The 57,671-nt window shown below is 50.4% G+C and carries 50 protein-coding genes and 1 riboswitch (1 of these 51 running past the window's edge); of the genes, 14 read left to right on the top strand and 36 right to left on the bottom strand.

The window, feature by feature from the left end:
- The 17 genes from H8L47_RS24625 to H8L47_RS24545 form a co-directional block, all read right to left on the bottom strand.
- Positions 1-11, bottom strand: partial view of a type IV pilus twitching motility protein PilT gene (locus tag H8L47_RS24625; protein ID WP_186956331.1) — the 5' end (the start) only. It extends 1,243 nt beyond the left edge of the window; the window shows 11 of its 1,254 coding nt (coding positions 1-11); its start codon is at positions 9-11; the stop codon falls past the left edge of the window.
- Between the two features lie 13 nt (positions 12-24).
- On the bottom strand, positions 25-969 hold the full coding sequence (locus H8L47_RS24620; protein ID WP_186956330.1) for a type IV secretory system conjugative DNA transfer family protein: 945 nt from the start codon (positions 967-969) through the stop codon (positions 25-27).
- Between the two features lie 19 nt (positions 970-988).
- Positions 989-1,522 carry a DotD/TraH family lipoprotein gene (locus H8L47_RS24615; RefSeq protein ID WP_186956329.1) on the bottom strand — a complete coding sequence of 178 codons (534 nt, stop codon included), beginning with the start codon at positions 1,520-1,522 and terminating at the stop codon, positions 989-991.
- 541 nt (positions 1,523-2,063) lie between these two features.
- The gene (locus H8L47_RS24610) at positions 2,064-5,099 is read right to left on the bottom strand and encodes a type IV secretion protein IcmB (protein ID WP_186956328.1); all 3,036 of its coding nucleotides are present in this window, start codon (positions 5,097-5,099) and stop codon (positions 2,064-2,066) included.
- A gap of 296 nt (positions 5,100-5,395) precedes the next feature.
- Complete coding sequence (locus tag H8L47_RS24605; protein ID WP_186956327.1) at positions 5,396-5,806, bottom strand: hypothetical protein; 411 nt, start codon at positions 5,804-5,806, stop codon at positions 5,396-5,398.
- A 153-nt stretch (positions 5,807-5,959) separates the two neighbouring features.
- Positions 5,960-6,553: a hypothetical protein gene (locus H8L47_RS24600; RefSeq protein WP_186956326.1), complete on the bottom strand. Its 594-nt coding sequence runs from the start codon at positions 6,551-6,553 to the stop codon at positions 5,960-5,962.
- Between the two features lie 20 nt (positions 6,554-6,573).
- Complete coding sequence (locus H8L47_RS24595; protein WP_186956325.1) at positions 6,574-7,659, bottom strand: hypothetical protein; 1,086 nt, start codon at positions 7,657-7,659, stop codon at positions 6,574-6,576.
- Between the two features lie 90 nt (positions 7,660-7,749).
- Entirely contained in the window at positions 7,750-9,231 is a 1,482-nt protein-coding gene (locus tag H8L47_RS24590) for a DotG/IcmE/VirB10 family protein (protein ID WP_186956324.1), read from the bottom strand.
- On the bottom strand, positions 9,232-10,299 hold the full coding sequence (locus tag H8L47_RS24585) for a DotH/IcmK family type IV secretion protein (protein WP_186956323.1): 1,068 nt from the start codon (positions 10,297-10,299) through the stop codon (positions 9,232-9,234). It abuts the gene before it with no gap.
- A gap of 16 nt (positions 10,300-10,315) precedes the next feature.
- On the bottom strand, positions 10,316-11,041 hold the full coding sequence (locus H8L47_RS24580) for a type IVB secretion system apparatus protein IcmL/DotI (protein ID WP_186956322.1): 726 nt from the start codon (positions 11,039-11,041) through the stop codon (positions 10,316-10,318).
- A gap of 19 nt (positions 11,042-11,060) precedes the next feature.
- On the bottom strand, positions 11,061-11,372 hold the full coding sequence (locus H8L47_RS24575) for a hypothetical protein (protein ID WP_186956321.1): 312 nt from the start codon (positions 11,370-11,372) through the stop codon (positions 11,061-11,063).
- Between the two features lie 367 nt (positions 11,373-11,739).
- Positions 11,740-12,174, bottom strand: coding sequence for a hypothetical protein (locus H8L47_RS24570; protein ID WP_186956320.1), 435 nt, complete (start codon positions 12,172-12,174; stop codon positions 11,740-11,742).
- A 21-nt stretch (positions 12,175-12,195) separates the two neighbouring features.
- Entirely contained in the window at positions 12,196-12,591 is a 396-nt protein-coding gene (locus tag H8L47_RS24565; RefSeq protein ID WP_186956319.1) for a hypothetical protein, read from the bottom strand.
- A complete protein-coding gene (locus tag H8L47_RS24560) occupies positions 12,588-13,289 on the bottom strand; it encodes a hypothetical protein (RefSeq protein WP_186956318.1) in 702 nt (233 codons plus the stop codon). Before H8L47_RS24560 ends, H8L47_RS24565 begins: the two co-directional genes overlap by 4 nt.
- Positions 13,290-13,310: 21 nt before the next feature.
- Positions 13,311-13,733: a hypothetical protein gene (locus H8L47_RS24555; protein ID WP_186956317.1), complete on the bottom strand. Its 423-nt coding sequence runs from the start codon at positions 13,731-13,733 to the stop codon at positions 13,311-13,313.
- Positions 13,730-13,930: a hypothetical protein gene (locus H8L47_RS24550; protein ID WP_222616670.1), complete on the bottom strand. Its 201-nt coding sequence runs from the start codon at positions 13,928-13,930 to the stop codon at positions 13,730-13,732. The genes H8L47_RS24555 and H8L47_RS24550 overlap by 4 nt, the downstream gene beginning before the upstream one ends.
- A gap of 120 nt (positions 13,931-14,050) precedes the next feature.
- Positions 14,051-14,653, bottom strand: coding sequence for a hypothetical protein (locus H8L47_RS24545; RefSeq protein WP_186956315.1), 603 nt, complete (start codon positions 14,651-14,653; stop codon positions 14,051-14,053).
- Positions 14,654-14,789: 136 nt separating this feature from the next.
- Between H8L47_RS24545 and H8L47_RS24540 the strand changes: the two genes are divergently transcribed.
- From H8L47_RS24540 to H8L47_RS24530, 3 genes are all read left to right on the top strand, one after another.
- Positions 14,790-15,164 (top strand): hypothetical protein, encoded by a 375-nt coding sequence (locus H8L47_RS24540; protein WP_186956314.1) that lies wholly within the window; start codon positions 14,790-14,792, stop codon positions 15,162-15,164.
- Between the two features lie 98 nt (positions 15,165-15,262).
- A complete protein-coding gene (locus tag H8L47_RS24535) occupies positions 15,263-15,640 on the top strand; it encodes a hypothetical protein (RefSeq protein ID WP_186956313.1) in 378 nt (125 codons plus the stop codon).
- 112 nt (positions 15,641-15,752) lie between these two features.
- Entirely contained in the window at positions 15,753-16,763 is a 1,011-nt protein-coding gene (locus H8L47_RS24530) for a hypothetical protein (protein WP_186956312.1), read from the top strand.
- Positions 16,764-16,780: 17 nt separating this feature from the next.
- Here the strand turns inward: H8L47_RS24530 and H8L47_RS24525 are convergent, their stop codons facing one another.
- Both H8L47_RS24525 and H8L47_RS24520 read right to left on the bottom strand, forming a co-directional pair.
- The gene (locus H8L47_RS24525) at positions 16,781-18,595 is read right to left on the bottom strand and encodes a phosphoethanolamine transferase (RefSeq protein ID WP_186956311.1); all 1,815 of its coding nucleotides are present in this window, start codon (positions 18,593-18,595) and stop codon (positions 16,781-16,783) included.
- A gap of 41 nt (positions 18,596-18,636) precedes the next feature.
- Positions 18,637-19,332, bottom strand: coding sequence for a hypothetical protein (locus H8L47_RS24520; protein WP_186956310.1), 696 nt, complete (start codon positions 19,330-19,332; stop codon positions 18,637-18,639).
- Positions 19,333-19,361: 29 nt separating this feature from the next.
- Between H8L47_RS24520 and H8L47_RS24515 the strand changes: the two genes are divergently transcribed.
- The 5 genes from H8L47_RS24515 to H8L47_RS24495 all read left to right on the top strand — a co-directional run bounded on the left by H8L47_RS24515 (position 19,362) and on the right by H8L47_RS24495 (position 23,154).
- Positions 19,362-19,604, top strand: a complete 243-nt coding sequence (locus H8L47_RS24515; protein ID WP_186956309.1) for a hypothetical protein — start codon at positions 19,362-19,364, stop codon at positions 19,602-19,604.
- 353 nt (positions 19,605-19,957) lie between these two features.
- Positions 19,958-20,500, top strand: coding sequence for a crossover junction endodeoxyribonuclease RuvC (gene ruvC / locus H8L47_RS24510; protein ID WP_186956308.1), 543 nt, complete (start codon positions 19,958-19,960; stop codon positions 20,498-20,500).
- A gap of 124 nt (positions 20,501-20,624) precedes the next feature.
- Complete coding sequence (gene ruvA, locus H8L47_RS24505; RefSeq protein WP_162060791.1) at positions 20,625-21,206, top strand: Holliday junction branch migration protein RuvA; 582 nt, start codon at positions 20,625-20,627, stop codon at positions 21,204-21,206.
- Between the two features lie 3 nt (positions 21,207-21,209).
- A complete protein-coding gene (ruvB, locus tag H8L47_RS24500) occupies positions 21,210-22,280 on the top strand; it encodes a Holliday junction branch migration DNA helicase RuvB (RefSeq protein ID WP_186956307.1) in 1,071 nt (356 codons plus the stop codon).
- 49 nt (positions 22,281-22,329) lie between these two features.
- Positions 22,330-23,154 (top strand): 2-keto-4-pentenoate hydratase, encoded by an 825-nt coding sequence (locus tag H8L47_RS24495; RefSeq protein WP_186956306.1) that lies wholly within the window; start codon positions 22,330-22,332, stop codon positions 23,152-23,154.
- A 262-nt stretch (positions 23,155-23,416) separates the two neighbouring features.
- Here the strand turns inward: H8L47_RS24495 and H8L47_RS24490 are convergent, their stop codons facing one another.
- Positions 23,417-24,490, bottom strand: a complete 1,074-nt coding sequence (locus tag H8L47_RS24490) for a porin (RefSeq protein ID WP_186956305.1) — start codon at positions 24,488-24,490, stop codon at positions 23,417-23,419.
- 377 nt (positions 24,491-24,867) lie between these two features.
- A complete protein-coding gene (locus H8L47_RS24485; protein ID WP_186956304.1) occupies positions 24,868-26,004 on the bottom strand; it encodes a porin in 1,137 nt (378 codons plus the stop codon).
- A gap of 355 nt (positions 26,005-26,359) precedes the next feature.
- On the opposite strand from H8L47_RS24485, the gene coq7 reads away from it, so the two are divergent.
- Positions 26,360-27,010, top strand: a complete 651-nt coding sequence (gene coq7 / locus H8L47_RS24480; protein ID WP_186956303.1) for a 2-polyprenyl-3-methyl-6-methoxy-1,4-benzoquinone monooxygenase — start codon at positions 26,360-26,362, stop codon at positions 27,008-27,010.
- 82 nt (positions 27,011-27,092) lie between these two features.
- Here coq7 and H8L47_RS24475 read toward each other — a convergent pair whose 3' ends face one another.
- Entirely contained in the window at positions 27,093-29,384 is a 2,292-nt protein-coding gene (locus tag H8L47_RS24475; RefSeq protein ID WP_186956302.1) for a UvrD-helicase domain-containing protein, read from the bottom strand.
- Between the two features lie 347 nt (positions 29,385-29,731).
- Here H8L47_RS24475 and dapA point away from each other — a divergent pair, with 347 nt between their 5' ends.
- Positions 29,732-30,682 (top strand): 4-hydroxy-tetrahydrodipicolinate synthase, encoded by a 951-nt coding sequence (gene dapA / locus H8L47_RS24470; RefSeq protein ID WP_186956301.1) that lies wholly within the window; start codon positions 29,732-29,734, stop codon positions 30,680-30,682.
- Positions 30,683-30,710: 28 nt separating this feature from the next.
- Here dapA and thiE read toward each other — a convergent pair whose 3' ends face one another.
- The 9 genes from thiE to H8L47_RS24425 all read right to left on the bottom strand — a co-directional run bounded on the left by thiE (position 30,711) and on the right by H8L47_RS24425 (position 45,811).
- Positions 30,711-31,355 carry a thiamine phosphate synthase gene (gene thiE, locus H8L47_RS24465; protein WP_186956300.1) on the bottom strand — a complete coding sequence of 215 codons (645 nt, stop codon included), beginning with the start codon at positions 31,353-31,355 and terminating at the stop codon, positions 30,711-30,713.
- Positions 31,352-32,170, bottom strand: a complete 819-nt coding sequence (gene thiD, locus H8L47_RS24460; protein WP_186956299.1) for a bifunctional hydroxymethylpyrimidine kinase/phosphomethylpyrimidine kinase — start codon at positions 32,168-32,170, stop codon at positions 31,352-31,354. The genes thiE and thiD overlap by 4 nt, the downstream gene beginning before the upstream one ends.
- Positions 32,170-32,961, bottom strand: coding sequence for a thiazole synthase (locus H8L47_RS24455; protein ID WP_186956298.1), 792 nt, complete (start codon positions 32,959-32,961; stop codon positions 32,170-32,172). Before H8L47_RS24455 ends, thiD begins: the two co-directional genes overlap by 1 nt.
- Before the next feature lie 122 nt (positions 32,962-33,083).
- Entirely contained in the window at positions 33,084-33,284 is a 201-nt protein-coding gene (gene thiS / locus H8L47_RS24450; protein ID WP_186956297.1) for a sulfur carrier protein ThiS, read from the bottom strand.
- 2 nt (positions 33,285-33,286) lie between these two features.
- On the bottom strand, positions 33,287-35,200 hold the full coding sequence (thiC, locus tag H8L47_RS24445; protein ID WP_186956296.1) for a phosphomethylpyrimidine synthase ThiC: 1,914 nt from the start codon (positions 35,198-35,200) through the stop codon (positions 33,287-33,289).
- Positions 35,201-35,285: 85 nt separating this feature from the next.
- Positions 35,286-35,387: riboswitch (TPP riboswitch) on the bottom strand.
- Between the two features lie 70 nt (positions 35,388-35,457).
- Positions 35,458-37,587 (bottom strand): tetratricopeptide repeat-containing diguanylate cyclase, encoded by a 2,130-nt coding sequence (locus tag H8L47_RS24440; protein WP_186956295.1) that lies wholly within the window; start codon positions 37,585-37,587, stop codon positions 35,458-35,460.
- A 69-nt stretch (positions 37,588-37,656) separates the two neighbouring features.
- Positions 37,657-42,189 (bottom strand): EAL domain-containing protein, encoded by a 4,533-nt coding sequence (locus H8L47_RS24435; protein WP_186956294.1) that lies wholly within the window; start codon positions 42,187-42,189, stop codon positions 37,657-37,659.
- Between the two features lie 171 nt (positions 42,190-42,360).
- Positions 42,361-43,545, bottom strand: a complete 1,185-nt coding sequence (locus H8L47_RS24430) for an ABC transporter substrate binding protein (RefSeq protein ID WP_230413898.1) — start codon at positions 43,543-43,545, stop codon at positions 42,361-42,363.
- A gap of 172 nt (positions 43,546-43,717) precedes the next feature.
- Entirely contained in the window at positions 43,718-45,811 is a 2,094-nt protein-coding gene (locus tag H8L47_RS24425) for a TonB-dependent receptor plug domain-containing protein (RefSeq protein ID WP_186956293.1), read from the bottom strand.
- A gap of 225 nt (positions 45,812-46,036) precedes the next feature.
- Here H8L47_RS24425 and H8L47_RS24420 point away from each other — a divergent pair, with 225 nt between their 5' ends.
- The 3 genes from H8L47_RS24420 (at position 46,037) to H8L47_RS24410 (ending at position 50,398) form a co-directional block, all read left to right on the top strand.
- The gene (locus H8L47_RS24420; RefSeq protein WP_186956292.1) at positions 46,037-48,862 is read left to right on the top strand and encodes a valine--tRNA ligase; all 2,826 of its coding nucleotides are present in this window, start codon (positions 46,037-46,039) and stop codon (positions 48,860-48,862) included.
- A gap of 119 nt (positions 48,863-48,981) precedes the next feature.
- Positions 48,982-49,446: a DUF2147 domain-containing protein gene (locus tag H8L47_RS24415; RefSeq protein WP_186956291.1), complete on the top strand. Its 465-nt coding sequence runs from the start codon at positions 48,982-48,984 to the stop codon at positions 49,444-49,446.
- Between the two features lie 148 nt (positions 49,447-49,594).
- On the top strand, positions 49,595-50,398 hold the full coding sequence (locus H8L47_RS24410; RefSeq protein WP_186956290.1) for a substrate-binding periplasmic protein: 804 nt from the start codon (positions 49,595-49,597) through the stop codon (positions 50,396-50,398).
- Between the two features lie 2 nt (positions 50,399-50,400).
- Here H8L47_RS24410 and H8L47_RS24405 read toward each other — a convergent pair whose 3' ends face one another.
- Complete coding sequence (locus H8L47_RS24405) at positions 50,401-52,014, bottom strand: sensor histidine kinase (RefSeq protein WP_186956289.1); 1,614 nt, start codon at positions 52,012-52,014, stop codon at positions 50,401-50,403.
- A 309-nt stretch (positions 52,015-52,323) separates the two neighbouring features.
- On the opposite strand from H8L47_RS24405, the gene H8L47_RS24400 reads away from it, so the two are divergent.
- On the top strand, positions 52,324-52,572 hold the full coding sequence (locus H8L47_RS24400) for a YdcH family protein (RefSeq protein ID WP_186956288.1): 249 nt from the start codon (positions 52,324-52,326) through the stop codon (positions 52,570-52,572).
- Between the two features lie 35 nt (positions 52,573-52,607).
- Here H8L47_RS24400 and H8L47_RS24395 read toward each other — a convergent pair whose 3' ends face one another.
- The 4 genes from H8L47_RS24395 to H8L47_RS24380 all read right to left on the bottom strand — a co-directional run.
- Positions 52,608-53,408, bottom strand: a complete 801-nt coding sequence (locus tag H8L47_RS24395) for a DUF3025 domain-containing protein (protein WP_186956287.1) — start codon at positions 53,406-53,408, stop codon at positions 52,608-52,610.
- Between the two features lie 17 nt (positions 53,409-53,425).
- Positions 53,426-54,490, bottom strand: a complete 1,065-nt coding sequence (pyrC, locus tag H8L47_RS24390; RefSeq protein WP_186956286.1) for a dihydroorotase — start codon at positions 54,488-54,490, stop codon at positions 53,426-53,428.
- 141 nt (positions 54,491-54,631) lie between these two features.
- A complete protein-coding gene (locus H8L47_RS24385) occupies positions 54,632-55,396 on the bottom strand; it encodes a hypothetical protein (RefSeq protein WP_186956285.1) in 765 nt (254 codons plus the stop codon).
- A gap of 209 nt (positions 55,397-55,605) precedes the next feature.
- Positions 55,606-57,671 (bottom strand): beta strand repeat-containing protein (locus H8L47_RS24380; RefSeq protein WP_186956284.1); only part of this gene is annotated, 2,066 nt, incomplete at its 5' end.

The raw sequence follows: 57,671 nt of genomic DNA, 5'->3' as shown, positions 1-57,671 counted from the left end.
AGCGCAGACATAATTAACTCGCAATCAAAAGCTGGGGAACAACATCCAGTCGCTGGAATTCAAGTTGAATTCTGGACGCTCGGTAATCGTCAACGTAATATCATCAATAGAGATGCCCGTTTTTCCATTTCCAGTAACACCAAGGCGATTGCGCGAAACAAAAGGTTTGGTGACCAGGTTTTGCAGCAACAGATATTGATAACGCTGCATACCAGAAAAGTCTTCGTTCAACATCGCCAGGTTCTGGCGATAAATCGCATTTGCCTGCTCTACACCTTTATCCCAGCCCTCAGCCAGGGCAAGATTCCAGACACGTTTTTCCTCATCGCTTTTGGGAAATAGTGCTGGGTGCACATCATTACCTGGTGTGCCTGCATCAAAGATCAGATAGTTTTCCCAGATAGGGATGGTGGTGATCAGCCGCGCCTGTTTTTTAATGCGGAAACTGGCTTTGGAATAGCGCAGCACATCCCCTCGGCCATCCTTGTCACTCAAGAGATTCTTTGCGCCCAGGATCACTGGTGGCTGCATGACGCAATTTTCATTCGGACGCTCAGCAATCAATTTTTGCGAGTAGCGATCTTTCTCTTCTTTGCCGCAATCTAGCATTAGCGGAGCAAAATTGAATATCCTGTCCATCTCTGATCTGTGTCGATACAGGAACTCCTTGATCAGTATCGACCTCGCAACCAGGCCATTGCGTATCCCCAGGCCATACGCAGCTTCACGTACAGCGGCAACGCGCAGATCGCGTATGTCACTGCCTTTAAATGGATCATCGTCGCTGCGTTTGGCTTTGGCTATATTCTCCGCAGAAAAGTCACTGAGTAAAGGTGCAGCGGATTCTCTTGCCACATTTTCTGTCATGACATTCACCGTGACAGGCTCACCCTTGCCATCGTAGGCAAAAGCGACTGATGCGCACAATGCAGCCATGGTTACTGCGACAATTTGACTTACTTTGAACATAAATGATCCGCTATCAGAATTAGTCAAAAAAGCGAACCAGAACTTTTCTTCTCGCTTCATCCACTACGATATCTGCACGGGAGCCGGCTTGTAAGCCTGCATCGCGCAAGATAGAGGCGATGGACTGCTCCCTGGCGTTGATTTTTACCATGACAGGGATAGCTGGAACGCTGCCTTCAGGTTGCATGTATTCATATCCCGAACGTATCGCCATTTGGCGCGCTACTTCCTGGATTGGCCCAGCTTCCCAGACAAAGCTGATTTTCGCAGTCATGCCATAGGGTTCTTTGGTATTGGCCGCTTTATCCATTTTCACTTGCTGCGCAGGGGACAACTGGGCTTTCTCAACGGCAGCACGGGTATTGCTTGCCTCTGCCAGCAATTGCGAGTTGCGCTCTATCGAGTCTGCAGTCGCCAACAATTGCTGCTGCAATGTCACCGTCTCGGACAAACGGGATTTCTGATCTTCTGCGACTTTGGGATTTCTCGTCTGGCAACCGGCCAAGGCTGCAGAAACAGCTAGTAGACTGACAGCAAATTTGATCTGATTCATGGTTGAAGTCTCTGAGTTGCGAACGCGCATCGTTTAAAGCCCTGTCGATACTGAAACTCCCTCTATCATCTACATCAATGATGAAGTGAAATTTCCTGTTTATTTCCGTTTTAGTGGATGAAAATCAATATTAATCAAAAACTTTAAGACAATGATAGCATAAAATAATTGCACATTTTATTGAAATTGCATTACCCAAATACAGTATTTTGAGCAAATCATGAGATTCTGATTTTCCCGCAACAAAGAACTCTGAAGCAAAGAAGCGAGCGCCACTGCAAGCTGCACAAAAAAACAAATGCGGCCAAGTAGCTGAGAAAAAATGGGAGCCCCCCAGCAACTGCAAATTCTGCGCAGTCCATGCTATGGGGGATGTAGAACAACCTGCTTTTGCAAAATCAAGGGGGCGCAGCGGTCAGCGCTGCAACGTATGTAGCCAATGACACGCCAGTGCTAGCGTAATTATTTGCACAGTACTCAAAGACGGGCAACACTGCTTGCCACCCGTCTTCAAGTCAATGCCAGAAGAAACAACATCGCCTTATACTAGCGCTGCCGCCCGTTTCTTCTCTTCATGGTCTTTTTTGTGTGAATAGACCAGCAATTCCTCTGCCATGGCCTCGATGATATTGGTATCGTCATCCTCGCCTATCATGCCGGTGGCAGATTTTCTGGCAAGTTCGCGGCGTTCGATCTCATCCATGGCTGAGCCATCCGGATAGTTTTCTGCCAATACCCTTCTGGCCTTGGATGATCCTATGGCGCGGTATAACTTATCCCTGAGAATAGTATCTTTACGTGTGGTGGAGAATGCCCACAATTCCATAGGGCCAACAGTGTTGGTCAGGAGTTGCTCGTTCCGGTGTTTCTTGGTCGAGAATATTGCCAGGAAAGTTGAACCGCCAGATCGTGGTGGATGAACCCGCCCCGATTCCAGCGCATGACGGGCAGTTTTGGACAAGCCAAAACGATCTCCGATTTCTTTCACTTGTGCCGCGTCACCGCCATCAAGGACGAAAATGGAAGTCGCAAATTCCACCATCTCTTTGTCAAAGTCATTCATGGATTGCGACAACAGACAAACCTGCACGCCCCATTTACGGCCTTCGCGCATATACACCAGAACCTGGTCACGTACCACGGGTGAATTTTCAGTTCTGTGGAATTCATCAAAGACGACGCGTTTCGGGTCTTCCTTGATTTCATCCACACGTGCCTTGTGATAGGCCTTGTAAATGGGGCGGCATTCCTGCAGATTTTCTTCATTAAAGAAGAAGTTACGTGTACCTATGAACTGTCCCAGCATGTACATGATACCGGTGCGGCGGTCAGCGGCAGCACCACCGGACTTTGCAACCTCGTCAAGATCAATCGCTACAATACGGGTGTCGCCAATATCGAATCTGGTGGTGGATGTCAGCACTGGATACTCACGCAAAACTGACTGTATCATGCGCGAAAATGCATCAACAATGGTTTCAGAAGTGGCAGTTTTAGGTTTGGTATACACATCCCTGAATGACTGATCCTGCACGACGGAAGTCAGGTCATTCATATTCGGCACCGCAAATCGCTGAGCCAGAATGGCTTCATGCACCATGCCGTGCTTGAATAATTCATCAGTGATGTCCCACCAGGTAGTTATCCCATCGGTATGTAAACCCAGTGATCTGACGGCCGCATCGACTTTTTCATCCTGATGCTCGGAGTAGCGCTTTGGACTCTTCTCTGGCGAATACAGGCGATAAGCTTCATCCACCACCATGCCACAAATATCTGGCATACCATCGTAGGGCTCGGTTTTTCCCATGGGCATAGTCAGCAGGGTCAACAGGTTCACCAGAAAAGCGCGCTCCTGAGGTATTGGATAGTGATAGCCAAGCTGGGTATCGAAAGGATTGACCGCATATTCTGGCGTCATGCGCAGACGGAAGTAATTGGCCAAATGCTTGAGATTGGGTGGCAATGCATCTTTCACCAGGGATATCAAACCACTTGATGAGGGACCAATATCGATAATAGATATCCGCGGCAGGCGCTTCAGGCCAGGCATGACGCAAATTGCCCAGTTCAACATGTTGGATAATACTGACTTACCAGAACCCGGCTTCGCAAAGATGATGTCAATCCAGGTAGTCTGTTTGCTGGAGCCCGGCTGGTAAGGCCATAGTTTGCCATCCGGGGAACGGAATAATACTGCGCCTTCTTTCCAGGACGAGGCTGGACGCTGCAAAGGCATCATGTAGACGATATCTGGCAAGGGAGCAATGGCTGGCGTCCCCATGTTTTTGGTGGAAAAACCTACCAGAGTGGATGCAACGCCTTCGAAAGGATCGCCGCTTTTATCAAACACTTCCATACCGCCCCATCCTTCGATGGCGCGCGCCAGTCTTTGTTCCCTGCTACGCAGGAGCTTTTCTTCACCGACTGGTGCCCAGGTCGCAAACGACATCGACACCTTGACGACTGTGCCCCCCTCCATGTCCTGGTAATTCTGCAACGCCTGCACGGCATTATTGGCCAGCTTGTTATTTGACGAGGCAAACGAGATCAATGCGGCAATCATGGATTTCATGCCAAAACCACGGACTCCGCCACCCTCCATCATCATGGAATAGCGCCAGGGCAAATCTGCCTCTCTCAGGCGAGCAAACAAACGCTGGAAAGTACTGATATCCTTGGGGAACAGATACACATGGACAGGCGCAATGATGCGATCACCTATGCGCAACCATTTGCCATTCAGTTCCTCAGCATCGCGCGGCATGATCTGATGTTCAATGCGCGGATACAGTATGTCGGACACATCACGGGGATGCGGATTTTCAAAAGCGCGTGGGGATATCTTGTCACCCAGCAACCGCGGCTTCCATAATTCGTCTGTGTAATCAGCATCATAGGACATGCGCGCTACCCGCAATGCCGAGTGCGCATCCAGAATTTCACAATCGAGGCCAGCCGTTTCCAGCTCCAGTTTGACTGACCGCTTGAAAGAACTATGCCTGTCGCGCAGTTCGCGTATCGCCGCAAACACATACTGGCTGTGTTTCATGACGGGCACGTTATGTTCTTTATTGAACTGGATTTTTTCTTTGGATGCCGTAGCGGCTTCAGCCTTGGTCATGGAAGAACCATGCGTCCACAACACCAGATAGCATTCTTCATGAGAAGTGTATTGCGACATGTGCGCCACTTTGGCATCGAACATGTCTTGTACATCCATTTGCAAATTTCTTGCGGTTTCTCTTGAACCATCCAGTGCATAGCTGATGTCACGCACAACAAAATCCTTGTCGCAACCAAAGACTACTTGCATGTGATGCCCGGCAGTGCCGAAAAAGGACTCAATACCCTGCATCAGTGAGCGGTGGATGGAGGCGAACTCTTCAACCCCGACCAGGAACCTGGCGCCATCGACACGAATAAAACTGATCAGAGATCCATCCTTGGCTACCAGGGTACTCTCGTCATCAGTGGTTTCCAATTCACAGTAAACTGAAGCAGCACTCCTGAACATGGAACCTGCCCAATAGACAAATTCATCCACGCCTTCAAGTACAGAATTTACTACCGACATATTTTCTCCGTTCAATTTACAACAGGACAAACAGGTGATCAACACCTCTATTTGGCCTAGACGCCAGACAAGCTGGAAGACTGGGCATAGCCTACAAATTCATCAAAAAGCGGTGAAACTGATGATGCTTTTATGACAAGGCACTTAATCCATTGCTTTCAGCTTATACAAAAGCCTCGCAGACTTGGCCTGCGAGGCTTTTGTGGACTGTCATAAAATTCCCGCAAGTTCAGGCAATTTCTGGTGTCTTGCCGCAGGATGGCTGCGAGTGCGCTGTCAGCAAGCCCAGCCAGATATCAGGTACCGAAGCTGCTGTACTGATAAGAAACTTTGTTACTGTTCTGTTTGCCACCCCAGAGAGAATCACCAGCACTACTCATCAACGATGGCAAGTACAGCAAACCTGCTGCGACAGCCAGCATGACGATAGGTGTGGACAGCGGTGTTTGCTGAGGGTTGTCCTTGTGCGCCTTGAACTTGAACATGGAGCCACCAGCCAGCGCTACGCCAGCCATGTAGCAGGCACCCTGGATCATGACTTGCACACCGTTGATACTTTTGGACGCATTCATTGCGATATCGCCGATTGATTGCGTTGCTGGGTCTGCTGCAAAAGCCAGCTCTGGCATCAGCGCCACGGCTGTGCCTGCCGCCACACCCAACACAACGCCCAGCTTGCCTTTGATACTCTTGTTAAGTTTTTTCATGGAAACACTCCTAAGCTTTAGAAATAGATGCAACAAAGTCCGGTAAGAACATCGCTAAGAATACCTCAGACCAAAAATGCTTTCAAGTTTTTATACGAACAAAAGTCAAAATAATTAGCATTTTCTGACAACAAGGGAGAGTTACCCCTCCTTTCAATTGATAATGTTGCTGATACCCAATGATCTCTGCAAAACTTCCGAAAGTGCGACGATGTTCAGACAGAAGGTGCCGCCTACCAGTAGCACGATGGCGCGCTTGGCCGTGTCCTCCTTGTGACCACCACCAGAACCCAGCATCTTGAGCGCATACCAGCCTCGGGCAAACGCAATCAGCCCGATCAGATTGACAAAACCAATGACAACCTTCGCCGCCTTGAGGCCTTCTGCATCCAGTATGCTCGACGAGGTATAGGTCATGATAGTGCTGGTCCCGAAGGTGGACACCAAAAAGCTGTCCAATGAAGAAGACAAATAAAACAGGCCAGTTGCAGCCAGCAGTGTCATCACTACCGACATCATCCCTTCATTTGATTTTCTATCTCCTATCCGTTTCAATTTGAACAGGGAAAAACCAAACAAAAACATTGCCACCACAAAACTCATCGCCTGCGCGAAGTTCCACAACCCCGGTATGCTCTCGCCAAATTTCAGCAGCATGGTCATGGCTGTTGGGCCCGCAGCAAATGCTGGCGCAGCCAGCAGGCTGGACGCCATTCCGAAGAAGAGGCGAGTGCGAGAAATTGACATCAACATCTCCAGACCTGTTATCAGTTATAAGTACGGCCACCGGCCTGGAAAGATTTTCTTTCAAAATCTATTCTTTCCAGGCGCCCCAAGTTTTCCATATTGCCACCCAACTCCACCTCATGCGTTAAGCCGTCGCGGTCACGGTACAGCACGCGGTCGCGCAAGATGGTCAATCCCTGCAAAGACAGGGCTTTTGGCGCTGTATCTGCCGCCTGACTACGCGATGGCGAGTTTGCGGACATTGCATTGTTGCCACTTGACACAGTACGTGGCAAATCAGCTGCGATCGCATTTCCAGCTTTGGCAGTGTCAAATAACATGACACGTGCCGTCGTCTCTGAGGGCGATTGCACGGATCTGCTGGCAGGCCGGACCGGTTCACGTAAGGCTTCCGGTGCAGCAACGCCTTTGCCGGAACGCGCGCAGAAACCACGACCTGGCTCATACTTGCAGAGCTCAGCTTCCAGTCGCAATTTTGCCAGACCGAGGTCATTCACACGCCCTTCCAGAAGACTGACATATTGCTCTCGCTTCTGCCCATCCTGGCTGGACGCAGCCATTGGCGCAGCTGGCGCGCTTTGCGCAACAGAACTTGACAAGACTACGTTCACAGGTGCCGTCGCTACTGCTGCTGGCACTGCCAACGGAGTCTGTGTTGCCGGATTCGTGATGCTGCGATTCTTAAGCTGCGCCAGCGTTGCCAGATCATCACCCGGAGGCAGGCTTGCTGGTGCAGGCGCTTGCTCTGCAACTGGTGCGGTGTTAGCAGTGGTAGCAGCGGCGACAGGTGGCGCCGTCTTTTCCTCTGCCTTGCGTTTCTGCTGCTCAGCTTCTGCTTTACTTTTCTGGAAAGCCTGCTGTTGCTGCATGCGCTCGTCATTCTGTACACCCTGGAATTCCATGTACTTGGTGTAACCAAATACGCCCATCACGAACAGCATCAGCCCCCCCATTGCCAAGTACATGGTCTTGTTGCTATTGCTTGCCGCCACGGCAGCTGGCGGCGTCACATTACTGCTAGCGACGCTGGTCGGACTGTTTGAAGAGTCAGTATCTGCACTATTAGTTGGGTTACCCGAAAGATCATCCCAGTCATTCATTCCCATTATTCTTCCTTATCTTCTATTCACTCTAGGCTTTGTGGTCAAAAATAAAGCTGCATTCCATCAACGAATCTACGCTGATCACCCGCTGATCTAACGCTGACCATAAGTGGGAACTTGCCCATACACTGGAGACTGCACACCGTAGGACGGCTGCATTCCATAGACTGGCTGTGGCGCATACACGGGTTGCTGGGCATACGCTGGCTGAGGCATGTAGACCTGTTGCTGACCATAGGCAGCTTGCTGTGCCGGAAGTGGTGTCGGATATGCACTACCAGCTTGCGACATTGCGCGCCTTGGATTGTTGGTTGCGCCAGTGCCCGGCACTGGCCCGCTATTATCGGCGCTCATACCTTCAACATAGACAATGTCTGCGGCAACCAGCAGGCCAATTTCTGTTTGGGAATATACTTCCAGGGTATTTGGCCGGTTCGTATAAGGTGCCAGAGTGCTGGCAACACGCGACATGGTTTTAGCTGCGCCACGGGCAAGCAACTGCTTGTTCGTCAACTCTGATTGAGAAATGACAGTCGGCGCACCGTTTTGACCATAGGTTACAGTAGTAGCACTCTGTGACTTACCCTCAGCATAACCCTGGGCAAAATCAACTACCGCAGCAAGTCCAAATTTGGTCAGTAAATGTCTGTCTACATTGTCTGCGACAGCAGCACGCTTGGTATCACGATCGACTGCAAAAATTTTGACTGGAATGGAGCGATCAAACTTTGGATGATTCAGCGAAGTAAATTGAATGACCGCTTTTTCAGAGTATGGTGCGGTCTGTCCTGCCAGGGCACCGAGTAGTTTCCCCCCCTTGAATGGACCACTGAGGATGTATGCTGTGACTGCACTTGGCTCATCGGTATTCATGCCTATATCAATAGTGCCATAGAAAATGTCTCCAGCTTTGGCAAATACCTGTTCTTTTGCTGGCGTTTCAGATTTACCAGCACTCAGATCCGGGGCACTCACATCCTTCTTGTCCGCCTTGCCATCCTCACTTCCCACATAGGCGGTATAAAAGACCCTGGCACCTGGCTCCCAGGCTTCGTTGATTTTTGACTTATCAGCCGCCAGCCTGCGCTTCCAGTCATCCACTTTCTTTTGGTGAGCTGCTTCTGCGTCACGTATCTCTTGTTCGGTAGGTTCACGCGGACCAGCGTATCTGGGAGCAAAACCATTCTCTGGATTACGAGTGGCATACATGGACGGGTCAATTGCCGACGCAGCCTGTGGGGCAGAGGCAGGTGCCACATCAGGCCGAATCGTGGCAATAAATGTTTGGCCGTTAGAATCGGCGAGTTTGGCAGCGTCTTCATTCGCAACCTTGCGCAACTCAGACTGCTTGGCATCCACCTTGTTCGTATCAATAACCGTTTTTTGATTCGCATTAGCTGGCAAGGCTGCCGTGCTGGTAGATTCACCCTGTTCCTGGCTCGCAGCATTCTTTTTGATCATGCCATTCACCGCCAGGGCTATGCCTGCGACCAGAACAACGGCGACGCCAATTACCATCATGCGGGACTTGGGGTTCGCCAGGAACGCCATTCCACCTGTATTCGTTTGAGCCATTTAAAACCCCGACACACGTAGTTCTACACTTTTACCTTCTTGCGCAGCGTAAATCACTGGTGTGCGCGCAGGAAGCTCATAAACATTGGTACCATCAATAGAGGACATGGTGCCTGTCCATGATGGTGAGCGCACTGAAGTCTTGTTCGTCAGTCGCAAATACATTTTGCCATCCAGCATCCACGCTCTGGCATCTGCTCCCTCTACCTTGAGCTCTTGCGCTTTTTCAGGCACCACACCATTCAACATGGAAAACATGGAGGAGGAAGCCTCGGGCGGCATTTGTTTTTCTATCAGTGCAGCCGCATTCGGCCCCCGCACTGGCATTCTGGCGTCAAGACGCACATCTGTTTCTTTTTGCCCTGTCACCAGGCGGACGAACACTGGGGTACTCATGCCTGCCAGGAACACTTTCAAGTTACCGTAGGCATAATCCTTGATCGGCTCCAGCGCAATTTCGTGTGGATTATTGCTGGCATGGAATTCCACAGCAAACATCGCTTTCGATGGAGCGGAAAATTTGACAATAGGCCATGGGTTGCCGGTGGAATCGGTAAACAGCAAGGATGAATTTTCATTGACATTCAATCGCATTACCGGAATCACCGATCCCGGCTGCAGATTCACGATCACAGAGGAAATCACAGCCCTGCGCAGTTGCCCATCAGGTGTGCGCACGGAGCGCTTGAAGTCGTCAATCCGGTCGTAATAGCGATTGATGTCATCCCTGGTAAATGTCACGGTTTCATCAAGCAAATCATCCAGTGCCTGTTCTTTGGGATCGCGGAACTGTGGCATTTTCAGCTTGGTACGGGGCCGCGCATACCCATCAGGCGATGGCAGCATGGCGGGGTCACTGTAACGTGCGTTGAGCTCTGCTGCCGTCATTTTGGCGGAGCTCTGCTGACTGGGTTCGGGTATGGCACTGGGCAAAGCCATTTCACCTGGCTTGGTCTGCGCCTTGGCATTGGCCTGATTCTCTGCGCTGCCCTGCCTTGCAGAGGCAATACCACCGACCAGGCTCAGTAGCAAGACGCAGGCAAGGCGGACATTTGTGTTCTTGTTCATCATCAACGGCCTCACATCATCGCTCGAAAGTACTAAAGCTATCGATCACTACACCACGGGGATTTTCTAATGGAGAAATTGCGCGCAGGTTCATTTTGATTACCAATTTTTGTTTAATTGGACTCTGTCCGAATGGGGTATATGTCACATCAATCGGCATTTCCACTTTCCACATATAGACACCGTTGGCCTGCCCTTCACCGGTGATGACGGGGCTGCCGCTGACGACAGAGGAAACCAGCATGGATTTTTCCCTGACCGTTTGCAGCGTCCCTGACTTATCAAGTTGCTCCATGAAGGCTTGCCAGCCATCGGCACTGAAATAATCCACGTTCCCCTGAAACTGCTTGCGGTAATTCACGTAGTCATAAGTGAAAATTGAAGTTACCGCCTCTGCAGTCCACGTCAGCAAGGCATTCTTGGAGATGGTAGGACGGCTGATAGGGCGCAATTCAATAATGCGCCCATCATTTTCTGCTGCGATGTATTGCGGCTTGGGGGGGTTGCTATACACATCATATAAGGCATAAGACAACAAGATTGTCAGCACCAGCAAAGCCGCCACCACTTTCTGAATAAAGCGATAGCGGTCAAGATAAAATTCAGCACGCGCCATGTTTAACTCAGGCTGACCAGTATTTTCCCTGGCATTTCCATCTACATGAGATGAATCAACCGCAGCTAGCTTCGGCTTGAGATCCGACTGGGTTTGCAATTGTTGTTGAGCTATAGAGCCAGACATCTTGATCCTCTTACACGTTTTAGGGATTCGCTGATTCAACTTTTACTGCCGCTTTTGCCGCCCGCGAAGCCTTGACCTGATCAACATTGTCAAATTGCTTCAATTTCACCAATAAGCCATTGCGGGTAGTCGCATATAAATCGCGTGAAGGAAAACTGGCATACACCAGAAACATTGCCACTACCAGAACAATATCCAGGCCGACCAACCCCAATGCAAGTACGGTCATACGGCGGAAATTATCCCGATAAAACTCAAACCCGTAGCGTCTGGTTTTTTTAGCTACGGGCACAGGCAGTTCCTGGACGGCTTTTGCTAGTTTTTTATTCATGGAAAAATTTAGAATTCTTTGAATATCTTATCATGCCATTTTATTAAAACCAATGATATATAAGGCTTTATTGGTATTTAATCCAAATTCTACCATTTTTAAAAGAAATTTATTAAGACAATGATGGTAAAAAACTAGATGATTGCATCAAAGTATTTGAATATGGCTCGTTAGCCTCAGTGAAAAGAGTTTGCAGACAATATTCGAGGTAAATAAGTGCAGCGCCAACCTGGCAATCTGCACTCCGACGGGAAAGGGGCGTTCGCTACCCGATCAAGATATCTTCAGGTTCAACAAAAAGTGAAATTAATAGACGTAACATGAATAGACGTCTGATTCATTTAAGACGGTAGTAACAGGCCTGCATCTATTCTTGCAGCATGTCCCGGATCATCGCCAGGCGGTTCAAATAAACGATCTCAGCGTTTGCATCGTCAAATGCGGATGGCGCAAAAAACTCATCCTTCATCTTGTCGAACAAGGTTTCTTGTGCTGCCCTGACAGCCCGGTCTTCAGCAACAAATGGAAGTAGCGGCAAAGTCCGGCCAAATGGAAAATTGGTCGCACAGCGATTCAATACCTGTATCACGCCATACAGGGCCGCCAAGGCTGCCGCCAGCTTTTCCTTGCCATCTGCAGGTAATTCTGCCGCCATGGCCGGGCTGTTTTGTTGCAGATGCAGGAAGTATTCTTCGGTCAAACCATTGGGCACCTGTATGGATTGATACAACTGTAAAGCCCGTTCGACATGGGGCTTATGCAAATTGTGCAAGGCTTCAACAAGCTGATCTATCAGGGGCATAATTTCTTTCACTAGAGAGGTTTATTCAGTCAGATTTACATTGCAGGATTTCTTTTTTTCACCTTGAGCCAAAGCAGCCTGGTAGCGGATGCTTGATGCCTGCCTTGAAATTTCGATCAACGACTCTTTCATTTTTTCCACATTAAATTCTTGTGGAGCTGGCGGCTGCCCCGTAGCTGCCGACATTTTTCCATCCTTGTTCTGCAATACATTCCCAGAAACTGCTCTGCTAGTCATGGGCACCCCGCCACAACTCATGATTTGCGGCCTTATCGGCGCCGTCTTTGCCCTGCCCAACAAATCCACATTGACGACTTTAACTCCACGCTCCGCCGCCAACTCTTCAGTCAATGAACCGCCGGCCAGACATGTTTGCGCAGTAGCAGCGAACATGATCAACATCCATTTTTTTTTCATAAACCCTTCTCCAGCATTTTCACTTCGTACGAAGGCGTCAAAATTTCATCGCATTGCTTGATCACTGCGAGATATCCAGGTTCATTTGTTTGCGCCTGCGCCTCTGCTATCAGAAGAAAATTCTTTGACTGACTGATTGAAGATGCAAAGCGAACCGCACGTCCAGACGGACTGATTTTTTGTCCGGATCCCAACAGGTGATATTTGAACAAACCAAAAACATCGATGTTCATCTCTCCGGCGTTCAAGGACACCGGCCTAACGACAAAACTGACATCTTCAAATAGCATGCCCTCACCAATGGATCCACTTTTCTTGAACGTCACAGAGAAATATTTCCCCAAGGTCAATTCGTAGTTAGCCGACACAGCATATTGTTGCAGGCGACTCACATTCAATCTGACGAGATCGCCATCCAACTGATCAAACTTCGATGAAAAGGCATGAAAGGTATACGCTCCCTTTACTTTTTTCTCGCACTTGCGGATCTGTCCGCAGATGAGCTTTGCTACTTCTGCACCGGCAGGTAGACGGTATATCGCCAGTTCGTACTCGTTATTGTGCTTCGGCACCTGGCCAGGCAGGCTATTCCTGAGCTTGACGACAGTCGACTCCCTGGAGTCCGTTACAGATGCAGCTTGTACCGACACGACAAGGGCAAGACTGCAAATGCCCGTGGAGAGATATCTGAATAACAAAACTCTTCCCTCTGTCTTGAATTACTTGCCACGCCTGAACAAGCGGACCAGACTGGCACGCAGGACCTGCACTACCGACACTACTGACAGCGCCAGCACCACTATGCAGAAAAAGTAGAAAAGCCAGGTTAAATAAGACTTCAACTGCGGGAACATGATATTGGCGAGGAAGGCAACCAGAAAATAAACTGTTACGACAAGCAAATGCAAACGCCCTGTCAAAAGCGAAGGCATGCGCAGAGCAAAACATAAAGGTAGCAGTTGTAGCGCACAAAAAATAATCAGGCTGAATACACGCTGCTCAAAATGTACGCTCAGAAGGCGTGTCAGACCAATCCCTAGCATCAGACAGATCACAGCACTTACGGCAAACAAAACTTGCATGGTGCCGGGGGGGAACGTCAGCGCATCGCGCTGATTGCGGTTAGCAACAGTAGTAGTCATTCGTCACTTTCATTGAGTACTTGTTTCCAGGCTGCAAAGCGTGCCAGTTGTTGCATGAAGAAACTTCTATAAAAAAAATAGCGTCCCAGCTCATAGAAAGCAACACAGACAAAAGCACCTGGCACCGCCAGAGCGCCAGCACCCGCTGCATTCAAAGCGGTTATTAGCAGCGCAAAAATGGCAATTGCACTGGTCATGCATAAGGCCAGAAAAAAAATGGTGATTGCAAGACGACGCTTTTTTTTCTGCAAAAAGGATTGATACATCATGGTTTGCTTTGCCATTCGTTATAGAGAGTTCTGGCTTTCCAGGTCCTGCTATTTCCTGGGCTGCGCATTTGGCGAAACGAACTCAGTTTTCTCTTTCAGCTTAGGGGCTACGCCGTCATCAATGCAGACGCTGCGGAATGTAAAACCCTGCGGCCTGCTTTCTTCATAGGATTTCAACTCGGCTGCCTGCAGCAGGTCTTTGCGCTGGAAATCGGCAGCGTTTTTCTTGGCGTAGGTATAAATCGCCATATAGTCCGAAACTTCGTATTTGGCAGCATTCAATTGATCATAGGCAGTAAAGAAATTAGCCTGGACTGCCGCAGCATCTTTCGCGCACTCGTCCATTTGTGCTTTGCGGATGACGAGGAGCTCTTTCTGCTTTTCATTAAAAGGCTCCAGACTGACATTTATCTCCAGCTCCCTCAGCTTGTTTTGCCTGTCGGTGGCAAAATGTCTGACAAACATCAGGTCAGTCGCGAGTACAATCAGGCGTTGCGAACGTTTGTCACCGAGAGGCTCCCTGATTTCTGGAATTGAACTTTTCTTTCCCTCTTGAGCATAAGCAAAATTACACGACATTCCAAATGCGAGTGTGGCCCAAAAAAATAGGACAGGTTTATTCATTGACTTAACCAAATTTAAAAAATACATATCCAGCAATGGTTTTTCATCATTTTAAAATAATGCCAGCAAGTTGCAGGGTGGATCAAAATTGACACATTCGGCAACAGTTGCTAGCATTCAATGAGAAAAAGTTTTTTACCTTCATTTTTATAAAGCTATTTCTATGAGCTTAACAAATATTACGAAAAAATACGAGAATGAAACTGAAAATTCTGTATTACCCGCATGGAAAAAAGAGTTTTTCCAGACTTTGACCAAGAACCAGACGGTAAAAACAGTCTTTTTACGCCTGGAGACTCAATACATACAAAAAAAACAAGCTCATCATCGCCTGGTTCCAACCATTGCCTGGAAAGTGGAACTGCCATGTTTTCAGAGTAATTCTCCAGCGCAACTTGCAGAATTGCGGCGCGAGTTATCGGCTACACTGAAAGTGAATGGTGTTCATGTTGTACACAAGACAGATGAATGGATGCGTCATCTCAAAACCCATCATGAAGTGGGTGCATCGTATGCAAGACTATGTGGCGTAGCCTGATGAAGAAACTTATTTGTCTTCTAAGCAGCGTGATGTTGCTTGCATCGTGTGGGAAAACTTCGTCGCCCGCTGTCAGCGAAGGCGTAGCATCACCAAATATGAAAATCCCGTTGACCCTGTTGCAACTGGAAATGGCTTGTGAAGACGTGGCGTCGATCATCATGGTATCCATGTCCAATCGCCTCAGAGACGTCGACGTCTACAAGACCCGCAGTTTTGCCCGCTCGGTTGCAGACTCATTCGACACCCGTTTTCCGGAACTGCCCGCCGATACGCGTTTGCAAACCCGGCGAATTTACATGCAAACCGTCAGCGATCAATATCTGGCTGAGCAGGCAGTGATACAGCATCAAGTGGAAACTTTCCGGCAGTATGGCGAAAATAAGTTCAGAGATGGAGCTATCAAGGCCTGCAAGCATGGCCTTGCCAATATTCCTCAAAATGAAGCGCTACCAGTCTTGCAATTAACAAAATAGCACGTCTCACTTCCCGCAATTTCAAACAGAAGCGGAAAATGCCTGAGACAACATGTATTATCCTGTTTTGCTTCAAGAGTAGCGGGCCAGCACGTGCCAGAAAAATAAAAAAATGAATACTCCGAATACGGTTAAAACAAAAATTGACAGCATACTCAACGAATTACCCCGCTATGGCTGCTACGCGTTTGCAGACACTGCTGCCGAGCGCGAAAGAGTACGCGCCATACTCAGTAAAATCCTGGAAAAAAGGGCTGTAGAGCCGCAGCTCACCGATTTCGAAGAAAAGATGGTCGCCAAGGCACTCAATGTCTATGAGCCATATATTGATGCCGCCATACAACGCAAACAGGCTGGCGAAATCATCATTCGCCCGCTGCATATCATTTCTTCTATACAGCCTGAACGGATAGAAACAGAGACAGGTGAAAAACTCTGGATCAAGTCTGTGCTGAAAACCCGTTATGCACTGACTATGCCTGATGACTTGATACTCAAGCTCGAAAGTGTGCGCGACTGTAATTTTCGTATCCGCATGGAAGAAGGCTTTACTGATCCCAACTTGCCTGACCTGGTCGGGCTTGCACATTCAGATCAGTTCAGCTTGCTGCCTGAAGGCTACTTGAGCCGCGATGAAGATGGCGTCCCCCTATTGTATGCGACGGCAAGAAGCACTGTGCCTTTGGCGCTGGACATGCAAAATGTTGTCAAAATAGAATTCGCCAATCGCAATCACGGCGGTGAATTGTGGCGGCACCCGCAGTACCGACTGAACGATGGCTACTTTACCAGCCTGAACATGCAAGGATTTTTATTGCGCTCAAGACTGATGGCGCATATTTCAAAGGCGCAGCAGCGCTATGAAGTCAAATTGTATGACCATGGAAATCTGATCGCTGAAACGCACAACTTTCAAACACGGCACGTAAAGCATGCACATGCTGAAAATGAGCATTTGCTGAGCAATGCAGCCTTGAAAGAAGTCATACTCAAATTTGCGCCCGCAGCAGGCAGTGCACCTGAAGATGATTTTCTGGAGAAATTTGAACCCTTGCAAAGGGAGTGGATCGCCTCACTCCGTGCAAGAGAGCTGACCCAGATAGCATTGGATTTAACGGTCTGAGACGTAAAGCCAGGAATTCATTCCCTGGCTTGCAGCATACCGCAGGTGTCATCCTTTTTTCTGGCGGTATTGAAGTCCAGCTCATCGTTTTGCATGTCCATCACCATTCTCGTCGATTTAACCTGATATTCCCTGACCAGACTATGTTCAGCAGGAAAACTGGCGAAACTGATGCCTGCCATGTCCAGCACCGTGGCAAAATTGGACGATGTCATCGTCGCCTTGTCCTCGTTCTTCAACAGGTTTTGCCACTTGCCTGCGTGTACCTGGCGATATGCCTGATTGGCCCAGACAAAATACGGAACACGCAAATTCTCTTCATTCACGACACCATGCCCGATGAATTTGCATAGCTTGGTGGGCAATGTTTCGCCATGATCTGAACCGTAAATCATGGCCGCATTACCTTCCAGCGCAGTCAATGCCCGCATGATTTCTCCCAAGACATGATCAGTAAATCGTATGCTGTTGTCGAAGGCATTTGATGCTGCCTGAATATCATCGAGTTGTTCACCTGCTGCCACCGCTTTTCCATCAATGCTCACGGGGAATTTCTCAAATGTCTTGGGATACCTGGCTGTATAGATAGCGTGGCTGCCCATGGTATGAAGCACAATCAATTTTTTGAGTGACTTCTCTTGCAGGATCTTTTTAAATGGGGCGAGCAAGGCATCATCGTAAAACAAGCCAAGGCTCTCATCGGATTCAAAATACTGTTGTACATCAGCCTCGGCGGCAAACATGGTAGTGACATTATTAAGGAAGCTTTTCTTGACCTGGGTAGATAGAAAATAAGTCTTGAAACCCGCTTCCCTGAAGGCAGAGATCAGCGATTTTTGCGTCGCACCTTCCCGCATGATATCCCGCCCGCTCAGATAGATGGGGATGGATCCCATGGTGAATGTCCTGGGAGTAATCATGTCCCGCATACTGACCAGTTCTCCATTTTGCCTGGCTTTCAACAAATTTGGCGAGGTATCGCGGTCATAGCCATTCACTGTCCAGCGATCAAATCTGGCCGTCTCTCCCAGAACCAGGACATAGGTTTCTTGCGTGCTTGCGCTTGCCGGCCCGGTTGCCACTGCACCAAAGCGAAACTGGCTCAACTCCTGCTCCATGCCGTGCATGAATTTTTCTTCCTGCAGAAACATCCACAACCTGAGCGGCACACCGTAAGGAAAAGTATCTTTCACTGTAGAAAGTAAAGGATGTAAATGGCCGACACCAAACAATTTCTCCCTGGCATCTTCGCTGACGGTAGGAAAGCGGTTAGCATTTGCTTCCTTCAGGTAGGCACTGGCACTCATGGCACCAATATACCATCCATAGCCTGCCACACAGAGCAAGCAGAGTATCGGAAAACCGCCTGGCCGGTAATGACTGCGACGCGAAAAATGCATCGCCAACATGGTACTGACCGCACACAGCAGCAGCCACAGAGCGACCGCCTGGCTACGCTCGATCAGATAATTGAATGATTCACTGCCGTCACTGGTTGTGAGTATGGAAAACAGGCTGGAACCAGATATGCCACCAAACTGATAAGCTACATGAGCTTCGGCACCAGCCAAGACCGCCAGCATGGCCGTCACCAACTTGAGCACCAGGCTCTTCTTCCACAATTGGAATAGCAGGAATGAAATTGGCAAAACGAACAAGACGATCTTACCACCGTACAGTGGCAGTGCAGCAGCCTTGGCAACGACGATGCCATTGGTAATGGCAAACGGCATCAATAAGAAGAAGAATGACAGCAACTCAAAGCCTAGACCCTTACCTGGATGACGCATATCCTCGCTTTGCTCGCTGACCTGCATGACTGACGAATTCATTTTTTCTTGCCGCCAGCGCCGAAACCCTGGCATGACCGGACTTATTGTTGATGGGAAGGAGATACCACTTGCGCACGCAGACGCATGACTGAGTTTTCATTATTGAATTCAATGCCATCAGGGCCCCAGCCATTGACAACACTGCGGGCCTTATCTGACATCAAACCAGTGTCCCCTTGTAAATTTTCAAAGTAGATGACATTGCCTTTTACCCTGTAGTGACCTGACAATTGTTTACTGACGTCTGGTTTGGCTTTGCTCCTGTCCTTCTTTGCCGCGTAAGAAGAAATACTGAATTGAAAACTGCGATTTTCTGCCAGGTTCATCTTGTACTCCAGAACCTGCTGCCTGGATTCGACCGAGTTCACAAATGTTCCTGGCCAAATTTTCACGTCTGGCTTTTTTTCAGCGTCTTCCACCTGTTTTGCATATACCAGTGTTTCGTTTGCAGGTGTATTCCCTACCGCATCAAGTTCGTTGTTGCTGGAAAAAAGCCTGAAAAGCAGGGCAATACCAGCTACTGTTACTGCAACCAGTGCAAATTTGGGAATCAAACGCATGAAATTCTCTTTATATGTCGTGGATAGAAGATGAACGCATTTCATCGGCCAAAGTGAAATGAGTTCTAACAAATGAAAGTAAAATTTCATCAGCCGTAGAGATATAGGCAATGTTATCATTAGCTGACAAAAACTGCTCAGAAAAACCGTAGCAGGTCGCCCTTCAAAGAAATCCATACATTGCTACATCAGGGGAATCGGGGATTATGAACACCATATTTATTGCCTTGCTGGCCAATATGATAGGCAACGAAATGTTGGCGCCAAATCAGCCGCGTCCAAATGGCTTGCCGATCCTGTATCGCTGTGAAATATATCCGCAAGCAAAGATCGACCCGGAAACTTTTGACATGGTCGTCACTCAGGGTCTACGCAATTGCATTGCGGTCAGGGAAATGACTTTTCCAGAGTACCTGGACTGGCGTGACCAACAGAAAAATGCAAAATAACCAAGGCGTGTTGACACATCGTTTAGTCAATGCCCCTTAGATTGCACCTGATTTTCGCTACACCGAAACCTGCGAACTTTTACTGCATAGCTCGCCTTCAGGTAACAAGCTGCCATACATCTGCTATTTTTGTTAAGGTGTGTGACTGAGACCGATGTACCTGGCATTGGCGCATCAAGAACATAAATACATGGTGTAACCCCGTCCGGTACGTCTCAAATCAGGATGTCAAAAGTAATTACTCACTTACATGGCGACAATTAAAAGTCCCATACTGATAGGCTATACTCACAGGCAAGACCTGTCCGGCAACGCCAGCGATTTGTACCTGACCACCTACCAACAAAAACTTCATGAAAATCTTAGGCATAGACCCTGGCTTGCGCACTACCGGTTTTGGCGTGATTCATAAACAAGGCAGCAAGCTGACCTATATCGCATCAGGCACCATCAAGACGATCGATGGCACTCTCCCCGAGCGTTTGAAGACGATATTGTCAGGTGTTTCGGAGATAGTACGCACTTACCAGCCTGATTGCGCAGCGATAGAAAAAGTCTTTGTAAACGTCAATCCACAATCCACTCTGTTACTGGGACAAGCGCGAGGTGCGGCGATTTGTGCGTTGGTGGCGGCGGATCTGGCGGTGGCAGAATACACGGCCCTGCAAGTCAAACAGGGCGTGGTCGGTCATGGCCGCGCAAAGAAAGAACAAGTGCAGGACATGGTGCAACGCCTGCTGGCCTTGTCGGGGGTGCCCGGCAGTGATGCTGCCGATGCATTGGGCGTGGCAATTTGCCATGCTCATAGTGGCGAAGCGCTAGCGGCTTTGGGCGCGATTGCGCCGGGACTGGCCAAAAAGGGCTTGCGCGTCAAGGGTGGGCGTCTGGTAGGCTAGGCCTATACAGAACTCATTTCATTGCAGTAACGCAATATCCATATAATTTCCCCGCATTTGCCTCGTCAAACGCACAAGAATCGTTTACTATCACTGCTTATTCATACAGTATGAAAGCAGTCTCATGATAGGTCGCATTGCAGGTACTTTGATAGAAAAGAATCCTCCGCAATTGCTGGTCGATTGCCAGGGCGTAGGCTATGAAGTCGACGTGCCCATGAGCACCTTCTATAACCTGCCTCACCTGGGTGAAAAAGTGGTCTTGCTGACCCATCTGGCGATACGCGAAGATGCCCATGTGCTGTTTGGTTTTGGTACTGCAGAAGAACGCACGACATTCAAGCAATTGATCAAGATCAGCGGCGTTGGTGCCCGTACTGCGCTCTCCATTTTGTCAGGCATGTCGGTGGCTGACCTGGCACAGGCGATCACCCTGCAAGAAGCCGGGCGCCTGACGCGTGTACCTGGTATAGGCAAGAAGACCGCCGAACGCCTGCTGCTGGAACTCAAAGGCAAACTAGGTGCCGACCTCGGTACTGCGACTGCCGCACTGGCAGCCGGCGACCATAGTGCCGATATCCTGAATGCCTTGCTGGCCCTGGGTTATTCCGATAAAGAAGCCTTGCTGGCCATGAAATCGGTGCCTGCAGGTAGTGGCGTTTCTGATGGCATCAAGCTGGCATTGAAAGCATTGTCCAAAGGCTAAGCGATGACGATACAGACCGACAATCTTTCTTCGAATTTCAGCGAGCCGCGCATTATTGCGGCAACGCCCAGTTCGCCCAATGAAGAAGCAATAGAACGCGCCCTGCGCCCCAAACAGCTTGATGAATATGTCGGGCAGGAAAAGATACGCGGCCAACTGGAAATTTTTATCACGGCAGCCAGGCAGCGCAGTGAAGCGCTTGATCACACCCTGTTGTTTGGCCCGCCAGGCCTGGGTAAAACCACGCTGGCGCATATCATTGCGCGTGAGATGGGTGTCAACCTGCGCCAGACTTCTGGCCCGGTGCTGGAACGTGCCGGTGACCTGGCAGCCCTGCTGACGAATCTGGAAGCCAATGATGTACTCTTCATTGATGAGATACACAGGCTTTCACCAGTCGTAGAAGAGATTTTGTATCCGGCGCTGGAAGATTACCAGATCGACATCATGATAGGTGAAGGCCCGGCAGCGCGCTCAGTCAAGCTGGATTTACAGCCCTTCACTCTCGTCGGCGCCACCACCCGTGCCGGCATGCTGACCAATCCGCTGCGCGACCGTTTTGGTATCGTCGCCCGGCTGGAATTTTATACACCGGAAGAATTGACCAAGATCGTCACCCGCTCTGCATCGCTGCTGGGTGCCCCGATACAGGCTGATGGTGCGCGTGAAATCGCTCAGCGGGCACGTGGTACACCTCGTATCGCCAATCGCCTGTTACGGCGGGTACGCGATTATGCAGAGGTCAAGGGGAATGGTGAAATCACCAAAAACATTGCCGATGCTGCCTTGAAGATGCTCGATGTCGATGCCGTTGGCTTTGATTTGATGGACAGAAAACTGCTGGAAGCCATCCTCTTCAAATTTGGCGGTGGCCCGGTAGGCCTGGACAATGTTGCCGCCGCCATAGGAGAAGAACGCGACACCATAGAAGATGTACTGGAACCCTATCTGATACAGCAGGGTTTTTTGCAACGCACGCCCAGAGGCAGGATAGCAACCCCATCTGCCTATGAACATTTTGGCGTAACCATGCCAAGGTCGGGCAATAACGGTGACCTATGGGGCGGTAGCTAATACCTCGACCGCTTCTTGGTTAGTGCTCAATACAACCAAATTTGATGCCATGTCCTTACAAGCCGAACAACATGCCTATGCATTTCTTGAAGCAAGGGCACGCACCCAGAATGTCAGCCCGCTGAGCTGGCAGTTCGAATTAAGCATCGCGGATGCCTATGACATTGCCAAAGCATCTGACACCATACGCGCCGCCGAAGGCGAGGTACGCATAGGTCGCAAACTGGGGTTTACCAACCGCAAGCTGTGGACCAAGTATGGAGAGAAAGCCGCCATACGCGAACCTATCTGGAGCAGCCTTTTCGATAGCACCGTACGCTATGTGGAAGACAACCATGCCTACCAAAGCCTGACAGGCGCATTGCAACCACGTATAGAGCCGGAAGTGGTATTCAAGCTGGGCAGGACGCCTGCTGCTGATGCCTGCATAGAAGAGCTGGCGGATTGCCTTGAATGGATGGCACATGGCGTAGAGATCGTCGTCAGCCCCTACCCTGACTGGAAGTTTGAGGCCGCCGATGCAATAGCGGCATTGGGCTTGCACGGCACCCTGCTGATCGGTGAGCCACGTATTTTGTCGAGTTCCAGTCGCCAGCATCTGGCTGAATTGCTGGCCAATGCCAGCGTCTCCCTGTCTTGTGATGGCTCATTGCTGAGTGCGGGTTATGGCAGTAATGTGCTGGACAGCCCATTGCATGCGATCTGGTATTTGCATGGTTTGCTACAAAAACAACCGCAATTTCCACCGTTGCAGGCTGGCGAGATTATCACCACTGGCACCTGGACAGATGCCTATCCGGTCCTGCCAGGTCAAACCTGGGGCACCGCTTTCTCTGGCATCCCTTTATCAGGCCTGAGTGTCAGTTTTGCATAAAAGTCGCTAACGGCTGGCCTATTGCGGATAACTCCATGAATTTTAGCAATTAATAAATTATAGAAGATGGGCAGAAAGGCTGGCATAAATGATGTCAGCCTTTTTTGCGGTCGCAGCACAAACAAGCTGACCAGCCTGGAGCCTGGAAGCGACCATCAGGAATCATTCAGATAGCTTTAGCACTAAAATGAGAAAAGCACCCCTAAGGGTGCTTTTTCAGTCTTGCCAAGCTTTTTCTATACTGACTTAAGTCAGCATAAAATTAGAACTTGTGACGGATACCAACGTTGACCAGACGGACTGTTGCGCCGTTAGGTACTGGATGGAAATTTGCAGCGGAGTCTGCACTACCCAAAGCGGCGTTTGCATCATTGCTTGCACGAGACAAAGAAGTGTACACGTTAGTACGCTTGGACAAGGAATGTGTGTAACCAACAGCAATGTGATTACCGTCAGCTGCTTTCAACGCGCTGTTTTGGTTGGAAGAGCGGATGTAACTAGCAACAACGGCACCAGCTGTGCTTACAGGTACAGTTGCACCCAACAACCAAGTGCGGCGATCAACACCAGCAGCACCCTTACCATCATCACTTACTTTACCAAAAGCCAGGTGACCTGTTGCCATACCGAAATTATAGGTAGCACCCAGGAAAATTGCCTTAGTTGCGTTGTTGCCAGCAGCGTTCTGGGAATTGTTATACACCAAGTTTGCGTTCAAAGGACCAGCGGAATAGGCACCAGCCAAAGTGTAGTAACGACCTGCAGTATTGTTACCAGCAACTTCACCGAAACCATACATTGCTGTACCAGTGAAACCACTGATGGAATTGGTGCTATAGGAAACGGAGTTATTGACGCGGATGGAATTCCAGTTATCCCACAGGAAGTAAGTACCAGCGCCCAAAGAGCTAGTACCAGAACCAGCTGTGCCAGTAGTCATGCCTGTGCCAAACGGATCGATAGTATCAATCGCAACGAACATTGGCGTGTATTGACGACCGAAGCTCACAGAGCCGAAATCACCAGACAAACCTACCCAAGCTTGACGACCGAAAGCACGGCCACCTTGAGCGGAACTACCTGTATCAGCATTGACACCCATTTCCAATTGGAAATTAGCTTTCAGACCGCCACCCAGATCTTCAGAGCCTTTAAAGCCCAAACGGGAGCCGGATTGAATACCGCTATCCAAGGCCAGAGTAGAGCCTGCAGGATCGCCAGTGTTTTGATGTTGCAAGGCCATATCTACAACACCGTAGATAGTTACGGAAGATTGGGCTTGTGCTGTACCAGCAACAGCAGCCAAAACTGACAGAGCGATGAGTGATTTTTTCATTGATATTTCTCCAAAGGATTTCACATTGATATGAACTACATTAAGCACAATTCGCGCAAAACAGAGCCAAAAATTGATCGTACGAAACGCGCTAATACTTAAGATCCAACAAGACTGCTAAAAAGAAGTTAACGTATTTGACCAAAAATGGTGTTAGACAGCCAAGCTAAATCGGCTTTTGGAGGGAATATGGGGCGATAATGTCTCGGATAAGCAACAAAAATTGCCACCAAAGAAAGTATTCTAATGCAATTAAAGCAAGCTTGACCAGATGAAATTATTGCTTAAAGACTATGCATTTACAAATAAAATGCGGTGAAAACAAAATTGCAAAGGCCGCGCAAGCGACCTTTGCAAATAAAGACCGATATTTATTATCAGAATGCGTGCAACACACCCACTGCTGTCCGGGTTGCCGAACTGTTACCTGCACCGATGATGCCCAAAGCCAGGGATACATCTTGTGCATTTACAGAACCAGCACGTGCATAAGTCAAAGAAGCATAGGCCGTTGTACGTTTGCTAAATGCATACTTACCCAACAAAATGTATTGATCTGCCTTACCGCTGATATCACCAGAGCGTTTGGTATTGTAAAAAGCGGTAGTCAAGGTCATTTGATCAGACAAGCTGAAGTCTGCACCCAGGCCTATCACAGCCAATTTGCGGCCATCAGCATTTGGCAGTGCATCAATCTTGATTTTGCCCTCAACTTTGGTATGTGCATAAGTACCGCGCAGCATGACAGTTGGAGCAACTTTGAACTTGGCACCACCTGCAAAGCCAGACAAACTAGCTCCACCAGTATTGTCTTTCAGCTTGGCATAAGACAGGGCTGCACCATTGGTGCCGTCAGTAAAGAAGCCTGACACACCGGCATAGTTACTTGCAGTGTTGTCGCCCGCTTTTTCACCAAAGCCATACATCAGCGCACCACCGAAGCCTGACATAATTGGAGAAACGTATTTGATCGAGTTATTTTGACGCAAGCCCGAACCGCCCTGGTTAGTACCGAAACCACCATACAGTGCACCTGAATTCAACGCACTAACCATGACGTTAGGATTGGAACCAGCGTGTGCCAGACTGATAGGGTCGGCCAGACCGACAGAGTCAACGCCCAGAATATTATTGCGGCCAAGAGTGACGCTACCAAAACTGCCAGACAGACCTACCCAAGACAGACGGTCAAACAAGGAAGTATTGCTACCAACCTGATTGAATACATTACCACCATAACCTGCACCGGCCGTGCCAGTATCATTGGCCAACGTGCCTTCCAAATTGAAATTCGCTTTCAAGCCGCCGCCCAGGTCTTCAGAACCCTTGATGCCCCAACGGGAAGTCAGCAATTGACCTGCATCCATGGAGAATTTGGAACCGCCATTTGCTGTTGCGTTGGTGGTGGCGACAACTGCCGCATCTACGATACCGTAGATGATGACGGAAGATTGCGCTGAGGCTGTTGCTGCAAATGCGCTCAAAACTGCGAATGCCAGTATCGATTTTTTCATTGAATGCGTCTCCAAAATTATTAAAATTATGTGGCTGCACCTGGTTGGCAGTCAGCCTTTTATACTCTATTCAGTCTTGCCAAGACTTCGAAACCTGCTGATTAAGAAGCTAGATTCTATTGAAACAAATTAAAGGAAATTGGGCAAAGAGAATTTGCGAACGATCGTATTTAAGCAAATTTTATGTGGCGTTATCACAACAAGCATCTTCTTTCTCATTATTAGAACACTAAGTTTTTTGTAGGTTTCCAGAGTTGGTCTGATGGCGCGAAACGCCAAACATTCCTACAATAGGCACTGTGTTGGCTGTGCGTTATCAGCGCAACCCCCTCTAGTCGTCTACTTAAAGAACAATATGACCCCATTATCAGCATCACCCAAGGGTAGCCTCGATCAGTTGATTGGCAAATTTGACCGAGCTTTGCGCGTCATAAGTGGCCAGGCGATTGCCAGGCGGGCGAACCCCGCACATGAATTGCCTGATGACAATTTATCCGAGCAAGATAAAGCCCATAGCGCAGGTTTGATGCGCGTTAATCATGTTGGTGAAATTTGCGCCCAGGCCTTGTATGATTCACAAGGCGCGAACGCGCACACGGAAGACATACGGCAGCAATTCCAGCATTCCGGCATAGAAGAAGAAGATCATCTGGCCTGGACTGCAAAAAGGTTGCAAGAACTGAATTCACATATCAGTCTGCTCAATCCGCTCTGGTATGCCGGAGCGTATGCCTGCGGCACACTGGCCGCCAAATTTGGTGATGCCGTCAGCTTGGGCTTTGTAGTCGAAACAGAAAAGCAGGTAGAAGCGCATCTGGCCAGCCATCTGGAAAAATTGCCTGCAGAAGACTTGAAGTCACGCGCCATCGTTGAGCAAATGCGTCTCGATGAGATTGCTCATGGTGCTGCGGCCCAGGCTTTGGGTGCCAGTGCCCTACCGCAACCAGTGCAGGCAGGCATGAAGCTGATGGCCAAGGTCATGACGACCACCGCTTATTATGTTTAAGGCTTGATATAGGAATTCAACCCCATATACGATTCAGGGAATACAGCGCAGGCTAATGCCTGCACTTACCGATCACGCGAAGCTAGATTTTTTGTAGTTTTGCACTGCTCAAGTCCAACTGTTTCACACCTATTTTGCCAAAATTGATATAGGCGCTCGCAACAGCACCGCCACTACCGCCTATAATTTTCTCAATCACGCCGTCACCAAATTTTTCATGGGTGACACTTTGACCTATGCGCCAGCCCATATTGTCATTACTCTTCTTAAACGTCTGCGCAATGCGGTTTGCCGCATCATCCGGTGCTTCATCCCAGGCAGACTTTTTATTGCCAAACCAGGTCGGTTGTACACGCGGAGTCAGCCACTTCAATGATTCTTCCGGCAATTCATCGAGGAAGCGTGAACGCATGTTGTACCGTGTCTGGCCATGCAGCATGCGGGTTTGTGAGAAACTCAGATACAGGCGCTTGCGGGCACGAGTAATCGCCACATACATCAGACGGCGCTCTTCCTCTACACCACTTTCTTCCTGCGCACTGTTCTCATGCGGGAACAAACCCTCTTCCAGACCGGTAATGAAGACCGCATCGAATTCCAGTCCCTTGGCTGAGTGCACGGTCATCAACTGCATTGCATCCTGCCCTGCCTGGGCTTGATTATCACCCGCTTCCAGTGAGGCATGCGACAAGAAAGCAGACAGTGGTGACATCACCGTTGGCAGTGCTGCGTCGGCATCAATGATCTGATCACCATTTCCGCTTTCCAGCAAGACTGCTGCACTGCTGGCCGGGCCGGCAAATGCTGGCGCTTCTTTATTGAAGCCTTCTTCTGACACAAACAGGGTGGCAGCGCTGACCAGTTGCTCCAGATTTTCTATGCGATCTGCACCTTCTTTTTCAGTCTGGTAATGGGTCAGCAGACTGCTGACTTCCAGCACGATCTTGACCATCTCGGGCAAAGGCAGGTTCTGTGTTTCAAAACGCGCGCCTTCTATCAGTTTGACAAAATTGGCCAAAGAGGAACCGGCCTTGCCAGCCACGTAAGGCACAGCGGCATACATGGACATATTCTGCTGTCTGGCAACATCCTGCAATTGCTCAAGCGAGCGCGCACCTATACCACGAGTAGGGAAGTTCACCACGCGCAAAAAGGCCGAATCATTGTGCGGGTTATCCATCAATTGCAGATAGGCGATGGCATGCTTGATCTCAGCGCGTTCAAAGAAGCGCTGGCCGCCATACACACGGTAGGGGATATTCGCCGTGAACAGAGCATGCTCAATCACACGCGATTGCGCATTCGATCTGTAAAGTATGGCAATCTCGCTCCGCAACGAGCCTTCGCGTATCAAATTCTTGGCTTCTTCTATGATCCAGTTGGCTTCTTGTATGTCGCTACTGGATTCCATGATGCGCACCGGCTCACCATGACCAGCATCAGTGCGTAGATTTTTGCCCAGGCGCTTGCTATTGTGTTCTATGAGCACATTAGCGCTGTCAAGGATATGGCCATGCGAGCGGTAATTCTGCTCCAGCTTGATCAGGTTTTGTACCTGAAATTCACGCTCAAAGGCTGACATGTTGCCGACATTGGCACCACGGAAGGCATAGATACTCTGGTCATCATCGCCAACGGCAAACACCGCGCCGCCCTTCTTGCTACCCTCACCCGCCATCAGCTTCAACCACTTGTATTGCAAGTCATTAGTATCCTGAAACTCATCGACGAGAATGTGGCGGAATCTGTCCTGATAATGTTCACGCAAGGGCTGGTTGCGGCTCAGCAATTCATAAGTGCGCAATAACAGTTCGGCAAAATCAACCACGCCGTCACGCTGACACTGGGCATCATACAAATCATACAAGCCAACCAGTTTGCGGTTGAAGTCATCATAGGCATCGACCTGTGCGGCACGCAAACCCTGGTCCTTGGCACCATTGATGAAATACATCAGGGTCTTGGGCGGGAATTTTTCATCGTCGATGTTGTTAGCCTTCAACAAACGCTTGATGAAGGATAACTGGTCGCCAGAATCAAGAATCTGGAAAGTCGATGGCAAACCGGCGTCGCGATGATGGGCGCGCAAAAGGCGGTTACACAAGCCATGGAAAGTCCCTATCCACATGCCGCGTGTATTAATCGGTAACATGGCCGACAGGCGCGTCAGCATTTCCTTGGCGGCCTTGTTGGTAAAGGTCACGGCCAAAATACCACCAGGAGAGACCTGGCCAGTCTGTATCAGCCAGGCAATGCGGGTAGTCAGCACACGTGTCTTGCCGGAACCTGCGCCAGCTAAAATCAGGGCAGGCTGCGCTGGCAAAGTCACCGCAGCAAGTTGTTCGGGATTTAAGTTGTGGAGTAAATTTTGCATAGACGGATTATACGGGACTAAGCCCTCAGCACTTTAAGCTCTGATTCGCCAATGGTAAATTTATTGGGCATTAAAATGTGAAGTCTTGACAATGCAATTGAAAGCGGCAGATAATCGACACATCAACAAAGCCATTATTACTATGCAAACTCTGGACAAAGATCAGCAACAAGTACAAAGCAACGCTGCTTTGTGCACGGTCTTTGCCAAAGCCAAGAAACAGACGCTCATCTGACCGGGGCGTGCTGTCCCGTCAGGTGAGCTGACAGGATGGCAAAACGGTTTTCTTCCCTTGCACTCCATGTCAACTGCTGACGGGTCTTTTACCGGTCCACAGGAGAACAGGCATGTCCAGCAGCATCAGCAGTTCCAGCAATACACATATTGAATCTGTCCATCAGATCAGACGCATTGATTTTTCCGGCATCTGGGTCGCCCTGGTCACGCCATTTTGCGCCAGCGCAGAAGCGGAAGTAGATTTCCCGGCCCTGCAGGCGTTGGCCAGCAAGCTGATCGCCGAAGGTGTGGCTGGCCTGGTGGTCTGTGGCTCTACTGGTGAAGCCGCAGCCCTCAGTGCAGAAGAACAATTGCAAGTGCTTGATGCGGTACTGGCTGTTGTTCCTGCCCATCAAATCATCATGGGCTTGAGCGGCAATCACATGGGGCAAGTCTTGCACAGGTTGGCACAGACAGGACAAAGAGGCGTTGCCGGTGTTCTGGTCACTCCACCCTATTACATACGCCCATCACAAGCAGGCATCCTGCACTACTTCCATGAAATTGCAGATGCTTCTGCTATACCAGTGCTGCTATATAACATCCCCTACCGTACCGGCGTGAACATGGAACTGGCTACCATACAAGAACTGGCCAGACATCCCAATATTGTCGCCATCAAGGATTGCGGCGGTAATCTGCAAGCCACCATGCAACTTATCATGGATGGAGATATCCAGGTGCTGGCGGGAGAAGACCATCAGTTATTCACGACACTCTGCCTGGGTGGTGCAGGTGGCATACTGGCTTCTGCACACTTGCGACCTGATCTGTTCCTCCGCTTGCAGGCACATATCAGAGCAGGGCAACTTGAACAGGCCAGGGCAATTTTTTATCACTTGCTACCCCTCATGCAGTCGCTGTTTGAAGAGCCTAATCCGGCACCTTTGAAAGCTGCGCTTGCTTCCATACATTCCATGCAAGACGTCTTGCGTGGACCTATGTTGTCTGCCAGTAGTGCGATGCAAGAAAAAATCTTGCAAGCATATGCGCGCCTACAAGATCTTGAGCCCATCTCTTGATATACATCATCAAATTTCAATATGGAGGTCACCCGACCTTGTCAGCAAACAATTGCGTAAATGTCCGTGCTGCCAGTTGCGGCTGCTCGCTCATGTACACGCTGCTGATCACTGCCACCATGTCAGCCCCCTGAGCAAGCAAGGGCTGACAGTTTTCCAGTGTCATGCCGCCTATAACGACATTTGGCAAATCAAATTCCTTTATCGCATCGCCGACGATGCTGACGGGAGTGGTCACAGCATATTTCTTGATACGGGAAGGATAAAAACCACCAAAGGCAATGTAGCTGGCACCACCCCTGACGGCAGTACGCGCCAGCTCAAGGTCACCATAGCAGGATGCACCCAGTATCTTGTCTGCCCCCAGCCTTGCCCTCGCGTCCGCCACGGAAAGATCCGTACCTCCTACATGCAAGCCATCTGCATCAATGTCGAGACAGAGTTCCAGATGGTCGTTGATGATGAAAGGTTTATTGAAGCGGCGGCATAATTCCAGCAAAGCCCGTGCCTGGGTCTTGCGTAGTTCCGGGCTGGCGGTTTTGTGGCGGTATTGCACGATATTTGCGCCGCCTTGCAAAGCCTGTTCTGTGATAGAAACCAATTGAGCAGTGTCTTCCCAGTCAGGGGTGACGATATACAGACCACTTAATTGATGAGAGCCCACAGTATTCATGATTTTTTCCTTGTAAACAACGCGGGTTGGCGTGCAGGTATAAGCTGGCCTGCAGCGATGGCATAGGCATACAGCAAGCTTTGCTGCGTATAGTTTTGTGCCCGTTGCAAAGCTTCAGACAAAGTCATCCCGATTGCCAACTGCCCCGCAATTGCGGATGCCAACGTACAACCGCTGCCATGAAATTCGCCGGACAAACGCGGCCACAGCCACTCTTGTGCAGTCTGCCATTGCCCATGCTGGAACCAGATGTTTTTTACCTGTGCCTCTGTTGCATGGCCACCTTTCAGCAAGACATCTGCGCCCGTGTTTTGTAACAGGCTAGCGACTTGCGCTTGCATATCGTCTACTTGTGGTGAGAGTCGCCTTAATTCAGGCAAATTGGGGGTGATCAGGGTGGCTATTTTCAACAGAGGCTCAATGGCTTGCACCGCATCATCCAGCGACAAACTGTCACCATGACCACTGCCCAATACCGGGTCAACAATGACTTGCAGATCTGCATGTTGCTGCTTCATCTTTTGAATGAAGCTGGCTATCGCCGTGGCATTTTTCTTGTGCGCGACAATACCCAGCTTGATGACCTTGACCGGCATCTTGGCCACCAGGGTCATGGCTTGCTGCAAAATGATTTGTACATCGACTGCATGTACGGCATAGGCATGGTCGTTATCCTGCACCGTCAATGCCGTAATCACCGGCAAGGCATGCGCGCCCTGCGCGGCGATGGCTTCTATATCGGCCTGTATGCCAGCCCCGCCACTAGGATCATGCCCGGCAAATACCAGCACGCAGGGTCGCGTCACCGTCTTCATCAAACAATGCGGCCTGCCATGGGGGAAGACGGCGACGCTGCAAACTTGCGCGGCATGCGGCCTGCCAGAAAAGCTTCTCGTCCCGCCTCTACCGCCAGGCCCATGGCACGTGCCATGCGTACAGGGTCTTTGGCACCAGCGATTGCGGTATTCATCAACACGCCATCGCAACCCAGTTCCATCGCGATGGCGGCGTCGGATGCTGTACCAACGCCTGCATCCACCAGCACTGGCACTTTGGCTTGCGCGATAATCAGCGACAGATTCCATGGATTCAAAATACCCATGCCAGAACCTATCAACGAAGCCAGCGGCATGATGACAACGCAGCCTATGTCTTCCAGCATGCGTGCCTGTATAGGGTCATCGCTGCAATACACCATGACATCAAAACCATCCTGTACCAGGGTTTTGGCGGCCTTCAGGGTCTCGGGCATATTCGGGAACAGGGTTTTCTCATCGCCCAATACTTCCAGCTTGCACAGTTTGTGGCCCCCCAATAATTCACGCCCCAGTTGCAGGGTATAGACCGCATCTTCAGCATTGTAGCAACCGGCAGAGTTGGGCAGTATGGTGTATTTGCTGGGTGGCACTACATCCAGCAAGCTGGGTGCATTCGGATCTTGCCCTATGTTCACGCGGCGTATTGCCACCGTAATGATCTCGGCACCACTGGCTTCTGTTGCCAGGCGGGTTTGTTCGAGGTCTTTGTATTTGCCGCTGCCGACCAAAAGGCGGGAGCGGTAGGTTTTTCCGGCTATGGTTAAACCTGAGTTGTTTTCTGTGTTCATAAAATTCTTTCAAATTTGTGAGCGGCAATCGAAATATCGTCGGGCGAATTGGTAGCTTGGGCCGAGCCTCGCCAGGCTGCAGTTGGCCAGCCCAACCTACGAACAATCAACACTTTTACGTATCAACCACCGCCAATAGCACGCACAACATCCACCTTGTCATCGCCATGCAATTGATACCCTTCCCACTGCGACCGTGGAATAATCTGCCGGTTTACCGCCACCGCAATCGCCTGCTGCGACAGATTCAGTTCTGCAATCAAATCTGCCAGCAGCTCACTGCTCAGTTGCCGCGCCTCTCCATTAAGCTGTATCTCCAACATGGCTATTGCTTCTTATAGATTTCCGCACCGGATTTGATGAATTCAACGGCCTTGACTTCCATGCCCTGTTTCAACGCCTGAATCTCGCTGATGCCTTGTGCATTCGCATAGTCGCGTACTTCCTGCGTAATTTTCATGGAGCAGAAATGTGGTCCGCACATGGAGCAGAAATGGGCAACCTTGGCAGAATCCTTGGGCAAAGTTTCATCATGGAATTCGCGTGCCTTGTCGGGGTCGAGGCCGATGTTGAACTGGTCTTCCCAGCGGAATTCAAAACGTGCCTTGGACAGGGCATTGTCACGGATCTGCGCACCGGGATGGCCTTTTGCCAGGTCGGCGGCATGAGCAGCGATTTTGTAAGTGATGATGCCATCCTTGACATCGACCTTGTTCGGCAAACCCAGATGCTCTTTCGGTGTCACATAGCACAGCATGGCCGTTCCATACCAGCCTATTTGTGCGGCACCTATGCCGGACGTGATGTGGTCGTAGCCTGGAGCGATGTCAGTCGTCAATGGGCCCAGCGTATAGAACGGTGCCTCATGGCATTGCTCCAGTTGCAGGTCCATGTTTTCTTTGATCAGGTGCATGGGCACATGACCAGGGCCTTCTATCATGACTTGTACATCATGCTTCCAGGCGATCTGGGTCAATTCCCCCAGGGTTTTCAATTCACCTAACTGTGCTTCATCATTGGCGTCATAGATGGAACCAGGGCGCAGGCCATCACCGAGGCTGAAAGACACGTCATAGGCTTTCATGATTTCGCAGATATCTTCGAAATGCTCGTACAAAAAGCTTTCTTTATGATGAGCCAGACACCATTTGGCCATGATGGAACCACCACGTGACACAATGCCGGTCAGGCGTTTGGCCGTCATTGGCACATACTGCAGGCGCACACCAGCATGGATGGTGAAGTAATCGACGCCCTGCTCTGCCTGTTCGATGAGCGTGTCACGGAAAATTTCCCAGGTCAGGTCCTCTGCCTTGCCATTCACTTTTTCCAGTGCCTGATAGATGGGCACGGTGCCGATAGGTACGGGTGAATTACGAATGATCCATTCGCGGGTTTCGTGTATGTGTTTTCCTGTGGACAGGTCCATAACATTGTCACCACCCCAGCGTATTGCCCAGGTCATTTTTTCGACTTCTTCGCCGATGGAAGAGGTAACTGCTGAATTACCGATATTGGCATTGATCTTGACCAGGAAATTACGGCCTATGATCATGGGCTCTATCTCTGGATGATTGATGTTAGCAGGAATAATCGCGCGGCCACGGGCGATTTCTGAACGCACAAATTCTGGCGTTATTTCTGCTGGAATGGAGGCGCCAAAAGATTGGCCTGGATGCTGGCGGCCCATGACTTCTGCCAGCTTGTTGCCCATGGGGCCGGAAGCTTTCAGGTTTTCCAGATATTCTTTTCTGCGCAGGTTTTCACGGATGGAAACAAATTCCATTTCCGGCGTGATGATGCCCTGGCGTGCATAGTGCATCTGCGAGACATTCTTGCCTGCCAGTGCACGGCGTGGCAGGCGTTTGAGGTTGAAACGCAGCTCAGCCAGTTTGGGGTCATGCAGGCGGGCAATACCGTATTCTGAAGTAGGGCCAGCCAGTTCTTCGGTGTCATTGCGCTCGGCTATCCAGGCGCCGCGTACAGATGCCAGGCCAGAGCGGATATCGATTTTTACTTCGGGATCGGTGTAAGGGCCGGAGGTATCGTAGACATAGATAGGCGGATTTTTTTCCGAGCCGAACATGGCTGATGTATCCGACTGGCTGATTTCGCGCATGGGTACGCGGATATCGGGGCGGCTGCCCTGTATATAGGTTTTACGTGAGTTCGGCAGTGGCTGTATGGCTGCCTCGTCTACCGTGGCGGTAGCGGACAAGAATTGCGGGTTGGCGTTCATTTTGGCTCCTTTGCTTTGTTGGCATGGAGCCAGCAAAGGAGTTTCCAAAAAAGGTGCGCGCATAGATCAAACATAATACGGGCGGCACAAACTTCGGCAGCTTCCCTTCGCTGGCATTATCCAGATCAGGTTCGAGGGTATTTCTCACCCGCCAACAAGATTGATGGCAGGACCCCTAGCATTTTTCTTCGGGTTCTGAAAGTGAATCCAGAACCGCGACGACGGCAGATTATACGACTTTTTTAAACTCAGGTGATTTATTTGATGATGCTGGTCAAGTCAGCATCTTGCGTGCCCTGCGAAGCAGGTTGAGGGTTGTCGGCTTGCCGGACCGGTCCATGCACTTCTGCCAACTCCACCATACCTGCCTTGATAGCGGCAGATAAATCATGATCGAGTACGGGCAAGGCTTCTTCATAAGCAATCAATAATTTGCTGACACCATAGGCACGGTTGCGGCCATTGACCTTGCCCAGGTACAGCGCCATGTCGGCAATTTGCAAGGCTTTTTCCCAGTTACAAACAGCTTCTGGCAGTCCAGAGAATGGCAGACTGATGAAACCTGCAGTCAGCGTGACTGGCACCAGCATGCCATCTACCTCCATGCTTTCTTCGCCTATGCTACGCAGGATACGGTCCACCAGGTTTTTCAACTGAGCAGGGTTGGTGCGCGGTGAATAAATCAGAAATTCTTCTCCGCCCCAGCGCAAGACCATGTCACTGTCGCGCACCGTGCTACGTAGACGACGCGCCACCTCAACCAGCACGGCGTCCCCAGCAGCATGACCATGGTTATCGTTGATATTCTTAAAATGATCGATATCCATGAGTATCAGGCAATCCGGATTTTCCAGCGCATCTTCGCGTCGCTCTCCCTCCGGCAAGACGATCCTTCCTTTCATCATATCGACAAAAGAACGACGGTTGTACAAGCCTGTAAGAGGGTCACGCACGGCATGAAATTCAAGTTGCTCATTCGCTTCACGCAGTTTTTCATTGGTCCTGCGCACCCGCTGATAAAGGAAGAAAATCACCGCACCGACCATCACCATCAACACACCTGCCAGCATGAGTATGACTTGCTGTAACTGACGGTTTTCTATCTCTGCATCTTTCAATTGATTTTCACGAGCCAGCAATTCAATCTGTTTTTTTCTTTGTTCCGCATTGAATTGCTCCTGCAAGGTAGCCACTGCCCTGGCCCGGTCGGACCTGAATAATTCATCGCTGAGTTTTTGCTGTTCGCGTACTATCGCCAGAGCTTCCTTGTGCATATCGGCAGCTTCAAACATATTGCCGATTTCACTGAGCAAACTTTCTACATCCGACTTGGAGCCAGTTTCCATGAAAAATTTCTTGGCCTCATTGATGTATTCTATCCCCTGAGAAAACTTCTTTTGGCCAGCCAGAGCGAAGCCAATGTTTGCTTTGGCAATAGCGATGGAAAAAGGATCTTGTACAGACAGGGCTTTTTCCAGAGAAAACCGGGCTGCGCGCTCCGCCTCGGCAAATTTGCGCACGTTCAGGTAATAGTCAGATATATTGCCCAGAGCCGTTGCTGCCAACGCTGGCATGCCAGCCTCATTGGCAATTTGCAATACGATTTTGTAGGCTTCAAAAGCTTCGTCATGCCGCCCGAGATCAATCAGGGCCAGACCGCGCGTCATTTGCAGTGATGAAATAATTTTGGGCGATTCTGTTTTGGGCTGCATCGCCAATGCATCATTGGTAGTTTCCAGTGCCTTTTCCGCATTATGCATATGCAGGTACAGCCTGGCGATGGACTCCATGCGGTACAGCTTGGCCTGCACCTGGCGACGTGGTATCTGGTCTGTCTGCTTCAGGGCTTCGAGAAAATACGAGAGTGACTTGTCAAAATTGCCTATCGCCATTTGCACCATGCCAAAAGCGATATTCAAACGCATGATAACTTCAGCATTTTTGGTATCGCGCAAGCTCTGCTGTATGTCATTCAGCTTGACCAGAGCCATGGCAAACTTGCCCTGATCCATCAGTTGAAAAGCCTCACCTATCAGGCCCAGGCTGATCATGTCATTATCATTGCGGGATTTGGCCAGTTGCAGCAACTCTGCGTTAGCAGCATCAGCCTCTTTGATTTTTCCTGCGTCATACAAGATGCCTATCAGAGTTTTCAAGACTTCTGCGCGCAGCACATAGTCGGCATCCTTGCCTAATTTCTCCTTGTATTCCTGTAATTTTTTCAGTGCTGCCGTGTTGTCGCTATCGGACAATGTATGTATCGATTCAATCTCAGAAAAATCAGTTTTTGCTTGCGCGTAGACAGATGCATTCATACCCAGCAAACTGATGCTAAGCAATCCCTGCACCAGGCTGTTTTTCCATCTGAAAGTGTGAAGCTGCAGCATGCAAGCCCTCATTGATCTGTCTTGGTCTCTCGTACTGGTGCTACTGCGCGGACGCAATAGCCCATCTTTTTATTTTCCCTGTTGATCCAGAAATACGCTGCCGACCTGGCTCAATATTTCATCTTCCAACTGTTGTGCTGGTATCGGCTTGCTTAAATAAAAACCTTGCAGGATGTCACATGACTGCGTGCGCAGGAAATCCAGTTGTTCGCGGGTTTCCACACCTTCGGCCACCACTTCCAGACGCAAACTATGAGCCAGCGCAATGATACCAGTGACGATGGCAGCATCGTCGGCATCGCCGGGAATATCGCGCACGAAAGAGCGGTCTATCTTGATGATGTCGACAGGAAAGCGCTTGAGGTAAGACAGCGATGAATAGCCAGTACCGAAATCATCAATGGTCAGTCTGACACCCAGGCTGCGCAATCGGTCCAGTACTGCCAGGGTATCTTGCGCATGCTCCATCAAGGTGCTTTCGGTAATTTCCAGCTCCAGCAATTTCGCTGGCAAACCAGTGTCGATCAACACTTGCTCTACCGTGCTGGCGAAATCCTTTTCAAGCAACTGACTGACCGATAAGTTCACCGCGACCCGCAAATGCCCTAAGCCTTTATCCATCCAGTTGCGCATTTGCGCGCAAGCTGTGCGCAAGACCCACTCACCCAGTGCGATGATGAGACCTGTCTCTTCTGCCATGGGAATGAATTCCAGCGGCGATACCATACCGCGGCTGGGATGAAACCAGCGCACCAGTGCTTCCATGCCTATGATCTCGCCGGTATCCATGCGCGCCTGTGGCTGGTAAAACACTGCCAGTTCATTACGTTCCAGCGCACGGCGCAAGTCATTTTCCAGACGCACTCGCTCCGAGATGGAATGTTCCATCGCTGCTTCAAAGAACTGAAAGTCGGTATTGGTTTTCTTGGCCCGGTACATGGCGGTATCGGCATGCTTGACCAGGGTGCCGACATCCATTCCGTCATTCGGATAGACCGAGATACCTATACTTGCAGTCACAAAAATATCGTGGCTATCTATCTGGAAGGGTTTGGCCAGGGTACGACAAATATTTTGCGCAGCCGATGCGGCGGCCGCCGGGTCAGCCAACTCACTCAGCACTACGGTAAATTCATCACCACCCAGGCGTGCCACGCAATCGGCATTGCGCACGCTGCGGCGTATGCGTTGGGCGACAGCGATCAGGAGGCGGTCGCCAACATCATGGCCCAGGGTGTCATTGACGTTCTTGAACCTGTCCAGATCCAGGAACAGCACGGCTACCGATTCGCCATTCTCTTTTGCCAGTGCCAACCTGCGCCCCAGTTGATCGAGAAACTGAGTACGATTCGGCAAACCCGTCAGCACATCATTGAAGGCCAGGTGGCGTATGCGTTTTTCTGCCTGGTTTGCTTCTATGATGCGGCGCACACGTTGCGACAACACGGCGAAATGGATGGGCTTGGGGATGTAGTCGCAGGCACCAGCAGCAAAAGCTCTCTCTACCGAGCTATTGTCTTCCAGTGCTGTAATCATCAGCACCGGTATGCTGCGGCCGCGTGGCATTTCCTGTATCAGGGTGCAGGCAGTAAAACCATCCATGACAGGCATGACGGCGTCCATGAGGATGACATCGGGCCGCATGCGTTTCAACATCAGGAGTGCTTGCGATCCATCGGCAGCTTCTTCGACCTTGAAACCATCTCTTTGCAGGGTATGGCGCAAGGTACTACGTGTGCTGCGATCATCATCGACCACTAACACCTTGGCAACCTGACGGCTATGGGTCACCGCTTCACGATTTTCCAGAAAAACTTCATTTCCCAGTTCAGCCGCTACTGCTTCATAGGCTTGATGCAGGCTGTTTAACAGAGGAGCTATTTCTGACAAATGTCTCTCCAGTGCCAGTTGCTCAACTTCCTTGGCAAACTGCAACAGATTGCTGGCTCCCAAGTTGCCGCTACTGCCTTTAATGGAGTGAGCCATGGCACGCACCAGTTCGGCATCGCCCTGCTGCAAGCCCTGGTGTAACTGCTCAAGATATATGGGGGTATCTTCCAGGAACAGGGATACAGTTTGCTGCAGACCCGGCCCGAGTATATCGCGCAGCTTGTCAAAGACCACACGATCAAGTGGCTGGCTGTCCAGTGCCTGCAAGTGTCCATCAGCAGGCAGGGCACGCCCTGCAGCGCCGCCGTGTGTCAGCCAGCGCTCCAGTTTGTGGCGTAAATCGACCAGGGTGATGGGTTTGGCGAGGTAATCATCCATGCCGATTGCCAGGCATTTTTCAGCATCCCCACGCTGGGTATTGGCGGTCATGGCGACGATGGGTGTACGTCTGCCCAGACCATCTTCATAACTGCGTATGCGCACTGTGGCTTCATAGCCATCCATTTCCGGCATGCTGCAATCCATGAGTATCAGGTCATAGCGATTGCGGCGCGCTGCTTCTACTGCTTCCTTGCCATTGCCGGCAAACTCACAATGACAGGCAGACAACGAGAGCATGCCTGCCGCCACCATCTGATTGGTGCGGTTATCTTCGACCACAAGTACACGCCAGTCGCCTTGCAGGCCATGCTGACCAGTATGACGTGCCGCCTCGTTCGACCTTGATTGCATGGGAGCAGGAGCCATAGCAGCAGTTGAAGTCTGCAAATGAACCGTGGTCAACAGCAAATGACGCAGCGCTTCCAGCAATCTTTCCATTTGCACCGGCTTGCCAAGGCAAATGTCGGCAGATGAGGGATTATTTTCTCCAGCACAGCCATAGCGGTCCAGCGCCAGGGTGCGGACACCGCTATAGCGATGATCGTTACGCAGGCGGCGCGCCAGTTCTTCACCATTGTCATCAATACTGGCGACATCCATGATCACCAGCGAATGCGGCGACCCTTCCCTGGCTGCCAGGTCCAGCAAATTCAATGCCTGTACACCATCTTCGGCGGCACGACACAAGATGCCGTGCCGGGCCAGATTCTGGCTCAGGAAGTCGCGCAGGATTTCGCTCGGGTCAACGATAAGCACGCGTTCATCTTGCAAATCGCTGCTCAGCAAACTGGCTTTTTCACTGTGTTGATCACTCACAGTGGCATGGCATTGCATGCTGAAATAAAAATTGCTGCCCTGGCCAGATATGCTGCTGACGCCTATCTCGCCATGCAAGAGTGCCACCAGTTGTTTGCAAATGGCCAGCCCCAGACCTGTACCACCATACTTTCGGGTGGTGCTGCGGTCAGCCTGTGCAAAAGATTCAAAGACATTTGACACCGCATCTGGCGACATGCCTATACCTGTATCGCTGACGTCAAAACGCAATTTCAAGCGGGCCCCATCTTGCGTACTGCCAGGATGCTCGGTCAGAACCACGCGCACAGCGATTTCCCCTCGCTCGGTAAACTTGACGGCGTTACCAATCAGGTTGATGAGTATCTGACGCAGGCGCAATGGGTCACTTTTAATGCGTAGCGGTACATCATCAGCGATCAGGTAGGCCAGTTCCAGGCCCTTTTGCTGGGCCTGCTTGGACAATAATTCCAGCACTTCGGCCAGCACTTTATTCAAGTCAAATTCAATTTCTTCGACTTCGACCTTACCAGCTTCCATCTTGGAAAAATCCAGGATGTCATTGATCAGCTCTATCAATGCCTGGGATGAATTCCAGGCCACATCGACGCATTCCCGCTGGCGTTTGGTCAGGCGCATTTCTTTCAGCATGTCGAGCATGCCGACCACCCCATTCAAAGGCGTGCGCACTTCATGGCTGACAGTGGCAGCAAACTGCGCCTTCATAACGGCTGTGTGCAGCGCCTGGTCGCGTGAATGCTTGAGTTCTGCCTCGCGATCTTCAAGCACGGCCATCATCTGGTTGAAGGCATGCGCCATTTCTATGATGTCTTTTGAGCCATCGGGCGTGGCACGCATGCCAGACTCGCCCGCCTCGGCCCTGCCCATGAGTGAGGACAATTGATTCAGCGGACGTATCATCTGGCGCGACACCAGGCGTATCAAGGCCAGCAAGATCAGGGCAAATGACAGGGTGATGCCAAGGTTGCCCAGCAATAAGGACATCACCAGTTTATTCAGCGTGGTCTTGCCAACCACGACATGAACATAGCCCAACAATTGTGGCTTGCTTTCCTGCACTTCAAAAGGTGATGCTTCAGTTTCTCCACCTATCACGGGAGCGCTGAAGCGCCAGTCCTGGTCGCTTTCCTGTTCAAGTCTGGCACTGGATAATTGCTCAGTTGGCTGGGTTTGTAAAGGCGGCAGATTAACGCCGGGCTTGCTCTGTGACAGCAAGACCTTATGTTCGGCATTGGCGATTTCGACTTGCAAAACATCGGGAAATGCCAGTGTGGTAGCTACGACTTCCCTGGCATTGTCAGCAGAGTGATACAAGAGCGCGAGGCGGCTTTGCCGCGCAAGATTTTCTGCTACTTGCTGGCCTTGCACCACAAAATAAGCGCGCATGCGATGGCTGGCCTGCCATGAGTTCATGATGGAGGAAAACAGCGCCAATACCAAAATGGCCGCCGTAATAATGACGGTCAATTGGCGGCTAAAACCGGTACGCCGAAAATAATTGCTGAAAAACTTCATGCTTGAACCAAATTTACTTAGCGCCATCTACCGTCACATCGCAACGACAAACAACAATATGTCTCAAAATATTCAAGATCATGGAGTCATGGCTAAGCTATGGCTCCATGCTTGGCTTGTTTGCTTCTGCATATGCAGACTCGTTCATACTCGGTGCTGCAGCGCCATCATTCAAGGCTCAGGAAAAATCGAATCGAAACTTCGCTGGCTTTGATAATCAATGTTTAAACCTATATGACTGGCCGTGCGCAAATTCACGGCGACCAGTACTTCACGCAAGAGTGATACACCTGATTTACGGCCATCCCCACTCAGCGCACTTTGTGCTGCCATCGCAAGACTGTGACCGAGTTCCAGGTTATTAGGGTACAAGGCAAATAGTGCACCTTTTTTAGCATGCAGGAAACTGCTGGAAAAGAAAGGAATGCCACGGCTCCAAGATTCACGTAAGACCAGGGGCAGGATACTGCCTTCTTCGACCGTGGTGGAATCTTGCGGCAGCCACAGGGCATCGCGCTTGTCGGCGCTGGTAAAAGCTGCTTCATATTGATGAGCGGCACTGGCCAGGTCGCGGGCTTCATATGCCAGCAACTCCAGCCCATGCTGTTTGGCGGCGTCGCGCGCGAGTTTGATCAAAGATTCATTATTTTTAGGGTCATACACGACAATGACTCTTTTGACATTTGGCAGCAGGCTCTTCAAGCGTGAAAACAATAACACCGGATCTGGCATGAGACTAACGCCAGTCATGCTGCGGCTTTCGCTTTCCGGGATGTTCAAGACACCACCAACCACCACAGCAATTTCGCGATCAAGATTGTTGGCCAGTTTTACACCCTGGCGACCCAGGGCAATGACCACCTTGACACCACTGCGTTTCAATTGGGTATTCAATTCACCAGCTTCGAGCTTTTGCCCTATCGGGATACTGATGACGGGCAAGCGCGATTTACTTTCTATACCTTCTATGATCTTGGCAAAAATGCTGCGGTACGGCTCGCCCATATCGGGATACAGCACGGCCAGACTGCCGCCACTACTCGCGTCCTGACGCCTGCCCTGACCAGCAACATCAGCAAACACCAGATATTCACCATATTGACGACCCATGCGTAAATCTTGCGCCATGACTGGCGTATGCACGAGCTGTTTTTGATTTTGCAACATAGCCAGATCATAGACAGGTACAGGCTGTTGAGCCTTGGCTGGGAAAGTCAAAAACAGTAGCCAGCAAACAAACGCAAACCAGCGGGCGTGTCGAAACACTTCCAGCTTACCGCCAGTTTTGCAACGGGCACGATCAGCATGGATCTTGAATACTGAGGAGGAGCAGGTTTCCGCTATCAAGTGTTTCATTCTTTCTTTGATTTTCACTGCAAGGTGTATTGCACTCCTGCAATTTTTCCCCGGCTGCCATCTTAGCCATCAACATTAACAGGTTTACTTCTGTCCCCATACCAAAATCACTGGTGCTGCCCGTTCTTTCTGGCTGGCGGCCAATTTTTTCAGAAATCGAAATGACTCAGTTTTACAACTTGTAGCCAAACTGCACAAATACTGATCGTCCCGCCATGGGAATATCATTTGGCAAACTCACAAAAGGTGTGCTGTAGGGGCTGGGTTCGCGCACATCGGCATTGAAGAGATTGCGCACCGACACAGTCCAGTCCCAGCCAGCATATTTGTTATTACTACCTATAGTCAGATCCAGAGTGGTGTAATCCCGTATCTTCGGACGAGAGTCACTGGGTTCGCGTTGCCTGTCGCCGACATGATTGACCTGGGCATTGACGCGCCATCCTGTTGGTGCATGCCAGTCAGCACGGAGATAGGCGTGGCGGCGTGGTGCCAGACCAGGGTCTTTTTGCAGCATGTCGTCAAGCGTATTCTGGTAGGCGATATTCCCCGCCAGACTGATATCCTTGTTCACATCCCAGCTGGCTTCCAGCTCAAAACCCCGGCCACTCTTGCTGCCACCATTTTCATGCAAAAAATTATTGCTGATGCGAATAATGTCCGTCATCTGATAATGAAAAAGCGTCAAACCCAGATGCAAGCCTGACTGCGCCTGCCAGCTCAGCGCGGCTTCCGTGGTACGCATTTTTTCCGCCTTCAATGCCGGATTGCCATTCACCACAGGGTTATTGATGACATATAACTCTTCAAAAGCAGGGGCACGAAAGGCGCTGCCATACAAGAGCTTGGCGGTCAGGTTGTAGTCGACCTCCCAAACCAGGGCCAATCTTGGATTGGTCGTGTTACCAAAATCGGAATACTGGTCACGCCGGACACCAGCAGTCAGGGTCCAGTCCTTGGCAAACTGCCACTCATCTTGCACGTAGACATACTTCAACAAGCGGCTATGTGGTCGTAAGTAAGGGACAGTGTCAGTAACATCCACCAAATCGGAAAAAGCACCTGCATTAATGGGTGAATTGTCTGGATTGAAGTTTTTCGTCTCGCGGACCTTATATAAGTCTTCTTTTGACATGCCTAGGCCAAAACGCAAATGATGTTGGGAAAAACCACTGTAATGCACGGTCGCGTTCAATCTTTCATGACGCTCCCAGCGGAAAGGGCTGCCGATAAAACCATCCTTGAATGCGCCGCCAAAAGCCCCGGCAGGAAAAATATAGACGCTGGCATTTTCATTATAATAAGTAAAACTGCCATTGACTTCCACCCCCCAGTCCCTGGCCATAACAGGATCTTTATATTTCAGATCACTGGTAAACCTGCGGCTGCTAGCCCAGCCTTTGGGATCGAGTGCCTGACCTATGCCTGGGCCAGTTCCCAAATTTTCTCTGTGCATGACTCCCAGATGCAGATTCCATTTGTCGTAAGCAAATTCAAGATTGACATCAGTGGCGGCGCGACCGAAATTTCCGTAACCAGGGGCCAGCGAAGCATTGGTTCCAAACAATTGATCAAATCCGCTCTGGGCATCACGCTCCACCAAAGGGCGTGGCCCGGCAGTACGGCTATGTTGCAGGGACGCTGCCACATCGATGCCCGCCCATTTACTCCCATGTAAAACCCAGGCGTCACGACTATTGAAGGAACCCAGCCTGACACCGAAACGGCTTCCTTCCTGCTCTTTTGCAGTTTTTGTGACAATATTGATCACGCCAGAAAAGGCATCTGCACCATACAGGGCGGAACCGGGGCCACGAATAATCTCTATTCTGGCAATATTTTCCAGCGGCATGTCGGCAGAAACCAGCCCCCGGTCGCCGCTATAAGCGTTCGTTAATGGTGTTCCATTGATCAGCACCAGCACTTGAGGATTGTTCAAGGTACTGCGTACCCCGCGTATCGTGTAAATACCCATGTTCAGCACAGTGGACCGGCTTACATGCAAGCCAGGCACGGTTTCCAGTATGCCGTCCAGGCTGGTAGCACCGGTTGCCTGGATGTCCGCAGCCGTGATCACTGTGGCAACGGCAGGTGCGCGGCGCAAAGGCATGGCCGAACCGGTAGCAACACTAACGACAGACTTGTCACCATATACCAGGGCCAGGTCCTCTTCATTTTGTGGCTCGTCAGCCATGGCCAGCTGCGGCTGTGCCAGCAGCAAGATAGCAAAATTCAGGGCATTTAGCGTGGTGATAAGGCGTCTCATCATGTCCCCTGGAGGTTACAAACATAATAATCCAATCCTTCCGGCAACAACAAGCACGATGCGTGACGGCAACGGGCATTTCTCACAACACTGCCGACTTATCACAAGCTCTACGATATTAATTATTATTAATGCAATTTAAATTCGGGCTACCTGCAGGAAAAGCCGACATATGCACTTACCTCATTTATAATCAAAGGTTTAGCAATCACCGCAGATCATATTATGGAATTAGCCAAGTCTTTTGAGCCCGCAGAAATCGAACAATCCTGGCGTGGTGAGTGGGAAAAACGTGGATATTTTGCCGCCACCATGGATGAAGGCAAACCCTCATTCTCGATACAGTTGCCGCCGCCAAATGTGACAGGCACCCTGCACATGGGCCATGCATTCAACCAGACCATCATGGATGGCCTGACGCGCTACTACCGCATGCGCGGTCACAATACGGCCTGGGTGCCAGGTACTGACCATGCGGGTATCGCTACGCAAATCGTGGTGGAGCGCCAACTGGATGCACAAAAGATTTCGCGCCATGATCTGGGCCGTGAAAAATTCCTGGAAAAGGTCTGGGAATGGAAAGAAAAATCCGGCTCCACCATCACCGGCCAGATGCGCCGCATGGGTGCCTCTGCCGACTGGGATCGTGAATACTTCACCATGGATGCTGAACGCTCCAAGAGCGTCACCGATGTTTTCGTCAAACTGGTAGAGCAAGGCCTGATCTACCGCGGCAAGCGCCTGGTCAACTGGGACCCAGTTTTGGGCACGGCAGTATCTGATCTGGAAGTGGTGTCGGAAGAAGAAGATGGCTCGATGTGGCATATCCGCTATCCATTCGCGGATGGTTCCGGCCACCTGACAGTAGCGACCACCCGCCCTGAAACCCTGCTGGGTGACGTGGCCGTGGCGGTTGACCCGACGGACGAGCGCTATATCCATCTGGTTGGCAAGATGCTCAAGCTGCCGCTGACTGACCGCGAAATCCCGGTGATTGCCGACAGTTATGTTGACAAGGAATTTGGTACTGGCTGCGTGAAGATCACGCCTGCGCATGACTTGAACGATTATGCGGTTGGCCAGCGTCATAAACTGGAGATGATTTGTATTTTCACTCTGGATGCCAAGATCAATGAAAACGGCCCCGCCGTATATCAAGGCATGGACCGATTTGTCGCCCGCAAACAAATCATTGCTGACCTTGATGCGCAAGGTTTGCTGGACTCGGTGAAGCCACACAAGCTGATGGTGCCACGTGGCGACCGTACCAACGTGATCATTGAGCCGATGCTGACTGACCAATGGTTCATGGCCATGAGCAAGCCGGCGCCGGAAGGCACGCACTTCCCAGGTAAATCCATTGCTGAAGTGGCACTGGAAAAAGTCGCTGACGGTGAAATCAAATTCATCCCGGAAAACTGGACGACAACTTACAATCAGTGGCTGACCAATATCCAGGACTGGTGTATTTCACGTCAATTGTGGTGGGGTCATCAAATCCCGGCCTGGTATGGCGACAATGGCGAAATTTTTGTTGCGCATGATGAAGCTGGTGCAAAAGTCAAAGCAACTGCTGCTGGTTACACTGGCGCATTGAAGCGTGATGAAGATGTGCTCGATACCTGGTTCTCGTCTGCGCTGGTACCGTTCTCGACCATGGGCTGGCCGGAAGAAACACCGGATATCAAACAGTTCCTGCCATCTTCAGTCCTGGTGACCGGCTTTGACATTATCTTCTTCTGGGTAGCGCGCATGGTCATGATGACTACGCACTTCACCGGCAAGGTGCCTTTCAATACCGTATATGTACATGGTCTGGTACGTGATTCCAGCGGCCAGAAAATGTCCAAGTCCAAGGGCAATACCCTGGACCCTATCGACCTGATAGACGGTATCAGTGTTGATGAACTGGTCGCCAAACGCACCGCTGGCCTGATGAATCCTAAACAGGCTGCCAGCATAGAAAAAGCCACGCGCAAGGAATTTGCCGATGGCATACCTGCTTATGGTACTGACGCCCTGCGCTTCACCATGGCCAGCTATGCCTCGCTGGGCCGGAATATCAATTTCGACCTGGGCCGCTGTGAAGGCTATCGCAATTTCTGCAATAAGCTGTGGAATGCAACCCGCTTTGTCTTGATGAATACCGAAGACAAGGATTGTGGTTTTGGTGCTGGTGTCACAGAAGCTGACCTCGAATATTCACAAGCTGACAAATGGATCATCTCTACCCTGCAACACGCCGAGGCCGAGATCGAAAAAGGTTTTGCCGACTACCGTTTCGACAATATCGCCTCTGCCATCTACAAGTTTGTCTGGGATGAATACTGTGACTGGTATCTGGAAGTGGCCAAGGTACAGGTACAGCAAGGTAATGAAGCGCAGCAACGCGCCACACGCCGCACACTCTTGCGCGTGCTGGAAGTGATCTTGCGCCTGGCTCACCCTATCATTCCTTTTGTTACCGAAGCTTTGTGGCAAACCGTGGCTCCGCTGGCAGGCAAGACTTTGAACCCGGCTGGCGACAGCATCATGATCCAGCCTTATCCGCTGTTCGTCGCTGAAAACGTCGACACTGCGGCAGAAGCCTGGATGCAGGCACTGAAAGGCATGACCGACGCTTGCCGTAACTTGCGTGGTGAAATGCAATTGTCCCCTGCCCTGCGCGTGCCGCTGCTGTTGCAAGCCGCCAATGCAGAAGACAAGGCACGCCTGCAATCTTTTGTGCCTTATTTGCAAGCCCTGGCGAAATTGTCTGAAGTATCTGTGGTTGATGCCTTACCAGATTCACCGGCACCGGTATCCATCGTCGGCGAATCCAAGCTGATGCTGAAGGTGGAAATCGATGTGGCAGCAGAACGTGCACGTATCAGCAAGGAAGTCGCCCGCCTGGAAGGTGAAATTGCCAAGATAGAGACCAAGCTGGGTAACGAAGGCTTTGTCGCCAAGGCACCTGCACAGGTCATCGCGGTTGAGAAAGAACGCCTGGCGAATTTCAAAGCTACCCTGCAAAAACTGCTGGAACAGCTGGGTAAGCTGCCACCAGCATAAGATGTTGCAATATCGTGGGTTAAAGTAGGTACTCTAAAAATATTGTACGTGGTGAAAATTTTGCCACGTACAATCAAATCACATAAATCAGAGACCGCAGTTTTTCTTTTGGAGACAGCATGAAAAAAACAGTTCCACTTGTGTTATCCGTACTATCCGCATTTATCGCACTCACAGGTATGCCCCTGCTGGCGCAGGCTGAAGAAAGCCCCGTCGGCCTGTGGAAGAGCATAGATGACAAATCAGGCAAACCCAAGGCGCTGATTCGTATTACCGAAACTGCCGGCGAATTGCAGGGCAAGATAGAAAAACTGTTTTTGGAAGCCGATGTTACCGACAAAAACCCGAAATGCGACAAGTGCGAAGGTGCCAACAAAGACCAGCCCATCGTCGGCATGACGATTTTGTCAGGGCTGAAAAAAGACGGTGATGAATACACCGGCGGCAAAATCCTTGATCCGGGTAATGGCAAGCTGTACAGCAGCAAACTCAGCATTGTGGAAAACAACAAGAAACTCAATGTACGCGGCTATATAGGTGCACCCATGTTTGGCCGTACCCAGACCTGGTTGCGCGAGCAATAAATCACAGGCTTGAGCCCGCACTTCAGAGGGAGCTTAGGCTCCCTTTTTCAATTTCAATCCAGCAACTATGTTGTAAGCAGGCGACTTGCCATAAAGCCTAATAAAGCAGATGATGAGCTCTTGAATCCCTTATTTATGAGGCGGTGTCATGAAAAAAGCTTGGTCGTCCTTGTTTGCACTTGCCCTGCTGATATCACATGGGCTGGCCTGGGCGCAAAAACCTGAGGCCCAGTTACTCAAAATTGCCACCGGCGAATTACCCCCCTATGCGACTGAAAGCCGACCCGACAAAGGCATCGCCCTGAGCATAGTGCGGCGCGCCTTTGAACTGGAGGGCTACCGGGTAGAATTTACTTTCCTGCCCTGGTCCAGGGCGCTGGCAGAAAGCCGTGCCGGCAAGTGGGATGGCACCGCATATTGGGGACATAAACCAGAACATGACGTGAGCTTTTTCCTGAGTGACAATGTCATCACCGAGCAATGGGTGTTTGTCTATCGCAATGCACTGGATTTCAAATGGCAGCAACTGGCTGACCTGCGCCCGTATCGCATCGCCATGATACAAGACTATACCTATACGCCAGAAATCTGGGCCATGGCCAACAAAGCTGAGCTGAAAGTGGAAAAGCTGCCAAACGACATGGCAGCCCTGCGCCTGCTGTTGTTAAAACGCGTGGATATCGCCCCTATGGAAAGAAATGTCACCTGTGATTTGCTGGCACGCAATTTTTCCCCGGCTGACGCAGCGCAATTGTCTGCGCACCCAAAATTGATGACAGACAGTTTCACCACTCACCTGATGATGTCACGGGGTTTGCCGAGCAGTGCTGGCCGGGTCGCGGCTTTTAATGCAGGCTTGAAAAAACTGCGTGCGTCTGGTGAATATCAAAAATTGTCGTCGCAGGTAAATTGCCCACAGGGCTGGTCGGACGTGGCAAAAACTGCGCACTGAATTTATAGCAAACGCCTGCCCATGTCTTCATGACCAGGAGCACACAGGGGCAATTGCATGATGAAACTGCTGCCTATTTCTGGCTGGCTTTCAACGTGTATGCTACCGCCCAATACGTCGCTGACAAGGTTATAGACTATATTCAAGCCCAGGCCACTCCCCCCCTGGCCAAGTTTGGTCGTAAAGAAGGGATCAAAGATGCGTCCCAGATTGGCCCCTGCTATCCCTATGCCATTGTCTCTGACACTCAATTCCACTGACGCTGGCTCAGTATCAAGCAAGCGCGCACTGACATCGATGAGCCCGTTTTCGCGCCCTTCAAACCCATGCAGGATCGCATTATTGATGAGATTGCTGATGATCTGCCCCAATAATCCTGGATAGGCATCCATGCGTATTTCCGGCGGAATATCCATGCGTATTTCATACACATTTCGCTTGATGCCTGCACCTATGGTCAGGAGGATTTCCCTGATCACTTCATCCAGCAGGAAGACGCGGCGCTGGGCGCTGGTGCGATCCACAGCCACACGTTTGAAGCTGCCTATCAGCTCAGCAGCGCTATGCAGATTGCGCAACAAAATATCGCTGGCCGCCAGATTATTGTCGACATAATTTTGTAAGGCTGCACGGGTAACACCCTGTTCCATTTCTTTATTGAATTCCCGGCTCAGGTCATGGATGGTGCTGGCCACGGTGACAGAATTACCAATTGGCGTATTAAGTTCATGTGCCACACCTGCCACCAGAGAGCCAAGTGCTGCCAGCCTGTCACTGCGCTGAATTTCAGCATGCGCAGTATTGAGGTCCTCCAGTGCTGTCCGCAACTCCTGATTCGAGGCATGCAATTGCCTGGTGCGGTCCTCAACACGTTGTTCCAGCGTAGCATTGTGGCTGGCTTGCTCGTGCATCAATTCACCCAGGCGCAAACGCATGGAATCCACACCAAGGGCCAGACTACCAAGTTCATCTGCCCTGGCGACACTGACAGCATCGGCCAGTTGCCCTTGCCCCAAACGATCCACATCGCGCTGCAATTGCTGCAGTGGGCGCATCATGCGTCGTTGGAATAACAGCCACAACAAGAAAAAGGAAATCAGTAATTGCACCAGGATGGCCAACCCGCCCTTGAGGAATTTTTTCAGGAATTCCTGCTCCATCAAATGACTGCTCATTTCTATTGTGACGCGCCCTATGACCGCACCATCCTTGCGAATGTCACGGGTTTCGCTGAGCAAACCCTGTTTCTGCACATTTGCTTGTTCGGCATGCACGAAGCGACCCAGCGCTGCGTCTTCAACAACGATGCGCACAACATCTGGATTAAGCATGACAGAATTGACAAAACTCTGTGCACTGGTGGCATCGACTTGCCATAAAGGCACAGGCATGGTTTGTTCCAGCATGCCTGCATATTGTTTGAGCGGGCTCCGCACACGGACGTCAAATTCGCGCTGATAGCTATCGCTGGCCAACATGGTTCCCAGCAAAATAGCGGGTATCAGTATGCCCAGACCTATGCCAAGTACAATAGCATTGCGCAAGGACAAGGTTAGCTGACGTGCATGACCACGCTGATCTGGTGACTCTGGATGATGTGTATGCTTGCTGAGCATGGCAGTGGCCAGTCCCGGTTTAGCCTGACTGCCTTACGGCAGAACTTGCCCGCACCTTGGTGCTGGCTGTGAGTGATGCAGCAATCTGTCTTATTGCGATGATCGTTCCAAGGCGTATCGCATTACACAATTATTCTACCTGAAATCGTCGCCATACTTGTTGATTCACATTTCACTGAGGCAAGCAGGAACGTCAACAAAAATTTCTTGACTCGCCTTGATGTAGATCATCAAGGCGAGGCTCCATACGCTTAGTATGAAGACAAGGAAATTTCTCCTCGTTACCACAACAACCCTAGAAGGAAGTCCATGCAAGTAGATCATCACCCCCTGTCTTCAGAATTTCCGGAATACAAGCAAGCCATACACGAATTAAAAACTGGCAACGCGCATTTCGCCAAATTGTTTAACGAATATGATGAAACTGATAAAGCCATCAATCGTGCAGAAAATGGTGCCGAACATCTGGGCGATGTAGCACTGGAAGGTTTGAAGAAAATACGTGTCAGTCTGAAGGATCAGTTATTCCAGATCTTGCAAACCAGCGCTGCTGCTTAATCAATCCTGGGTATGCTTACAGTGAACCGCCAGACTCAACTCTGGCGTTTTGCCCTGAAAACTTGTTGATCGGCATAAAAAGCAGCATCTTGCTGCGTCCACCAGCCTGGTAGACCAAGGACAGGTAAAGGTGTGTAGTCTGCCGTTGTCAAAGCTCGCTCTGCCAATTGCTGAGCGACCATTTTGTCAATATATGCACGTCGGCCTGGGCCATCCAGTTCGAAGTACGCTGGTGCTACCGTCACTACCCAAGTGTGGGCAGTAATCGCTTTATAGGGGTTGACCAGTTTTTCCATCAAGGCATGGCCAAAACACCAAACCTCTGCACAGCGTCCAAATTTTTCTGCCTGCGTGACAAAGGCATCCTGCCATGCATGGGCGCGCAGGGCCGTGATCAGGTTGGCCCCCTCCGCCGTATCGGCAACCACCAGCAAGGCAGCATTCTCATCAAAGATGGTAGCAGCATCCCGCGCCGGGCCGCGAGACTTGCCTATGCCACAAGCTGCAATTTGCGCTGCCTGCAGCGCATTCAATTGACGCTTGATGGCGGGGAAAGTCAGCCATACCAGAGCATTGAAAAAATCATGGAGATTCTCGCGGGTAGGCACCAGACCGGTCGCGCTGATATGTGCTTCATACGCTGTGCCTTCGGGCAATTCTTCCTGAGTAATAAAGCGTAGTGGCAGTTCAAGATGATTGCTCAATCCAGACTGCCCGGCAGACTGATTGAGTTGCGCACGCCAGTCATCTGCCGCCAGCAAGCCTTGCGCCTCTTCGCGTACAGCGGCAAACCAGGCTTGCGACCAGTCTATGTCATCAAAGAAACGTGGTGTCATGAAAATGCAGGCAAAGTTCAGGCGACGCGCATTTTCCAGTGCAGGGTTTCACCACTGTTGAGCGGCACGATGGTGGTATCGGCGAATGGCAATTCAGCCGGCATTTGCCAGTCTTCGCGCACCAGGGTAATGCTACCGCTATTGCGCGGCAATTGATAAAAGTCGGGGCCATTGAAACTGGCAAATGCTTCCAGTTGATCAAGCGCGCCAGCTTGCTCAAAAGCCTGAGCATACAATTCCATTGCATGCAGGGCGGTGTAGCAACCGGCGCAACCACAGGCATGTTCTTTCAAACCCTTGGCATGAGGGGCCGAATCTGTACCCAGGAAGAAACGCTTGCTGCCCGAGATGGCGGCTTTAACCAGCGCCTGTCTGTGGGTTTCACGCTTGAGTACAGGCAGGCAGTAATAATGCGGGCGTATACCACCTTTGAAAATCTCATTGCGGTTGTAAAGCAAATGATGGGGTGTAATCGTCGCGGCAATCGGGCCGCCGGACTCTGCCACATAGGCGGCAGCATCGCTGGTGGTGATATGTTCAAACACTACTTTCAATTCCGGCATATCCTTGCGCAATGGTTGCATGACGCGATCGATGAACACGGCTTCACGGTCAAACAAATCAATTTCGGCATCCGTAACCTCACCATGCACCAGGAAGGGCATGCCAACTTCCTGCATGGTTTCCAGAGTCTTGTAGCAATTTTTGAGGTCGGTCACACCGGCGTCTGAATTGGTAGTGGCACCAGCCGGATATAGTTTCACGGCATGGACGAAACCGCTGTCTTTGGCGCGACGAATTTCATCTGGGGGCGTATTATTTGTCAGGTACAGGGTCATCAACGGTTCGAAACTCATGCCTGCTGGCAAGGCAGCAAGTATGCGCTCACGATAGGCGGCCGCCTGTTCAGTCGTCGTGACTGGCGGCTTGAGATTTGGCATGATGATGGCACGGGCAAACTGTGCTGCCGTATGCGGCAGCACGCTGACCAGTGCTGCGCCATCGCGCACATGCAAATGCCAGTCATCGGGACGGGTAATCGTGATTTGTTGCGGGGAAGTGCTTGAAGTGGGGGCAGTCATGGTAGCTCGCAGTGACGGAATACCGGCATTTTACCTTTTTCGTCCATCTTAAGCACCTTTGCAAGCATTGCTCAAGGGCATTTCACGGGAGGTGTTTCTGCTAAAATAATGAAATGACAAATTATTCAGCGTTACATTTCCTTAGTGGCATGCAATCACGGAATCGAGTTTGCCACCAAAACGCTGCAATGCCATGACCCGCATGATCAATGCCTGTTCAGGCAATATATCAAGTGCGTTTTGCGATGAAGTGCCCTGTGTCATCAATAAAGCTATGTCCTGCGTATGCGCCAGACCTAGTACGTGCCCTAGTTCATGCCCTAACGGTTTGCCCATGATGAAATAGGGATTGGCATGTCGTTCCTGGCGCTTCATGAGTACATCGTTAAACACTGCTTTGCCTGCGGGCAAATTGCCAAATGCATCCGCAACTTTACCTGCCGGTGCGGGCATGGCTGAGGCAAAAATCACTGTCAGTTGATTGCGATTTTCAGTCCAGGCTGGCAGCTCACTTGCCGGACGGAATTTGAAATTGAAACCAATGCGCGCCTGCTGGTAATAACGGTTGACGAGCGCCATATAGGCTCGCAGTTGCTCAGGCTTATTCCAGATGGCAGAGTCTTTGAAAAACACGTCCACATCGACCACTATGGTTTTCTTGCTTTTTGCATCAGCACAGATTCCCGCATGCACAGCACAGTCTGGTTGCTGCTCAGGGAAAATCTTTAATTCGCGCGGTAAGTCTGCTGCCCACAGATGCGACCAGTCCAGTGCTTGCCATTGATATTCATCAGGTATTAATTTTCTGCAGTTTTTTGCATCAACTGCCCTTTCGCTCTCAGTGCCATGAACTGGTGCAACTACCAGCGTCAGGCAGGCAAGTATGGAGCAGACTATAGACTGCATCACTAAAGCAAATGAATAAGGGAATAAATGCATGAGAAATCGCTGAATGGCGGTGCCGTGATTGTGATGCTTCACATGCAAATACGCAGCAATTTTATTGTATCTATGAATGGTGACTTTAGTTACAAACGAGCCCGGCACTTTGCAGTGCCGGGCTCGTTTTTTTATCACTTTACAGGAGGATTACCCTCCTGCTATTACCAACCGAATTAAGCGATAAAGTCGCCAGCGACGATGGAACCTGCGCCAGTGATTTTAACGATAAAGTCAGTTGCGTCAACTGTACCTACAGTGCCACCGATGTTTTGGAAAGCATATGTACCAGCTGCTGTACCAGCAGCTACAGTGATGACGTAAGCCTGGGTGTTAGCTGCCAGAGTCGCGCCAGCTGCTGTTGCTGCTGTGGCGATTGCTGCTGCCAAAGTTGCTACGTCAGCGTTAGCGATGTTCAGTGCGTTCAATGTTGTTGCTGCTGTACCTGTTTTGAATACGTCAGAGCCAGCAACTTTGAAGTTTGCCACTGTATCGATAGAACCGATGTTGGAACGTGTCCCTGCAGAAGTTACATCGATCGTATCAACACCAGTTGTAGTTGTAGACAGATTGATAGTATCAACACCTGTACCGCCGGTAATGGTGGTTGCACCGGTACCAGTACCCAGAACATTCAGGGTCTGACCACCAGTTCCCAGGATGACGTTATTGATTGCCGTAGAAGCAGACTTGGTGAAGTTCAAAGTCACACCAGCACCGTTTTCATTAGTCACAGTCCATGCGGCGTTAGTACCACCAGTCACATTCACGGTTTCAACACCGGTTACTTTGGCAGACATATCCAGCGCAGCAGTAACAGCGCCAACGTTCAGGATATCCGCACCAGCACCACCGTTGATACCATTCGCTGCAACAGTTGCCGTGATGATTGCATCACCCACACTGAACGTATCGACACCAGTACCGCCAGTGACAGAAATCAAGCCAGCCGCGCCAGTGAAGGTATTTGCGCCATTTGCAAGTACATAATTTTCTACAGTCGCGTTACCAGCGATAGTACCTGCCGTAGAGAATGTGAAGGCATTTGTACCTGTCGCTGTGATGCCGGTGAAAGCACTGTATTGAGCCGCAGACAAAGTAATACCAGCATTGCTGGCAACCACCAGGCTTTCGAACCCGGAGATATTCGCACCAGCAATATTGGATGATGCGACCAGGCTCAGGATATCAGATGTACCAGCGCCTGCAGTGAAAGTGCCACTGTAAGTCTTGCCTTCCATGGTCAGGGTATTGTTACCTGCTCCCAGGTTGACATTACCGGCCAGCATGGAGTTGCCAGAGTTGGCCAGGTACACGCGGTCATTACCAGAGCCACCGTTGACAGTAGTAACACCAGCCGTTGCCACGTTGAAGTACACATCAGACGATGTATTGTCTATTGTGACTGTCTTGATGTTGGTAATGGTATTGCCGCCACCAATAACAAGGCTGCCACCACCCGTGAAGGTGATCGTGTCGGCGTCACCGTTATTACCATTGATGGTCGTGCCAACAAAAGCGGCTGCTGCACCGGTGAAGTTGTCGTTCACGCCTGCTGTGCTGTTAAATGTACCGCCAGCTGTCAGGGCGATAGGGGCCAATGCCTGACCACCCCCATTTGAAGGTCCAGTACCAACAGTACCAGCAGTCGCAGTAGCACCACCGGATGTACCGATTGCGTTCGATGTCGTCGTGTTATTCACACCACCACCCGTTGCATTGGAAGAAGACGTTACGTCGAATACCAAAGTACCGCCTGTCACTGTAACAAAGGACAGATCAATATTATTCACACCCGCCACATCATCCACAATCGTCAGTTGATGCGGACCTGCGCCAGTGAATGTCAGCACAGGACCAGACAGGTTCAATGCCGCACGCGCAGCGATTAATGCCGCATATTGACTTGCTGTGATGACGACTGCTGAATTTGCTGTGATGTTTTCAATGTTGGACAGTTGTGCACCAGCCAGGTTGATCGCACCGTAAGTAACCAGTGTATCGTTACCTGCACCCAGGTTGATCGTGTCTGTAACAACGCGAGCAACTGCATTGACTGTGGACTGTGCATTGATTGAAACACCGTTCTCTGTGACTGCATAGGTACCAGCGATGTAGTTACCCAGCAATACAACGCGGTCTGCACCAGCGCCCAGGCTCAGGAAGTTGGCGCCACGGGCCAGTGTGACGTCCAGAGCAGATTGTGCTGTCAATGCACCAGCATCGATAGATACACCGACTG

Source organism: Undibacterium umbellatum (assembly GCF_014284125.1).
Classification (GTDB): domain Bacteria; phylum Pseudomonadota; class Gammaproteobacteria; order Burkholderiales; family Burkholderiaceae_D; genus Undibacterium; species Undibacterium umbellatum.
This window is presented reverse-complemented; position numbering and strand designations above follow the sequence as displayed.

What these genes read in the sequence shown, in the direction of transcription:
- H8L47_RS24620 (WP_186956330.1), bottom strand. Translation starts at nt 969, where the DNA reads ATGTTCAAAGTAAGTCAAATTGTCGCAGTAACCATGGCTGCATTGTGC.
- H8L47_RS24615 (WP_186956329.1), bottom strand. Translation starts at nt 1,522, where the DNA reads ATGAATCAGATCAAATTTGCTGTCAGTCTACTAGCTGTTTCTGCAGCC.
- H8L47_RS24610 (WP_186956328.1), bottom strand. Translation starts at nt 5,099, where the DNA reads ATGTCGGTAGTAAATTCTGTACTTGAAGGCGTGGATGAATTTGTCTAT.
- H8L47_RS24605 (WP_186956327.1), bottom strand. Translation starts at nt 5,806, where the DNA reads ATGAAAAAACTTAACAAGAGTATCAAAGGCAAGCTGGGCGTTGTGTTG.
- H8L47_RS24600 (WP_186956326.1), bottom strand. Translation starts at nt 6,553, where the DNA reads ATGTCAATTTCTCGCACTCGCCTCTTCTTCGGAATGGCGTCCAGCCTG.
- H8L47_RS24595 (WP_186956325.1), bottom strand. Translation starts at nt 7,659, where the DNA reads ATGGGAATGAATGACTGGGATGATCTTTCGGGTAACCCAACTAATAGT.
- H8L47_RS24590 (WP_186956324.1), bottom strand. Translation starts at nt 9,231, where the DNA reads ATGGCTCAAACGAATACAGGTGGAATGGCGTTCCTGGCGAACCCCAAG.
- H8L47_RS24585 (WP_186956323.1), bottom strand. Translation starts at nt 10,299, where the DNA reads ATGAACAAGAACACAAATGTCCGCCTTGCCTGCGTCTTGCTACTGAGC.
- H8L47_RS24580 (WP_186956322.1), bottom strand. Translation starts at nt 11,041, where the DNA reads ATGTCTGGCTCTATAGCTCAACAACAATTGCAAACCCAGTCGGATCTC.
- H8L47_RS24575 (WP_186956321.1), bottom strand. Translation starts at nt 11,372, where the DNA reads ATGAATAAAAAACTAGCAAAAGCCGTCCAGGAACTGCCTGTGCCCGTA.
- H8L47_RS24570 (WP_186956320.1), bottom strand. Translation starts at nt 12,174, where the DNA reads ATGCCCCTGATAGATCAGCTTGTTGAAGCCTTGCACAATTTGCATAAG.
- H8L47_RS24565 (WP_186956319.1), bottom strand. Translation starts at nt 12,591, where the DNA reads ATGAAAAAAAAATGGATGTTGATCATGTTCGCTGCTACTGCGCAAACA.
- H8L47_RS24555 (WP_186956317.1), bottom strand. Translation starts at nt 13,733, where the DNA reads ATGACTACTACTGTTGCTAACCGCAATCAGCGCGATGCGCTGACGTTC.
- H8L47_RS24550 (WP_222616670.1), bottom strand. Translation starts at nt 13,930, where the DNA reads ATGACCAGTGCAATTGCCATTTTTGCGCTGCTAATAACCGCTTTGAAT.
- H8L47_RS24545 (WP_186956315.1), bottom strand. Translation starts at nt 14,653, where the DNA reads ATGTATTTTTTAAATTTGGTTAAGTCAATGAATAAACCTGTCCTATTT.
- H8L47_RS24540 (WP_186956314.1), top strand. Translation starts at nt 14,790, where the DNA reads ATGAGCTTAACAAATATTACGAAAAAATACGAGAATGAAACTGAAAAT.
- H8L47_RS24535 (WP_186956313.1), top strand. Translation starts at nt 15,263, where the DNA reads ATGAAAATCCCGTTGACCCTGTTGCAACTGGAAATGGCTTGTGAAGAC.
- H8L47_RS24530 (WP_186956312.1), top strand. Translation starts at nt 15,753, where the DNA reads ATGAATACTCCGAATACGGTTAAAACAAAAATTGACAGCATACTCAAC.
- H8L47_RS24525 (WP_186956311.1), bottom strand. Translation starts at nt 18,595, where the DNA reads ATGAATTCGTCAGTCATGCAGGTCAGCGAGCAAAGCGAGGATATGCGT.
- H8L47_RS24520 (WP_186956310.1), bottom strand. Translation starts at nt 19,332, where the DNA reads ATGGATTTCTTTGAAGGGCGACCTGCTACGGTTTTTCTGAGCAGTTTT.
- H8L47_RS24515 (WP_186956309.1), top strand. Translation starts at nt 19,362, where the DNA reads ATGAACACCATATTTATTGCCTTGCTGGCCAATATGATAGGCAACGAA.
- ruvC (WP_186956308.1), top strand. Translation starts at nt 19,958, where the DNA reads ATGAAAATCTTAGGCATAGACCCTGGCTTGCGCACTACCGGTTTTGGC.
- ruvA (WP_162060791.1), top strand. Translation starts at nt 20,625, where the DNA reads ATGATAGGTCGCATTGCAGGTACTTTGATAGAAAAGAATCCTCCGCAA.
- ruvB (WP_186956307.1), top strand. Translation starts at nt 21,210, where the DNA reads ATGACGATACAGACCGACAATCTTTCTTCGAATTTCAGCGAGCCGCGC.
- H8L47_RS24495 (WP_186956306.1), top strand. Translation starts at nt 22,330, where the DNA reads ATGTCCTTACAAGCCGAACAACATGCCTATGCATTTCTTGAAGCAAGG.
- H8L47_RS24490 (WP_186956305.1), bottom strand. Translation starts at nt 24,490, where the DNA reads ATGAAAAAATCACTCATCGCTCTGTCAGTTTTGGCTGCTGTTGCTGGT.
- H8L47_RS24485 (WP_186956304.1), bottom strand. Translation starts at nt 26,004, where the DNA reads ATGAAAAAATCGATACTGGCATTCGCAGTTTTGAGCGCATTTGCAGCA.
- coq7 (WP_186956303.1), top strand. Translation starts at nt 26,360, where the DNA reads ATGACCCCATTATCAGCATCACCCAAGGGTAGCCTCGATCAGTTGATT.
- H8L47_RS24475 (WP_186956302.1), bottom strand. Translation starts at nt 29,384, where the DNA reads ATGCAAAATTTACTCCACAACTTAAATCCCGAACAACTTGCTGCGGTG.
- dapA (WP_186956301.1), top strand. Translation starts at nt 29,732, where the DNA reads ATGTCCAGCAGCATCAGCAGTTCCAGCAATACACATATTGAATCTGTC.
- thiE (WP_186956300.1), bottom strand. Translation starts at nt 31,355, where the DNA reads ATGAATACTGTGGGCTCTCATCAATTAAGTGGTCTGTATATCGTCACC.
- thiD (WP_186956299.1), bottom strand. Translation starts at nt 32,170, where the DNA reads ATGAAGACGGTGACGCGACCCTGCGTGCTGGTATTTGCCGGGCATGAT.
- H8L47_RS24455 (WP_186956298.1), bottom strand. Translation starts at nt 32,961, where the DNA reads ATGAACACAGAAAACAACTCAGGTTTAACCATAGCCGGAAAAACCTAC.
- thiS (WP_186956297.1), bottom strand. Translation starts at nt 33,284, where the DNA reads ATGTTGGAGATACAGCTTAATGGAGAGGCGCGGCAACTGAGCAGTGAG.
- thiC (WP_186956296.1), bottom strand. Translation starts at nt 35,200, where the DNA reads ATGAACGCCAACCCGCAATTCTTGTCCGCTACCGCCACGGTAGACGAG.
- H8L47_RS24440 (WP_186956295.1), bottom strand. Translation starts at nt 37,587, where the DNA reads ATGCTGCAGCTTCACACTTTCAGATGGAAAAACAGCCTGGTGCAGGGA.
- H8L47_RS24435 (WP_186956294.1), bottom strand. Translation starts at nt 42,189, where the DNA reads ATGAAGTTTTTCAGCAATTATTTTCGGCGTACCGGTTTTAGCCGCCAA.
- H8L47_RS24430 (WP_230413898.1), bottom strand. Translation starts at nt 43,545, where the DNA reads ATGAAACACTTGATAGCGGAAACCTGCTCCTCCTCAGTATTCAAGATC.
- H8L47_RS24425 (WP_186956293.1), bottom strand. Translation starts at nt 45,811, where the DNA reads ATGAGACGCCTTATCACCACGCTAAATGCCCTGAATTTTGCTATCTTG.
- H8L47_RS24420 (WP_186956292.1), top strand. Translation starts at nt 46,037, where the DNA reads ATGGAATTAGCCAAGTCTTTTGAGCCCGCAGAAATCGAACAATCCTGG.
- H8L47_RS24415 (WP_186956291.1), top strand. Translation starts at nt 48,982, where the DNA reads ATGAAAAAAACAGTTCCACTTGTGTTATCCGTACTATCCGCATTTATC.
- H8L47_RS24410 (WP_186956290.1), top strand. Translation starts at nt 49,595, where the DNA reads ATGAAAAAAGCTTGGTCGTCCTTGTTTGCACTTGCCCTGCTGATATCA.
- H8L47_RS24405 (WP_186956289.1), bottom strand. Translation starts at nt 52,014, where the DNA reads ATGCTCAGCAAGCATACACATCATCCAGAGTCACCAGATCAGCGTGGT.
- H8L47_RS24400 (WP_186956288.1), top strand. Translation starts at nt 52,324, where the DNA reads ATGCAAGTAGATCATCACCCCCTGTCTTCAGAATTTCCGGAATACAAG.
- H8L47_RS24395 (WP_186956287.1), bottom strand. Translation starts at nt 53,408, where the DNA reads ATGACACCACGTTTCTTTGATGACATAGACTGGTCGCAAGCCTGGTTT.
- pyrC (WP_186956286.1), bottom strand. Translation starts at nt 54,490, where the DNA reads ATGACTGCCCCCACTTCAAGCACTTCCCCGCAACAAATCACGATTACC.
- H8L47_RS24385 (WP_186956285.1), bottom strand. Translation starts at nt 55,396, where the DNA reads ATGCAGTCTATAGTCTGCTCCATACTTGCCTGCCTGACGCTGGTAGTT.